We start from the raw sequence: 57,671 nt of genomic DNA on the forward strand, positions 1-57,671 counted from the left end.
ATGGGCTTCTTCGTCGTGCATCCGCGCGACCCGCCGAGCGGCGGGTCGACCGTGACTTCGTCTGGCTCCTGAACGCCTACGACATCGAGGCCGGGTCGTACGTGCCAAAGGTCAACACGATGCTCGACATGAACATGTGGTGCTTCAACAGCCGGGTCTGGCCGGGCATCGATCCGGTCGTGGTGCGCCAGGGCGACAAGGTGCGCATGCGCATCGGCAACCTGACCATGACCAACCACCCGATCCACGTTCACGGCGTGGACTTCCACGTCAGCGGTACGGACGGCGGCTGGATCCCGCCGGAACGGCAGTGGCCCGAGGTGTCGGTGGACATAGCCGTCGGGCAGATGCGGGCCATCGAGTTCAACGCCGACGCGCTCGGCGACTGGGCGATGCACTGCCACAAGTCGCATCACACCATGAACGCCATGGGACACTCGGTGCGCACCTATATCGGCGTGAACCTCAAGAGCACCGCCAAGCAAGATACAGAAGGTCGCGCCGGGCTACATGCCGATGGGTTCGACCGGCGGCGGCATGATGAGCGAGATGGAGATGCCGCTGCCGGAGAACACGCTGCCGATGATGACTGGGACCGGCCCGTTCGGCTCGGTCGAGATGGGTGGCATGTTCACGGTGATGAAGGTCCGTGCCGGTTTAGCCGCTAACGACTACAGCGACCCGGGCTGGTACCAGCACCCGAAGGGCACGCTGGCCTACGAATGGACGGGCGAGCCCCTTCCTGAGCCGAGCCGTGATCCGAAGACGCCGAGAGGCAAGCGGGCGCGGGAGACCGATCTGCGCGTGGTCGACCCGCGCAAGCGCCGCACCGCCGCAAACACCGGCGGCCACGAGAACCACTGAGCTCTGTGCTCGTTCAAAACCGAGCCGGTCGTACTCCGGGCATGGCCTGGATCGCCGGCTCGACGGTTCGGTAAAGGGGCAAGCCACTTTCCGAAGTTCGCCGCGCGGGTCGTTCACCCACCCCTCATCGGGAACCCGTGCGCCGGTTCATCTCAGCCTGAGGAGACCCCCATGACGCGCCCCACCGCCCGCGCCGCCGTTCTGACGGCGGCCCTGCTCAGCCTCGCCTCTCCTAGCTTTGCGCCCGTTGCCGAGGCGCAGCCGGCGCGCGGCGCGGCCGGAGAGTTCGAGCGCGTGCGTAGCGTGATATCGGACCGCTTCAAGAACACCAAGCTGACGGGCGACCCAGACCAGGACTTTGCCGCCCTCCTCATTGCCAGCTTCGAGGAGACGCTGTTCCTGGCCAAGGCGCAGCTCAACTACGGCGGTGACCGCGAGCTGCGCGCGGTGGCGCAGAAGATCCAGGATGAGCAGCAGGAGCGGATTGACGCGCTCAAGACCTGGCGGGTGCGCAGCCGCGAGCCAGGCTACCGGGAGCAGCCGAACCAGACGCCCTCCGGCGCGGGCCCGCTCGATCGCCCGGGGCAGGCGAACGCGGCCGAGGCGCGCTCAGCTCAGGCGCAGGCAGCGCCCTCTTCGGCTCAGCCGCCCGCCGCCTCTGCGCCTGCCTCAACTGCAAACACGCCGCTGGTCAAGGGCACGGTGCAGAAGGTGGATGAGGCAGGCGGCAAGGTGACGCTCGATCACGAGCGCATCCCCAACATCGACATGGATGCGATGACGATGGCCTACAAGGTCCAGGATCCTGCCTTGCTGAAGGGGCTGAAGGCGGGCGACACGGTGAAGTTCTCGGCCGACCGGGTCAACGGTCAGCTCGCCATCACTCGGATCCAGACAGCCAAGTGAGCTGATTGCTTCTGTTTGAGCGATGACGCACTCCGGCATCCGCTCAGTCGCCCGTACCCTGATGAAGTACCGGGCTGGGCATGGTGAGGAGCGCATGAGCCAGCGCTCCCTTGCCTACGCCGCTGGGCGCGAGAGCACCTGTCCGCTCTTGGGTCACCGCTGGCGAAAGCCCCTCTGCCGGACGCCTCGCTCAGCCGTGTTGCTCAACGTCCAACAGGTCTGCTGGCAGACCTGAGCCGGCGAGCCGCACTGGCGGTCGTCCGCCGCCTGTGGGCCGAGTATGCGGCGCGTGTGCGCGCGAGCAAGGGCAAGGCCGAGCGGATCATGGACGGCGGATGAGGACCTGCGGGATCTTCTCGCTCGGGGAACTTTCTCTTGAGCGCGAGTCCACCATCAGGATTGGTGAGCCTGGGCGATGAGCAAGAAAATGGGCCGCCTGACAGTACCGTACGGACGCGCGCAGCCCGGGCGGCGGCGGCATGTTCGACCGCACGTGGCGCGCAGGGCGGCGCGGGATTTTCGGCACGCCCTGCTCGCTCTGTTGCTGGCCGGCACTCTGTTCAACCTCTTCAGCATGCTGGCTTCATCCTCTGATGTGCTCCTCAGCGGCAGCGTGATCTTGCACCCTTCCCACTGAGACGATGGGCAGCGGGACAACGAGCAGCGCAGTCCATGCTGCCCTGCTTGCATGTGCCGCATCAGAGTAAGGGGATCCTTCAGGTCATGGCTTTTCTTCCATCCCGTAAAACGCGGTTTAGCGCACAAACCTTGATATTCCCCTAGGTCACCCCGCAGGAGACGGGGCCCGAGCAGGGCGCCGGCGAGGGTGCAGAACGCAATGGTGCCGCCGTACCAGAGCGCCACAAACGGGACCGAGTCGTCCATGCAATTCAGGGCATACCCGATCGCGCTGATCCCGCCAGCGGCCATCCCGACGAGCGCGCCCGTCCGGACAAGGTCGGTCGGCGCGGCAAATCGGCGGACGGCCCAGACCAGGACGGCGAAGGGTAGCACGCCGATGATCGGGATCGACACGAGGCACTCCAGCCACATGTGGCCGACAAGCATCCTGTCCCAGTGCGAGCTCGGCGCCGAAGCCAGGCTGAACGCGGCCAGCAGCATGACCCCGAGGAACGGCGTCGCGGCGACCCAGGGTCGAGCTCTGGTCTCGCCGCCCGGGCGTGCGACCTTCGTCAGCAGCCACCCGGCTAAGACGACGATACCGGCACCGAAGGCGACCTTCAGGAACAGGAAGCCGAGCACCCCGTGATTGTGGAGGTCCGGCCTGACCCCGAGCGACAGGAGCGCGACGCAGAGCGCCGCCCCCGTGCCGAGCGCCGCGGCGAGGCCGAGGCCGCGCTTGAGCCGGCCGTGGTCGGTCGGCTCGATGTTCGTGCTGAGCATCTCGATCAGCTCGTTCGTTCTCATCGTCCCCTTCCTTGGCTGATCGCGGACGCCAGGGCCTTGAGACCCCGGTGGACGCTGACCTTGATGGCGGATTCCGACATGCCGGTCCGGCTGGCGGCCTCAGCGACGCTCAAGCCATCGAGCTTCACGAAGCGAATCGCGCGCCGCATCTTCTCGGGCAGCTTGGCCAGGAGTCGATCCAGGTCATACGTGCTCTCCACGCCGGCATGGTCGTCCTGTGCCTCAAGGTCGCCCGCATCCTCGATGGGCACATTGGACATCGCAGTGCGCGTACGGCGCAGGTGGTCGATCAGCTTGTAGCGGGCGATGGCCTGCGCCCAAGGGGTGAACGGCTGATCTACGTCGTAGGTATGTCGCCGCGTATGGATCGCTATCAGCGTGTCCTGCACGAGGTCTTCGGCCTCGGACGGACTTCGTCCAGCGCGGTGGAGCTTTCCGCGATAATAGGCGCGCAGATACAGGCTCAGCCGGTCGAGAACCGCCCGGTACGCGGCCGCGTCGCCGTCCAGGCTGGCCCTCATCAGGCTCCTGAGCTCAGTCTCACTCGCAATCATCACGCGCTCGTAACTGAGTTCGCGAGGCAGGGCCCGATGGTTACAGCTGCCCGCATGTGCGATGGCAACGGGGACCGGTCAGGAAGGGGTAGGTCGTGATGGGGCTTCGCTCGGCCCCTCGCCCGATGGCTTGGGTCAGGCGTCGGACCGGGGAGGGAATGGTCGCGTGCGTGGGTGCGCGCCGAGGACAGCCGGCCATCGGCCGGGTCAGGGTGAAACGACATCGGTTTCGTTCTGGAATGCTGTAGGGGCCGCCCGATCCCGGGCCGGCCAGGGGCCGTCGCCAGAGGCGCTATCGGCGGTCCGTGCAGGCTCCGGCCGTCGACATCCGCTAGCGCAAACGCGACCGAGGGCCCGGTGATCCGGGGGCCGGCCGCCGCAGGGCGACGGCGATGAAACCGGCGCACAGCAGCGAGTTGGCCCGGAGGCTTTCCCTGCCTCGTCGCAGCCGTCGCAGCCGTCCGGCATCGGCCCCTGCAGCGCCGCCACGGGCATGGCCGCCTTCATGTGCGCGGCCTGCACGCCATGCAGCGCGAACCTTGCCACGAGGGCGAGGGTCAGGAACTACGCGCAGACGGGGCGGGACCGGAGCTAGGATATCAAGCCCAGCATACCAGGCCGCCGCACGCCCCGAAAGGGCGCGCATCGGCTGGGCGACCGGTTTGCCGCGCATGAGTTGAGCGGGTGTACCGGCGTCAAACAGGCGTGGTTCGGGCAGCCCACCTTGTAACGAAGCGTTTGCTGCCTCCGAACTTAGCACCATGGATTGGATGTCGCAGGTGGATCGTGCGGGGTTTCGCGGCGGCTTGCACCGCGGGCCTTTGCGGCGGGCGCGGATCGCGCCGGTCGCGCTCCGCAGCGGCGCGGGATACACGGCGCAACACCCGTCATCGAGGATCGGAGACACCTGGCCGGACATGGTCAGAGTGGCTTCGAGGCGTAATGAGGCCGCGAGGGGGAGGCGGGCGGACCGCGGAATTCCGGCTTCGCGGGAAGGCCGCACCGGACCTTGGGACCAGAGCGCCAAGCTCGCCGCCGCCCCGGCGAAGACCCGACGCGCTCCTACGTCGTCTTCGAGTCGCGCTTCGCCCAGGACTGTTCTGCGCAGTTCCGACAAGCCTCCCGATCCCGGTCTTTCTCACCGATGCGGGCTGGCAGTTCCGGGTACCCTGGCAAGCGAGGCTTCAGGCCGCCGGGCTTCAGGGCGGCCGCGGCCCGGAAGGCGGCCAGCCGTGACGGGTTCTACCTGTTCTCCTCCGCCCCATTCCGAGGATTGAGGCTGCCCGACCGTGCGAAACTCTCCTCGGGCGGAGGAGCGGTCCCCGCCGATGGGCGTTCGCGTCGGCTCCTTGCGACGCCGGCGGAACCACTGGGAAAAGTTCGAGGCGCTGTAACGGACTTGGCGGGACATCCGAAATCAAGAACAGAAGTAGCAAGCTTTAGAGCCAGCAAAGAGTTCCACCATGAGTAGCAAGATGATCACTGTCCTCGCCGGCATTGCTATGATGGCCGGGCTGCCGGGATACGCCCTGGCCGGGTGGATCGACAATGTGCCGCTTCGCTTCCGGCCTGGCGTGCACCAAGCGGCGCCCCGCAATCTCGGAGCGCCGGATGCCGTCCGGACAACTGGGTCGGTCAACGTCGTCCCCCGCCGCCCGGCGACCCGTCGGCCGGACTCCCGTCGGCCAACTTCTGACATGACTCGCGGCGCTTTCAACCCGCCCTTGCAGGAGAAGGGCGAGGGCGAGTGGCAGGACTGGCTCGCCGACGACGGGCCGAGCCAGGAGACGGTGCTCGCCGCCGCGGAAGAGGGCCAGAACCGGCTAGCGGCCCTGCGCGACGCCGCTCTCCGTGCTGAACCCGCGCGAGCGGCGCATATTCGAGGCGCGGCGCCTCGCCGACGATCCGATCACCCTTGAGGATCTCTCGGGCGAGTTCGGCGTGTCCCGCGAGCGGCGTGCGGCAGATCGAGGTCCGCGCCTTCGAGAAGGTGCAGGACGCGGTCAAGCGCAGTCTCACCGTGCGCGAGCTACCGCAAGTCCGCGCGCAAGCCGCCTGACCGCTGGCCCCTGGCGAGCACGGACAAGCCTCAACCCGAGCGGCCCTGCCACCTGGGCGCTCGTCACGGTCCCTGACCCGGATTTCCCGCATCCCACGTACGACCTGACATCTCGACGGAAGATGCCTCGGGCCGACCCGCCAAGCAGACCGACGACATTCAACGCGCTCCGCCAAAGCAAGACGGCGTGTAACCATCGATCTGCCAAACTCAAAGTAACGGCAGTAAATTTGATGATCATGCCTCTGCACATCATCTTCGGGGTGCAATCGTGAATAATTTTTTCCGCTGTCGTCTTGGCTCTCGCGGCCTTCGTGGGCGCCTGCATCGGCCAATCCTCACTCCGGCACCCGGGATCCTGCCGCGGCATCGATCCTTCAGGCTCGATCCGCCCCCGGCATCGGCCCCCAGGCGACCGGGAGCTTACCCACGGCTCTCGCTCGGAGCTAGACGCTCGCGGCGGGCTCGGCCGAGATATGCGGAGCAGCACGCGTGACAATGCGCAGTTTCCCGAACGAGCGCCGGAGGCACAGAACTCGGCGGTACCGCCGGCGGCCCGCAATACTAACGGGACGCTGAGAGGCACCCTCGCGCCAGCAGCGGTCGCAGTCTGAAGGCAACCCGTCGAGTGTAACGAAAAAATCCTGCCCCCCGAACTCGTCATAATGGCGCTGAACGGATAGCGCTTTCCAGTCAACGGAGAGGCGTCATGAAGCTCACGGTTGGCATCATCCTTGCCTCACTGATATTGGCCGATCCGGCAATCGCCGCGCCGGGATTACAGGCACGAACCGGCCCGCAGCGACACCACCATGATCGATCTTCGGCTTACGCGCTGCGCGAGCCGGTGACGACCGGAAGCCTCGCTGGCAGCACGGGCCACGTTCGGGTCCCTCGCGACCTGCAGAGGCGGGATTTCCGAAGCAGCACCCGCGGAAACGCGCAGTTCCCGGAGCGTTCGCCTGTTCAGCAGAACCTCGGCAACACGTCGGGCGGGCCTGAGTTTTGAGCGCCCCACCTTGCACGCCTCCGCTGGCCGCAGCACGTGCTGCGGCCCCCCCCGCGCAGCGGCGGCTCTCATTGTGGCGTGCACTCGTGCTGGTGCTGCTTCTCATGGGTGCCGGCGCGACCCTCGCATCTTCCTTCAGCCGCGCCTCTTCGGGCCATTACGCCTTTGAGCTTGTCGAGCGCGAGGTGAAGCAGGGTTACGGCACAACCATTCTGGTCCGGCTCGTCGACGAGCGGACCGGAAAAGTGGTTCCGGATGCGATCCTGTTCATCAGCCGCATCGACATGTCGCCTGACGGCATGAACAGATGACCGCTCCGTTGGAGCTCCAGGCCGACGCGCTGCCCGGCTACTACCGTTTCGAGACCGACCTCTCGATGGAGGGCGGCTGGGCGCTCACGCTCGCGGCCAAGATCCCCGGACTTCCAGACCCGGTCCAAGGCAGGCTCGTCCTGCAGGCAGTGCCATAATGCATCAGAACACGCCCTTTCGCGACTTCGAGGAGTTCGAGACCGCCCCTGGCGGCGGTCGAGCAAGACGGATCGTGGGCATCGCTCTGTTTGCCACGATGCTCCTGGCTGCCATCGGCCTCGGCTACGGCTTGGGGGCGTGGGACCTGGGCGGTCCCGAGCGCGATTTCAGACCACGTTCCGGCCGCTCTTGCCGGTTGGCTGCCGCGCCGAGGCACGAACTCCGAGGCGGGTGCACCTGCCGCGCTCAAGGACTACGCCTTCAATCTCGTCGGGAGCCAAGCCAAGCAGGGCGAGGCGACGCTGGCGCTGCGCTTGGTGCATAAGCCAACGGGCAAGCCAGTCCCGGACGCGATCATCTTCGCGCACCGCCTCGACATGGCACCCGCCGGCATGCCGACCATGACGACGGAGCTGGAGTCGCAGCCCGCGACCGAGCCCGGCCTCTACCGGTTCAAGACCAATCTCACGATGGCGGGCGATTGGCAGCTCTCGCTTGCCGCCAAGGTGCAGGGCGAGATCGGCACAGTGCAGAACCAGCTCGCGCTCCAAGGTGGTACCGTGATGGACCAGAGGACGCCTTTCCACATCTCCGAAATTCAGGGACGCGGTTACGGTCCCGTGCGCCTTGCCGCCAGGATCGCTGGCTTCACACTCGCGCCAGCCGCTCTCGTGGGCGCACTCGTGCTTGGCCTGAAGGCGGCGAGGTCCACTGGCCCCTGCCGGCCTGGCTGCCGGGCCCGGTCTCCACGCTCCTCGTCAGGGACGAGGCGGGTCCGGCAGCGGATGCCCCAATCCTGTACTACCGTGATCCCGATGGAAGGGCAGCCTATGCGCTCACGCCGACGAGGACGCCCGATGGCCGCGACTACCGGCCCGTACGCGTCGGCGAGGATGTCGACTTCGAGCCCCGGCCCGCCGCGAAGGAGGCCGAGGCGAACGCCACCTACGCTGCGCCCCCGGGCGGGGCCCGAAAAATCCTCTACTACCGCAACCCGATGGGCCTGCCGGACACCTCGCCGGTGCCGAAGAAGGACTCGATGGGGATGGACTACCTCCCGTCTACGAAGGCGAGGCCGAGGACGGCAACATCGTCAAGATCTCGCCCGGTAAGGTCCAGCGCACCGGCGTCCGCTCCGAGCGGGCCGAACGTCGCGTCGTCAGCCGAGCCGTGCGGGTGCCCGGCACCGTGACGCTCGACGAGCGCCGCGTCACCGTCGTGGCGACACGCTCGGACGCCTATGTCGACCACGTCGAGAACGTCACGACCGGCGACCGCGTCCGCAAGGGTCAGGCACTGGTCCACGTCTACTCGCCCGAGATCAACGCGGCGGCGGCCCAGCTCATCGCCAACCCGGGCTTCGACGGCTCCCGGCGGCGCCTGCAGAACCTGAACGTCTCGGAAGCCGTCATCGACGAGATGGAGCGCACCCGGAAGGTGCCGATGGCCATCACCTGGTCGTCCCCGCGCGACGGGGTCGTCCTGGAACGCAACGCCATCGAGGGCATGAAGGCGTCGGCCGGAGACACCCTGTTCCGGATCGGCGACATCTCGACGATGTGGGTGCTGGCCGAGGTACCCGAGTACGACCTCGGCAGCGTCAAGGTCGGCCAGCCCGTCATTGTGCGCGTGCGCTCGCTGCCCGGGCGCAGCTTCAGCGGCAAGGTCGGGCTGATCTACCCGCAGGTGAACACGCAAACCCGCACCACCCGCGTGCGCATCGAGTTGCCGAACCCCGACGGGGTGCTCCTGCCCGACATGTACGCCGACGTCGAGATCGGGACTGGCGCGGCCAAGCCCGTGGTGGCGGTCCCGAACGATGCCGTCATCGACACGGGCGCGCGCCAGATCGTGCTCGTCGATAAGGGCGAGGGCCGCTTCGAGCCGCGCGAGGTCAAGGTCGGCGCCCGCGGCGAGGGCTACACCGAGATCCGCGAGGGTGTGCAGGCCGGCGAGCAGGTCGTGACCGCGGCCAACTTCCTGATCGACGCCGAGAGCAACCTGAAGGCGGCGCTGCAGAGCATGGCGGCGCCCAAGTCCGCCGCCGAGTCGCAGGCGCAGGCCACGGAGGCCACCCGATGATCGCACGCCTGATCGCCTGGTCGGCCCGCAACCTCGTCCTGGTGCTGATCGGCACCGTCTTCGTGGTGGCGGCTGGTCTCTACAGCGTGCGCACCCTGCCGCTCGACGCCATCCCGGACCTCTCGGACGTGCAGACCATCGTCTACACCGAGTACCCGGGGCAGGCCCCGCAGGTGGTCGAGGACCAGGTCACCTATCCGCTCACCACCGCCATGCTGACGGTGCCGAAGTCGAAGGTGGTACGCGGCTTCTCCTTCTTCGGGGTCTCGTTCGTTTACGTCATCTTCGAGGACGGCACCGACCCGTACTGGGCCCGCTCGCGCGTGCTCGAATACCTGAGCGCGGCCGGCAAACGCCTGCCGGCCGGCGTGACGCCGACGCTCGGGCCCGACGCGACGGGCGTGGGCTGGGTCTACCAGTACGCCATCGTGGCCAAGCAGCAGACGCTTGCCGAGCTGCGCTCGCTGCAGGACTGGGTCGTGCGCTTCGGGGCCTCGCGCGCCGAGGGGGTGGCCGAGGTCGCCGGCGTCGGTGGTTTCGTGAAGCAGTACAACGTCGTCGTCGACCCGAACCGGCTGCGTGCGCAAGGGATTTCGCTGAAGGCGCTCCGCGACGCAATCCGGTCGAGCAACGCGGATGTCGGCGGCCGCACGGTCGAGCTCTCCGAGTTCGAGTTCATGGTGCGCGGGCGCGGCTACCTGAAGAGCATCGCCGACATCGAAAACATCGTGCTGAAGACCGAGGCCGGCACCCCGCTGCGGGTGCGCGACATCGCCCGGGTCGAACTCGGGCCGGACGAGCGGCGCGGCATCACCGAGATGAACGGCGAGGGCGAGGTCGCGGGCGGCATCATCCTGCAGCGCTTCGGCGCCAACGCCCTCAACGTCATCGAGGGCGCCAAGGCGCACCTCGCCGAGGTCGCCGCGAGCCTGCCGAAGGGCACCGAGATCCTGCCGGTCTACGACCGCTCGCAGCTCATCGACGCCGCCATCGAGACGCTCAAGGGCACGCTCGTCGAGGAGAGCGTCATCGTGGCGCTCGTCTGCATCGTGTTCCTGCTGCACCTGCGCAGTGCGCTCGTAGCCATCCTGATGCTGCCGGTCGGCATCCTGATGGCGCTCGGCGCCATGCATCTCCTCGGGATCGGCGCTAACATCATGTCGCTGGGCGGCATCGCCATCGCGGTCGGCGCCATGATCGACGCGGCCATCGTCATGATCGAGAACGCCCACAAGCACTTGGAGCGGGCGCCCTCGGGCAAGCCGCGGGTCGAGATCCTGGTCGAGGCGGCCGCGGAGGTGGGTCCGTCGCTGTTCTTCTCCCTCCTCGTGATCACGGTCAGCTTCCTGCCGATCTTCACCCTGGAGAGCCAGGAAGGGCGCCTGTTCGGGCCGCTCGCCTTTACCAAGACCTTCGCCATGGCGGCGGCGGCGCTCCTGTCGGTGACCCTGGTGCCGGCCCTGATGGTGCTGTTCGTGCGCGGGCGCATCATCCCCGAGCATCGCAACCCGCTGAACCGGCTGCTGATCTGGGTCTACCGCCCGGTCATCAGGGTTGTGCTCAGGGCCAAGGTGCTGACCATCCTGCTGGCGGTGGCGGCGCTCGGCCTGACCATCTGGCCGGCCCGCCAGCTCGGCTCCGAGTTCATGCCGGACCTGAACGAGGGCACCCTGATGTACATGCCCACGACCTTGCCGGGCATCTCTGTGACCCAGGCCGGGGAGCTGCTGGCGACGCAGGACCGCATCATCAAGTCCTTTCCCGAGGTCGCCTCGGTCTACGGCAAGGCGGGGCGTGCCTCGACGGCGACGGACCCGGCCCCAACCGAGATGTTCGAGACCATCATCGCCCTGAAGCCGAAGGCGGATTGGCGTCCCGGCGTGACGCTGGCGAGCCTCAAGGCCGAGATGGACAAGGCCCTGCAGTTCCCCGGCGTGTCGAACGCCTGGACGCAGCCGATCCGCGCCCGCATCGACATGCTCTCGACCGGCATCCGCACGCCGGTGGGCATCAAGGTCTACGGCACCGACCTCACTGAGATGGAGAAGGTCTCTCGCGAGGTCGAGGCCGTGGTGCGGAACGTGCCGGGTACGTCCAGCGCCTACGCCGAGCGGGTCATCGGCGGCTACTTCCTCGACATCACGCCGGACCGGGAGGCGCTCGGGCGCTACGGCCTGATGGTCGGGGACGTGCAGGACGTCATCGCGACGGCGCTGGGAGGCGAGAGCGTCACGAACACGGTCGAAGGGCGCGAGCGCTACACCGTCAACGTGCGCTACCCCCGCGCCTTCCGTTCGGATCCGCAATCCATCGCCACCGAGGTGCAGGTGCCGTTGCCGGCCGGCGGCACGGTGCCGCTGGGCGAGGTGGCCAAGGTCCAGCTGACCCGGGGGCCGACCTCGATCCGCACCGAGAACGGGCAGCTCGCCGTCTACATCTTCGTCGACCTGGCCGGGCGCGATCTCGGCGGCTACGTCGCCGAGGCCCGGGACGCGGTCAACAGGGAGGTCCAGCTTCCGCAGGGCATGAGCGTCCAGTGGAGCGGCCAGTTCGAGTACCTGGAGCGGGCGGAGGCCAGGCTGAAGATCGTGGTGCCCGTGACGCTGCTCGTCATCTTCCTGCTGCTCTACCTGAACTTCCGGCGCCTGACCGAGACGCTCATCGTCATGCTGTCACTCCCGTTCTCGCTGGTGGGCGGGGTCTGGCTGCTCTGGTGGATGGGCTTCAACATATCGGTCGCGGTGGCCGTCGGCTTCATTGCCCTGGCGGGCGTGGCGGCCGAGACCGGGGTGATCATGCTGATCTACCTCGACCATGCCTGGGACGAGCAGCGGGCCGCGGTTGCCGCCGCGGGCCGCGAGGCGACACGTGCGGACCTGTACCAAGCCATCATGGTGGGGGCGGTCGAGCGCGTGCGCCCGAAGATGATGACGGTGGTCGCCATCATGGCCGGGCTCGTGCCGATCCTGTGGAGCACGGGTGCCGGGTCCGAGGTCATGCAGCGCATCGCGGTGCCGATGATCGGCGGCATGGTGTCCTCGACCGTGCTGACGCTCGTCGTGATCCCGGCCATCTATGGCCTAGTGAAGGCGCGTGGGCTTCCGCACCGAAGCCCTCCTCGCACCGGCACTCCGAAGCCTGGTAAGGCTCTGGTCCGCGTGCAGCCGCGCCTGGTCAATCCCGCCGAGTGAGTGCGGGGCGGCGTCGCCCCGACCATCGGGAAAAGTTTTCATCACACGCCACGAGAGGAAGCCGGAACCATGCCGCAGAGTGTATTGGATTGCCTCGTGATCGGCGGTGGACCGGCAGGCCTTACGGCCGCGATCTACCTGGCCCGCTTCCGCCGGCGCTTCCAGGTCTTCGATGCCGGTGCAAGCCGTGCGGCCCTGATCCCGACCTCGCACAATCACGCGGGCTTTCCCGAAGGCATTCACGGCCGGGCGCTTCTGGGCCGGATGACGGAACAGGCGCGCAAGTACGGTGCCCATATCGTCCCGGGGTCCGTCACGCGCCTGGAGCGCCGGCCGGACGGCGTCTTCCTGGCCACGCTGGACGGGGAGCCGATCCCGGCCCATACCATCCTGCTGGCGACCGGGGTTGTCGACCGCGAGCCGGACCTGCCCGACGTGCCGGACGCGATCCGGCGCGGGCTGGTGCGCCATTGCGGGATCTGCGACGGCTACGAGGCTATGGGCAAGCGGGTCGCGGTGATCGGGCACGGCAGCAGCGGGCTGCACGAAGCGCTGTTTCTGCGGACCTACACCGCCGACATCACTCTGCTGTCGCTGGGTCGGTCCCTGGTGCTGACGAAGGAGGAGCGTCGGCAAGCGGCACAGGCCGAGATCGTGATCGTCGAGGAGCCGGTCAGGCGCGTGGTCGTCGAGGGGGATCAGGTCCGTGCGCTCGACATGCTCGGCGGGGCGTGCCGGTCGTTCGATGTGCTCTACGCGGCGCTGGGCAGCGACGCCCGGTCCGACCTTGTGCACGGTCTGGGCACCCGTCTGGATGACAAGGGCTGCGTGGTGACAGACGAGCACCAGCGCAGTTCGACCGACGGCCTGTTCGCCGCCGGCGACGTGGTGCGCAGCCTCGACCAGATCAGCGTCGCGATGGGCCAGGCCGCCATCGCCGCGACGGCGATCCACAACCGCCTGCGCGGGGTGCCGTCGCCGAGGGGAGCTCCGGACGACACGCTGTCGTTCTCACCCCAGGACCTGTGCACCTGCTGTTCGCCGCCTGACGCAAGACGGCACTGAGCCCCGGCACCGGCGACGTTGCGATGCGACCGGCCGGACGCGAAATCCCGCAGCGTCCGCGATCCCGCGGCGGCGGCACACTCGGCTGGGCGTCCGCTCTTGACCTCGGGACTTGTCCTCGCATGCTGAACGCTTTCCGAGTGGGCCCTTGCGACCGCGCACGCTCTCGTCAAGAGGCCCTCCGCGTCGGCCACCCGCGTCAGCTCGGTCTGATCCGCTTGGCCGCCCTGCCGCTCACTCGAAAGACATTCCCACTATAATCGTTCGCCTGCCATTCCGAGTTTATACAAGACGCACCAAGATCCAGTCAAATCCGGAGAATATCTTGTCATGTGACGCAGCTTTTCTGTGCTGCTCCCCGGAGTTTTTGTGAATTCGACTACGGCGCGCTACGCCTCTGCGGGTTGAATGGATAACGTCCCGGACTGTTTCCGTCTGGGCGCGAACCGGAACCCGCCCCGGACATCGGAACCGACCGATGGCGTCCTGGTGATCGGCTCGGTCGACAAGACACCTGCCCGCTCCAGGCGTCCCCCCCGGTCGGGTCGGGCCGGGAAGCCGTAGGACGACGTCGGTGCCGCGGCTTGTATTCTGTGGCAGCCGGCGGCGAATTGTAACCTTTCCTGCGCCGGGTCCGAATGTTCGATGTGAAGGGGCCGCAACGCGCGCGCCCTCCGCCTCGAAGGAGCGTCCGGGCTCTCGCCAGGGCGGCGCCTAAGCCGTCCCGGCCAGCCGGATCAGAAAGAAGGACCACCGATGTCTGATCTTGGCCAATCGAGCCGAAAGAGCGCGCTCACTGCGGCTGTCGCCGCGCTGTTGCTCGCGGGTGGCGTGCAGGCGCAGGCCGCGCCGATGGGCGACATGACTGGTATGAGCGGCAAGGCTGGCGCGGAGAGCGGAAAGCAGCAGACGGCCAGCACCACTGGGACCGTCGCGGCCGTGAACACGGGCCAGCACAAGGTGACCTTCGACCACGAGCCGATCCCGGCGATCAACTGGCCCGCCATGCACATGGAGTTCCCGGCGGCCTCCTCGGTCGATCTCTCGAAGGTCAAGCCGGGCGAGAAGGTCAAGTTTACTCTGAGTGGGAGCAAGGGCTCCTACACCGTTCAGTCGATCACCCCGGCCCAGTAGGGCAGACGGGCCGGAAGGGCATGCCATGATCCACCGCCGTGCACTCGTCGGCGTTCTTCTTGCGGTGACCGTGCCGTCCATGGCCGCGGCGCAGGGCGCCCAAACCGCCATTCTCTACAAGAACCCGCAATGCCAGTGCTGCGACGCCTACGCGAAGGTGCTCCAGCGCAACGGGATTGCGGTTACCGTCGAGGAGACTCCCGCGCTCGCGGCACTCAAGCGCGAGCACGGCGTGCCCGAGCCGCTCCAGGGCTGCCATACGCTGCTCATCGACGGCTACGTCGTCGAGGCACACGTGCCGGTCGCCGCGGTCAAGAGGCTGCTGGCTGAGCGGCCCGCCATCAGGGGCATATCGCTGCCGGGCATGCCGGCGGGCTCGCCGGGCATGGACGGGGAGAAGACGGCGCCGTTCACGGTCTACGAGATCAGCGACGGCGCCCCGAAGGTCTTCGCACGCGAGTAGCGCGAAGGCAGGACTACTTCGAAACGCACGGACGACAGGAGAAATTTATGTCCAAGATCTCGCAGCTCGCACCCGCCGCTCTCGGCTTTGCTCTGTTCGCCGGCATCGCCGCTGCCTCGGCCGAAACTGCCACGAACCCCGCACCCTCGGACAAGGGGGTGATGGGCGGCATGATGCAGGGTGACGGCATAATGCCGATGATGCAGGAGATGTCGAAGATGATGGGTAACTGCAACAAGATGATGCAGACCATGATGGACCGGCAGAACCAGGGCGGGTCCGGCCAGCAGAACCCAGACAAGCGCGGCTGAGCCGGAGACGCGCGCTGACCCGCTGACCGCGAGGGCCGCGCGCAGTCGGACCTCCCGCGGTGGTGGCCGGGCCGTCGGTGGGCGAGCTCCAATTGTAGCTAAGCTTCCCAACGCCTTCGTGGAGTCGTTCAACGGCAGGCTCCGGGACGAGTGCTTGAACGAGACCCTGTTCCGCAGCCTCGGCCACGCACGGGCCGTGCTGAGCGCGTGGCGGGACGATTACAACTGCTCATCAGAACGCACATCTCGCTATGTTATTGAGGCGAAGAGGGATTGTTGCGCCGGATGCGGTACCGCGCGGTGTTTGCCGCGGTTCGATGCCTCCTGCGCGAGGGCTTTGGCGCCCGGGCCGTCGAGAGCGGCGCGGCTGAACACCCAAGGTCCGTCGGCGAGCGGATGCATGGCATCGACCTCGCCCCGTTCCGCCGCCAGACGAAGCGTGCGCGCGGCGACGCCGACACGAGCGGCGGCTTGGGTCAGGGTCAGCCAGGGCTCGTCGCCCGCCGCGGCCTCGCGGAACACCGGGATGCGGTATTGCGAGCGCAACGCCGTGACGCGCTCGCGCGTGAAGCGGTTGCCGTGCCCCGTCCTGACGCCGTTGCGGTTGAGCACGCCCGCAATCACGTCGTCACGCGCGATCAGCGCCAGCGCGCGCACGGCCTCCACCACATCGGCAGGCGTACTGGTCCGCTGGCCGCGTCGCCGACGCGGGAGGCGATGCTCGGTGTGAGCACCGCCGATCCAGTGCAGGGTGAGCACGATCTCGGCCCGCGCCTCGTCGAGGTCCGCGACCGCTTCGTGGATCAGGGTGCGCACGATCCGCTTCTTGAGCCGTGCATCCGTCGTCGGCGCTGCCCAGACGCCTTGCAGGTCCGCGGCGAGCGTCTCCAGCGCGACCGGAGGAAGGGCGGGCCGAGGGGCGAGCGCGTCGTGCGCGCCGATGCGCGTCTCGCAGGCGCCGACCCGGGACAGAGCTCGGTTCCAGCGCGCTTCGAGTTCGCCGGTCACCAAACGGTTCTCGGGGTCGGCCGCATCGTACTGCCAGAAGGCCCGGTCGGCCGCGTAGCGCGCCGCCTCCAGGTCTCGCACCATCGCCTCGCGCGCTTCGTCGCGTCGCGTGCTCGCCTGCGCCTCGGCTGCCCGCGCCGCCTCGATCGCGCCCGGCTGCATGACCGCTAGGAGCGCGGCCTCGACCACATCGTCGACGCGCAGACCGCCGAAGGCGATGCAGTTCGGCTCTCCATAGTCGATCCGCCCGCGCACGCAGGCGTAGCGCGGGATCTGTCCCTTGGCTCCAGTGTACTACACGCTGAGCTTGCGCCCGCAGCGCCAGCACCGCAGCAACCCTGCGAGCAGCGCCGCACCGAGCTTGGGCGCGCCGCGGGAACTGGTCGGAACGTTCTCGCTCACCATCGCCCGGATCGCCTCCGCCCGTTCCCACTCCACGTAACCTTCATGCGAGCCCGGCTTCAACGCCAGCCACTCCGAGCGCGGCGTGCGCCTGGCCCGCGCCTTGGCGCCGGCCGCGTCGTAGCTGGCCGTGACGCGGCTGCGGCCGTAGGCGTAGGCGCCGCCATAGGCCGGGTTGGCGATGAACTCGCGAAGCGTCGAGTAGCGGGGGCGGCGCCAGACGACCGGGCCGGCGTTGACACGTGTCGGCAGATCGAGCCCGTGCTCCAGGAACCAGAGCAGGGCCTGGCGCACGCTGCCCAGCTCGGCCACCTTGTCGATGCCGAGGCGGATCGCGGCCTGCACGCGTCGATCGGGATCGATCTCGAGCCGATCCGATGCACATCGCGCTACCTCCCCTTGCCTGAACGGCATCTTTCGGACCTCGATCAATCCGAGCCGTCCGCGCGCCCGCGACACCCGGCAGGGCGGCCGCGCGTCGGTGCATGGCCCTGGGGCTGCCGGGTGAGCGCGGATCGAAGGCCGACCGAGACCGGGCCGGATCGGAGATCCTGGGCCGGTGGATTCACGACCATGCCGCTAGAGCGTACCGGCCCGCATCGCGTTCGGCTATCGCAGCAGCGTCGCGCCGAGCTGCGCCACGCCGCGCAGCACGCTCGGTGCGATGCCGAAGGCCAGCGTCGCCGCCGAGCACAGGCCGAGCGCGAAGGCGTACCCGACGCCGGGCGCCACCCCCTCGGGGCGCTCGGGCTCCCGGAAGTACATCTCGGCGATGACGGCGACATAGTAGGAGAGCGCCACCGCCATGTTGGCGGCCGCGAGCACGGCGAGCCAGGCGAGGTCGCCGTCGATGGCGGCCAACAGCAGGAACACCTTGCCGGCGAAGCCCGCCAGCGGCGGGACGCCGGCCAGCGACAGGAGGGCGAGGGTCAGCGCCGCCGCCGACCACGGCGCGCGCCGACCGAGGCCGCGCACCGTCGCGAGGCCGTCGCTGCCGGACATGCGCTCGACTTGCGCGACCACCGTGAACGCCGCGAGGTTCATCAGGAGATAGGCCACGACATAGTATCCGATGGCCGGCAGCGCCTGGGGGACGCGACCGGCGACCGCGACCGCCATCAGCATATAGCCGGCCTGGGCGATGCTGGAATAGGCCAGCAGCCGCTTCAGGCTTGCTTGGCGGAGCGCCACCAGATTGCCGAAGGTCATCGTCGCGGCCGCCATGAGGGCGAGCACGGAGGGCCAAGCAGCTAGAGCCCCCGGCATCGCCTCCAGCAGAAGGCGGAGGAGACCGGCGAAGGCGGCCGCCTTCGGCACGACCGAGACGAAACCGGAGATCGGGGCCGTGCCGCCCTGGAACACGTCGGGGGCCCAGACGTGGAACGGCACCAGCGTCATCTCGAAGCCGTAGCCGACGACGACCAGGCCAAAGGCCAGCGCGACCCAGGCCCGGTCGGCGCCGGCGAGGCCGGCACCAATGGCGCGCAGGTTCAGGCTGCCGGTGAGGCCGAACAGGAACGTGAGCCCGTAGGCCATCACCGCCAGCGCGGCGGCACCGTAGAGGAAATATTTGAGCGTCGCCTCCTGGGCGGGCCCGTCGCTCCGGACGAGCAGCACGAGCAGGTAGGAGGGGAAGCTCACCATCTGCAAGAACAGGACGATCAGGCCAAGGTCGGTGGCCGCCGCGAGCCCCATGCCCCCGACGGTCGCCATGAGCAGTGCGACCGGATGGTGCGGCTCCTGCTCGCTCGCCCGGAAGTGGGAGGCGAGCGACAGCAAGCTCACCACGGCGCCGGCCTCGATGACGAGTTGGTAGAAGGCCCGGAACGGGTCGACGGCGTAGGTGCCGCAGAAGGCCTCCCGCGGCGTGGCCGTCAGCATCGGCACGGTCAGGCCCATCGCGGCGAGGAGGGCGAGGAGCGCGAGCGCGGCGGGTAGGCGGCGCCACCGGCCGCGGGCCCAGCCGGCGGCCGGGACCAGGGCCAGGGCGGTTCCGGCCAGGACCATCTCGGGCGCGACCGCCCCGAGATCCATGCAGCCGCCCATCGCCACCCCGCCGGTCACGGGAGGTGCGCCAGGGCGGCGGTCGTGCCGTCGAGCAACGCGACCAGGGTAGCGGGCAGGATCCCGACCGCGACCGACAGGGCCGCGAGCGCGGCCGCCGACCAGACCTCGCCCGCAGTCAGGGGTGGCAGGGCCGGTGCATCCGCCGGCGCCCGCCCCATCAGCAGGCCGGTCACCAGCCGGAGGTAGACCGCGGTCGTGACGACGAGCGCGAGGACGGCCAACCCGGCGACCCAGGCGGAGAGCTGCAGGGCGGCGCCGACGGCCTGGAACTCGGCGATAAAGCCGGACAGGCCCGGGAGCCCGAGGGAGCCGAAGGCGAGCAGGCCGAACAGGCCGCTGAAGACCGGCATCGAGCCGATCAGGCCGCCGAAGCGGTCGAGATCCCGCGTGCCCGCGCGGTGCTGAAGCATGCCCACCAGCAGGAACATGCCTCCGGTCAGGAAGCCGTGGCTGACCATCTGGACGGCGGCGCCGTTGAGCGCGAGACGGCGCACTCCCTCGTCCCCGGACAGCGCCGCCACCGCGACGCCGAGCGTGACGAAGCCCATGTGGTTGACCGAGGTGTAGGCGACGAGCCGCTTCATGTCGGACTGCGCCAGCGCCGCCAGGGCCCCGTAGAGGAGCGACACCAGGGCCACGGCGACCAAGACCCACCCGAACCGGGCGACGGTCTCCGGCAGGGCGGGCAGCAGGACGGCGAGCATGCCGTAGCCGCCCATCTTGAGCTGAAGGCCGGCGAGCACGACGCTGCCCTCGGTCGGGGCCTCGACGTGGGCGTCGGGCAGCCAGTTGTGCAGCGGCACGACCGGGAGCTTGACCCCGAACCCGAGGAGGAGCGCCAGGAAGACGAGGCCGCCCGTGAGCGGCGCTCCGTCCAGCGGCCGCGCCTGGACGATGGCCGGCAGCGAGAAGCTGTGTGGCTCCATGGCGAGGTAGAGGGCGAGGAAGCCGAGCAGCATGGCGAGGCTGCCGGCGCGGGTGTAGAGGAAGAACTTGAGCGCCGCGTAACGCCGCCGCTCCCCGCCCCAGATGCCGACGATGAAGTACATCGGCACCAGGCCGACCTCGAAGAACAGGTAGAACAGCAGCAGGTCCTGGGCCGCGAACAGGCCGATCAACCCGGTCGCGAGCAGGAGGAAGAGGAAGGCGTGGGCGTGCGCCCGGTCGTGCTCTGGGAACACGTAAGCCATCACCACGGTGAGCAGGACCGCGGTGAGCAGGATCAGCGCCAGGGAGAGGCCGCCGACGCCGACGTCGTAGCTCGCCCCGACCGAGGGGATCCACGGGAGCGTCAGCCGCCACTGCAGGCCGCCGACGGCCGGGTCGAAGCCGGCCCAGAGGATGACGGCGGCGGCCAGCGTCAGCGCAGCCCCCGCCAGCGCGGCCCGGCGGACGAGGTCCGGCCGGCCGCGCGGCAGCGCCAGCACGGCGAGTCCGGTAAGGAGCGGCAGGAAGATGGTCACCGTCAGCATCGGGTCGGTTCCCTCAGGGCCAGAGCATGAGCGCGCCGGTGGCGAGCGCCGCCGCGGTCCAGGCGAACAGGCCGAGCGTGTAGAGATAGAGGCGGCCGGCCTGCAGGGCGCGGAGCCGCTCGCCGCCGCTGGCGAGCCCGGCGGCGAGACGGTCGCCGCCGCGCCCGAAGCCTCGCGACTCGACGCGCCCCGTCGTCCGGGCGGCGCGCCGAGCCCCCTCGGCGATGCCGCGAGCGCCCGCGTCGAGCGCGCCTTCGACCGTCGGGATCGTCCGGGCGAGTCGCATGGTCCAGCGTGCCGGGGCCTCGGTGGCCGCTGCCAGCCCGGCAGCCAGCCGTGTCGGGAATGTGCCGAGCGCGGGCGCTCCGCCCCATCCCCGGGCCGCACCGATGCCGAGGCCGAGGATCCCGGCGGCGATGCCGAGATTTCGCCATCCCGCCTCCGCTTCAGGCCCGGCGGCGAAGGGCAGAACGGCACCGAGCTGGCCGGCCAGCAGCCAGCCGAGACCCGCGGCGGCCAGCGCCAGCCCGCCCATGCCAGCGCCCATCGCCCAGCCGCTTGTGCCGGCGGCGGCAGGGGCGCGGCCCCTGCCCTGGCCGAGGAAGGTCGCGGCCCCCGCGCGGCCGATGTAGGCGCCCCCGAGGAAGACGAGCAACACGACCAGGGTCCCCGTCCCCGGCCCGTGCCGCGACGCGACGGCGAGGACCGCGTCCTCGCTCCAGTACCCTGACAGGGGCGGCACACCGGCCAGCGCCAGAGCCGCGACGAGGAAAGCGGCCCCGGTCAGGGGCAAAGGGCGGACGAGGCCGCCGAGCCGGTCGAGGGCTCGCGAGCCCATCCGCTCCTGCACGACGCCGGCGGCGAGGAACAGGGTCGACTTGAAGGCCGCGTGCGCCGCGAGGTGGAGCGTAGCCGCGCGCGGCCCGCCCAGGCCGAGCGCCACCATCATCTCGCCGAGCTGTGAGCAGGTGGACCAGGCGAGCACCCGCTTCAGGTCCGTCTCGGCGGTGGCGATGAGGCCGGCGGCCAGGGCCGTGACGGCCCCGATCCAGAACAGCGCGTCGAGCGCGAAGGGCGCCGCCGCGAAGACCGGGTACAGGCGCAGCACGAGGAACACGCCGGCGGCGACCATCGTGGCGGAGTGCAGCAGGGCCGAGACAGGGGTCGGCCCGACCATCGCGTCGGGCAACCAGGCGGAGAGCGGCAACTGAGCGCTCTTGCCGATGGCCCCAGCGAGCATGAGGAGCGCGATCAGGGTGGACGCGCCGGGGGCGATCCCACCGCCCTCGATGGTGCCGACGAGGGCCTCGATGTCGCTGCTCCCGACGAGGCCGAGCGCCAGGAGCCAGCCGAGCAGGAGGCCGACGTCGCCGGTCCGGGTCATCAGGAACGCCTTGGCGGCGGCACCCGCTGCACCGGGCGCGGCATGGTCGAAGCCGATCAGGAGGAACGAAGCCAACCCGACCAGCTCCCAGGCCGCGAACAGGAGCGCGAGGGAGCTCGACAGCACGAGGGTCAGCATGGCGCCGACGAACAGGCCCATCTCGGCGAAGAAGCGTGGCCGATCATCCCTCCCGGCCATGTACCCGAGGCTGTAGAGGCCGACGCACAGCGCGACACCGGCGACGGTCATCGCGACGAACCACGTGAGCGGCGTCGCCGCGAGACCGACGGTGAGCCGATAGCTGCCGCTCTCGAACCAGGTCGCCGACAAGGCGGCACCGGGCGGCATCAACGCGAGGCCAGCCATGGACAGGGTGACGGCGCCGACCACGAGTTCGCCCCCGCCCCAGGGCAGGCGCCGGCCGAGCCCGAGGGCGGCGAGGGCCGCGAGCAGCGGCAGGACGGGGACGGCGAGAAGCGGGATCATCGCTTGAGGTCGGCGTAGGCGTCGACCTCGGCCGTCCGCCGCTGCCGATAGAGCAGTAGGACGAGGGCGAGCCCGATGGCCATCTCGACGGCGCCGACCGTGACGACCAAGATGGCGAAGATCTGCGCGGCGTAGTCGCCCGGTGCGGTGAAGCGCCAGAACGCGACGACGTTCAGGCCGATGGCGTTGAGGAGCACCTCGACACCCATCAGGATCATGACCGCCGAACGCTGGGCGACCACGGTGTAGAGGCCGATGGCGAACAGGAGCGCGCCGACGACGAGGTAGGCGGTCAGCGGTACGGTCATCCCGCATCTCCCCCGTGCTGGTGGTGGGTGTCGTGCCCGCTCGCGTGGCCGGCTGTCCGGTCCGCTCCTGCCTGCGGCGCGAGACGGTCGCCCCGGATCGGTTCCGGCTTGGCGTCGACCGCGACCCGGGCGCCGCGCGAGGCGTCGTCCGGGTAGGCCGAGGGCCGGGCGAGCAGCACCGCGCCGAAGACGCCGATCAGGATCAGGAACCCGGCGCCCTCGAAGGCGACCATGTACTTGTCCATGAGGAGATGTCCGACCCGGCGCGCCGAGTCCGGGTCCGGTAGGGCGTCGGACACCGACCAGGCCGGACGCAGGACTAGCATGCCCACGAGCACGATCCCGACCCCGAGGGCGAGCCAGGCCGCGAGCGGGCGCACGGGCGTCACCATCGACATGTCCATCTCACCCATGTCCATGCCGCCGTGGCCGCCTCCATGCTCGTGCTCGTGAGAGGCGTGCCCGTGCTGACGGGCCGCGTGCTCGCCATGTCCGCCATGGGCCTCGTGCGGCATGGCGTTCGCCGCGCCGTCGTGCGCGGGGGCCTGCTCGCCGTGCGCCTCGCCGCCCTGCCGGGGCTCGTCCGGCTCGGCGTGGCCCCCGTGACCCGTGGCGGTGGCCTGGTCGCCGGCTTCGCCCTGTCGGTGGCCGTCCTGTCCGGCCTCCGAGGGCTGGCGCGGGACGAGCCCCAAGCTGGACCAGCGTTCCAGCGGGGCCATGTCCATGCCGGCCATCATCGCCCCGCCGGGGTCGTGCATGACCAGCACCATGAACAGGATCATGACCAGAAATCCGCCGATGTACATCATGACCTGAAGCAGCCCGATCAGGTCGGCGGACAAGAGGATGAACAGACCGGCGACGCCGATGAACGAGGCCATCAGGAAGATGCCCGAGCGGAACATGCTCATGGTCGTGGTCATGCCGAGCGCGCCCGCGACGGCGATAGAGGCGCACACCCCGAAGGCGGTCAGCTCGAAGGCCGCGGTCATGCCCGCGGTCCCACGCCGAGGAGGATCAGCCCGCCGACGAGGAGCACGTTGACGAGACCCGCCGGGATCAGGACCTTCCAGGACAGCGCCAGCATCCCGGCCGTCGAGAGCGGCCGGACACAGCGCCCGAGCCCCAGCATCAGCGCCATCAGGGCGTAGGTCTTCGCCAGCATCCAGGCCCAGCCCGGCAGCCATGACCCCGAGGGGCCGCCGAGGTAGAGCACCGCTCCGATCGCCGCGACGACGAAGAGCACCCCGGCGAGCGCGACCCGCCACAGGAGGGCGGACCAACCGCCGGTCACGCCGAGCACGCCACCGCCGATGGAGTCCGCGAACGGCTCCAGGAACGGGGCGCGGTAGGACTGCATCAGCCCTGTGACGAGGTAGAGCAGGAAGCCTAGGGGTTGCAGGACGACGAACCACAGGTCCCGCTGCGCCTCGACAACCGTGACGGTCGATAGCGAACGGGCCATCATGACCACGCCGACATAGGCCAGCCCGAGCGGAACGACGTAGGCGACGAGTTGGGCGACGATGCGATAGAAGGCCTCCACGCTGTCAGGCGTGTTCGCGCCCCAGCCGGCGAGCGCCAGGCCGAGCACGACGAAATCGACGACCACGATGACGTAGAACAGGCCGATGCCGAGATCCCGGCCGATCAGCCCGGGCCCGAACGGCACGACCACCGTGGCGAGCGCGACCCCGGCGAGCGCCACAACCGGGCCGGCCGGCAGCAGCCACCGGTCGGCGTTGGGCAGGTCGAGGCCGCCGCGGAGCTCGGCGCCGCGCGTCGGGCCGGCGTCCCAGCCCGAACGGGCGAAGAGGCGCTCGACGGCCCAGGTCAGGCCGGCGCCGAGGAGCAGGGCGGTCACGACGGCAGCGGCGCTGGCGATCACTCCCACCGCAGGCCACCCATGCCCCAGGCATAGGCTATGCCCGCCGAGAGGAGCGCGATGAAGACCAGCATGTCGAGGAAGGCGCTCACGCCGACATCGGCGAAGACGACCGCCCACGGGTACATGAAGATCATCTCCATATCGAAGGCGAGGAAGATCAGAGCGTAGACCGCGTAGCCGAAGCGGAGCTGCGCCCAGGCCGGGGGAGCGCCGATGGCTCGTCTGGGTGTCCGCGCGAAGGCTGCGAGGGCCAGCAAGGCGAGACCGGCTGCCATGAGCAGCACGAGCGCCACGAACCCGTAATCGCCTGCAATTGGTGACGGTGCCTGCACGCCACACCTCACTCGGTTTCCTTGTTCGCTCGCCCGGCATGATGTGACCTCGATCGCCCATGTAGCAGCACGCCGAGTGTGAATGACGAAACGCCGGTGTCACCGTCCAACTCGTGCCGTTGGCGAACGAACCTCTTGCGTCAATCCTTCTTGAGCACCCCTCACGCGATCCTTGACCGGCTTCGCCGGATCCGAGAGCATTGCTGCCGCCACCGAAAAGGGTCTTTGCCTGAGGCTGTGGATCTATCCTGATTGATCAGGCAGTCATCTTTAGGCAACTCTCGGCACATTGGCGGCACGCATCCACACAATCCTGCATACCGCTGACGTGTTCGCAGCTTCTGGAACAATCTTCACAGATCTCGGCGCATTCACGGCAGACGTGCTTGTGATGCTCCGAGTCGATAAGCATAAAATGCGCGCTGGTTCGGCAAATCTCAGCGCACGACAGCATGATTTTGAAGTGCTTCGGCTCCACATGTTCGCCGCCTGCTTCGAGGCAGTGGTTCATCGCCATACCAAGGCAGGTCTGGTAACAGCGCAGTCACGCGTCGATGCAGGTCTGCATCTCGGAAGGGATGTTTTGCATGGGAGAATCCTTGTTCCTGTGAAATCGCCGGGGCCTGACCCGTGGTCGGCCAAGGCTATCCCTTTCCCTAAGTACGGGGTGGGCGTATGGTTCCGAGGCCTAGGAGCCTAACGGCTCGGCCATGGACGGAGTCGTTTGAGCCGGTGACAATCAAAAACGCGTCGCCGGTCTCTATTGGCGAGGATCACCGGCATCAAATTCCGCGGCTGCGCCGTATCGAGGGGCAGATCCGCGGGTTGCAGAAAATGATCGAGACAGAGAATAATTGCATCGATGTTGTCTATCAGATCGACGCGGCGATAGGGGCGCTCCGCAGAGTCCAATCAGATATAATTCGGGTCCATTTGGAGGCATTGACCCAGAGAATTACGGCGCAAGAAATTACGGAGACCGAGCGCTTGGCCTGCGTCGATGAAATCGCAACTCTGATGATACGGGTTGTTTGAATTTATTCTTCGATTGTACGATGCACCCGTTTCGCGAGGTCAAAATTCTGATGCTCTCCACAATGGAAATTTGATGTGACTGACCCGCCACAGTAATTACCCAGGGGGTGAGCTCGGTCACTGCGCGAGGCTGTCGAGGCGCCGATGCGGGGTGCTCGCGGGGCCTCTTGCCTGGAGCTGATTTCGCTGATTCCCTCGTGAGATGAGCCGCAGCGATCTTGAGCGTTTGAGCAAGCAGGAGCTGATCGAGCTGGTGCTGCGGCTGCAGCGGCCAGACAAGACCTCGCGCACCTCGTCCAAACCGCCCTCGACCGATCGCAAGGAGCGACGCGAGCAGGCCAAGCCCGGCGGCGCCAAGCCGGGCCACGAGGGGCACAGCCGCACGCTCAGCTCCGATCCTGACGAGATCGTCGCCCACCGCCCGGGTCAGTGCCCCTGCTGCGGCGGCGCCCTGGCGGCGGATCTGCCGGCCGAGATCGTCAGCGTGTGCGAGCAGATCGAGCTGCCCGCGGTGACGCCGCTCATCACCCAGCATCAGCGGCTCGCGGTGCGTTGCCCGTCGTGTGGCACCCGCGTCGTTGCCCCGGTGCCGCGGGAGGCGTGCGGCACGCCGTTCGGACCGCGGCTGCACGCGGTGGCGACCTACCTGAAGACCTTCCAGGCCCTCTCCTACGAGCGGCTGCAAGCTGCGCTGGCGGACCTGTTCGGGCTCACCCTCAGCCAGGGCGGGCTGATGAACCTGCTTCGTCGAGCCCAGAAGCAGTTCCATGCCGGTCGCGAAGCCCCGGTGTCGGCGCTGCGCCGGGCCGCAGTGGTCGCCTCGGATGAGACCGGCGTCCGGATCGAGGGCAGCAATTCGTACCATTGGGTGTTCTGCTCGGACGAGGCGGTGGTGCATCACGCCGCCCCGACGCGGGCCGCCGCGGTGGTGCACGCGATGATGGACGGGCACCGGCCCGCGGTATGGCTGTCGGACCGCTACACCGCCCAACAGGGCCACGGCGAACGTCACCAGACCTGCCTGGCGCATCTGGCGCGCGACGTCGCCTATGCGGTGGAGGTCAGCGACGATCCCGTGCCGCTGCGCCTGCAGCTGTGGCTCGGGTCCGTGTTCAGCCTGGCCGAGCGCGTCAGCGACTTGGCCGCCTCGACGCTCTCGGCCAAGCGCCGGGCGCTGGAGCGGCAGCTGTCCGACATCCTGTCCGCCCCGAGCCGGTGCGATCTGACCCGCGCGCTGCAAGCCAAGATCGGGCGGGCCCGCGATCAGCTCCTGGTCTTCCTCGACCATCCCGGCCGCGTGGCGGTCACGAACAACGGGTGTGAGCGCGCGCTTCGCCCGGCGGTGATGCAGCGGAAGGTGACGAACGGCTACCGGGCCATGTGGGCGGCCTCAGGCGAGGCGGATGTGCGCACGGTCGTCGACACCGCTCGCCTCTCGGGCGCCGACACCTTCGACATCATCCTCAAGACCATCCGCGCCTGATCGCTTCCAGCATTCACCTCATCGACAAGGTCAGGCGGCTCGTGCACCGCACCGAACCCCGTGGGTAATTACCCGAAAGCGGGGGAGGATCAAAAGAGGGCCTGATGCGGGTGACTTCCGCGAAGAGCCCGGTGCGGGAAAGCTGCACGCTCGGATCTGTGAGGGCAAAGCCGAATGGCCGAGCTACTCGACCACAAACCGCAGCTTGCCCCGTGTCCGGTCTGACGGGGGCAACTCCAACATGATCGACGGTGAGACTCCGGCCGACCGTCAGAAGTCCGTATGGAGGCGGACTGCGAAAAAGTGTGCTGGGCCACGGTCGCGGTTGTAGGCCGGGTTCGCCACGAACTGGTAATCGGCGGAGACCGTCACGGCCTTCGTGAGGCTGAGCGCATAATAGGCTTCAGTCGCCCGCTCCGCGCGATAGCTCAGACGACCGTCGCCGATTACAAGGCCGAGGCCGCCGTTGGCGAAGAAATCCCGGTGGGAGCGGGATAGCGTGTTGATGGCAGCGCCAATGCCGACCGTGTCGTCGGGCCGACCCCAGGCGCCGCCCTTCAGTGAGACACCGCCCGAGACACTGCGGTCGATGTCCGCGAAGGAGAGGCTCTCGTTGCGTCCGTCATTCAGACTGGCACGCGCGAACACGCCGACCTGCGACGCCACTGCCTGTTCGAGGTTGAGGTAGAGACCGCTCTTGCGTCGGTCTCGCCGGCTGGCTGTGGCCGCATCGTTGATGTCGGCGAAGAGTCCGGCCTGTGCGAGATCGACCACCTCGCGATAATTCGCCGTGCGTGCGACGTTCGTGAACAGGCCGAGGCGGATCTTTCCGGGCTGATCAAGCCCCGGCAGAACGTGGCGCTCCTCGAACTCGACCGTGGCGCCCCCCTTCTGGGCAATGCGAGGATCGAGAACGTTGCTGCTCGGTTCCTTCGGCACCTGCGTGTAGGCTGCCCGGATCGCGAACTCCTTGCGGGTGTACTCGACCATCACACCTTGCGTGAAACCGGGCAGGTTCGCGGGGAAATCATAGGCCCCGGATGCCCAGAGGGACCAGTTCAGGAAATCGACGCGGGGGTCGTGCGCGTAGGCGTTGCCGTCGAAGAAGTCGCCGAGCGCGAACTTGCCGGCCACCACGGTGACCCGCTCGATGTCGCGGCGCGTCGCGACCTGGTTTGGGCCGTCCGGCACATCCTCGGTCTCGCCGCCCAGGCCGAAGGTTTGGCGGACGAAGTAACGTTGCGAGCGCAGCTTCGGGAAGGGCGCGCCGGCCTTCTGTGCCTCACCGTTGACGAAGCCAGCGACGCCGAGCGTCCGGCTCAGACCGAAACCCTGGTCGAATTCGGGGTTGTAGTAGAGTTCCGTGTTGTCCGTTAGCTTAAGGCCGAGGAAGGCGGTCGCCGTCAGCGTCGCGCGTGCTTGGCGCGGCACGAGGCTCTGCGGTCCGAGATAGGGCGAGCGGAAGCCGGATACGCCTTGGTCCACGAAGGTCGTTTGGCCGTGCAGCGAGACACGGTCGCTAATTGCCGTGTCGGGATCGTGGGGGGCTACCTCGCCGGGCTCGGGCGGCAAGACGAGACCACCCGGATACCAGGACAGGCGCGCGAGGACTTGGTTAGAGGTAAAGGAGGCCCGCGCGGAGAAGGGGCCACCGGTGACGCCTGGAATGGTCCCGAGATCGAGCCGTCCGCTCCGGCCGAGGTCGAGGTAGCGGTATTCCAGTCCCAGCGCGAACTTCTCGGTAATGGCATACTCGATGCCGGCACCGAGCGAGAGCCCGAGGAAGGCGCGGCCCCGCCGAAGGGCCGGGGCTGACTCAGTCTCTGGATCGGGGGAGTTAGTGTGGAACCGGACCTGCGCGCCCGCAAGGCCGAAGGTGGCATAGACGAGATAGTGCTCGAACGCGTAGCCGATGCGGGCCCGGGCTGTCCCGAAAACGTCGGCCTTGGCCCGGATCAGAGGAAAGGCGGGATCCAGCCCCTCGAAGCCGAACCCAGGCGTGGTCGAGGACACGGGCCGCTTCAGGTTCGAGGCGTCAACGTCGGCTTCAAGGCCATATACGAACGGACCGGTCTGCCAGGCATACCCGCCGAACAGGCCGCCGAGCGCGGTGATCGCATTGCGCCCGGCATCGTTGCGGCCCGTGGCATCCCCGGTGCGGAATTCCGGCACCGAACGGCGGCTGATCATACCGGAACCGAAGCCGAAGCCGCCGAAGGCGTCACCGGCACTGCCCTGCCATCCGGCATAACCGCCTGCCCACGTACCGAAGGAGGGCAGGTGCGTCGCGTCGTGTGGCGTCGGCGGGGCGAAATCGGCCCCCTGGGCGCCGGTGGACAGGCCGGCGAGCAACGTCGCAACCCCTGCACCCGGGCCGAGGCGTCCTGTGGCCCGTCTCCACCGACTCATCGTGCCATCTCCACATGCATGAACTGAAGCTGCACCAGCGTTGCGGTGACCATGACACGATGCGGCATCCGCCCAAACTTGGCCGTTCCGCTAACCATAGACGAGCGGCTTCGTGCAAGCCCACCGCTGGGTTCGTGTTGAGCTGACGAAAGGCCGATGAGATAGCCACGCATACCACCAAGGTAGGCACCGCCCTCACGTCCCTTGCCACGCTTATGGAGCGGGTAGGAGAGAGGCCGAACTTGCAGAATTCAGGCGGCACAGCGTGTGGGTTGCTCGCAGCGATGGCAGGCATGCCGCTCTTCCTATCGGCCGTGATCACGACTGCAAACCCGCGTGCGGGCGAGATGGGGCGGCATTCGGAACACATCGTGGGGTCGTGCGCGCGATCGTTCCCCGAATGCGGCGGGTTCGATTGGGGGCATCACCGCCGAAACAGGCGGCGATCTCCGAGCGCGCCTGTTTATCGACGGCCGATGACGGTTTGATGCCACGCGCGAGCTTCTCGGCTGCGCAGCACGGCTGGCGCGGTGTGAACGGTACGGGCTCCAACCCCCGGCCTCGAAGCCTGCGGTGGAGGGCATGCGTGGCGTCCATGTCGTCCCGTTCGAGATGATCCAGGCGGGACAGGTTTGCGGGGAAGCGGCTTGCTCGCGAGACGAGGAGGTGCCCGCAGGTCGTCCGCTGACGAAGCCCGCTGCGATGCACCGCTCATGAAGCTCCGGGCTCGGGCCGCATCGTCATGCCCGGCGGCCAAGGTGGCGATGTTCGATCAGGGCCGCATATGGCGTTGCGCCGAGCCTTGATAATCTCGGCGGTTTAAGGATCGGCCGCCATCGTAGGCCCGGTGCAGATGACTGCGACCTGCTTCACGGGGTCTGCCCAAGGATCAGGTCCGACGCGTGTCGAGAGGCCGGGTGGCCTGTGGCCGCTTGGTGGGCGATCGAGCACGCCTCGTAGTGGTCGCCCCTAGCGAGCATAGTCAAGCGCCGCTCACCAGGAACGGCCTTCCTGATGGCCAGAAGTGCGCGTCCGGACAGCCACGACACGGTCTCGGCACCCGGCTCGGTTTGCGGCTGACCATACCGCCGCACGCCCTCCCGGTATATGGCCTCGTAGCGCGACGGCAGTTCGGCTTCCGAAAGTGGACGGCTGAGCCAGATGACCTGCTGCAGGCCCTCATCCCGGCAGACTTCGAGGATGACCTCGTCCGTATCAATGCCCGCGGCCAGCGGGCGGTCGTGGAAGTAGGTCAGGGCGGTGATATTCGCCTCGCGGTCGACCATCGAAGGCCGGGGGACGGTCTCGACCGGTCCCCAGGACAGGCCAAACGGGGCTTCCTGAGCATGGGCTCCGTGCAGGCAGCCGAGCCAAAGCAGTGCTGACAGGGCGCGGCGTCTCATCGTCGTCTCTCCCTACGTTGATACGCGACGTCCCTGCACGTCGTCGCTGGCGCGCGACTGAACTATGGATTGCGATCTCGAGCGCCGCTTCCGGACCGAGCACGAGACCCCCGCGGGAATACCCAGAGATCATCGATGTTGGACTCGCGCACGACCGCGCGCAACCATTCCTTGCAGCGCTGGTTCTCTCGTCGCTATCCCCTGTAGAAGTCAGGATTTGATCTGTCGGACAATGTCAGGTTGAGGCGCGATCAAGGGAAGAGTAGTGCCCCTGCAGCAAGCCATTTTCGGCCTGAAAACCTCTGGCTTGGTTCGGTCAGGCGGTCAGGCCCCGAAGCCGCGAAGCGGTGCGCCGCAGGCGCAGGGCTTGACGGCGTGACCGCACGCCAAGCCATTCTCGGTCGGGCTGAAGGGAAGGGAAGCTGACACTGTCTGTCTAATCAAGTTCAGGATTTTACACCCCCGCCTCGATACGCCGCCTTCACGCCGCCTTCACGCCGCTCGCATCACCCAATCTCCCGCATAGCTCCTAGGGGCCGTCCACACCATCACACCCCGAATGGAGCGGATCTTGCCCTACCAAGCCAAGTTGAGGGCTATCGAGGGCGCCGCTGTGACGGATCGAGACACTTCTTTCCCCTGGCGCAACAGAACGGGCGCCAGCACGGTCCCAGGCTGGGATGGAGCCTGCCCTGCGCCGCCCCAGCTGGCGGAGTTCATACACTTCTGTGAGCACCGGACGGGCCGAACGTTCCCGGAGTATCGGGACTTCGAAGCCTATGCGGTCGAGGAGTTTCGCGCGTTCTGGTCCCTGTTCCTCCGCTGGAGCCGGCTGCCGGTCTCAGGCAGCACCAGCCCCGTCTGTGACGGCGAGCTATGCGAGCGAGCCCGCTTCTTCCCCGACCTCCGGCTGAATTACGCCGAGGCCTTGCTCACTGGCCGGGACGGCCATGGGCCCGCGCTCACGGCCTGCCATCCGCACCGGCCGGACGAGGAGCTAAACCGGTCCGAGCTGTGCCGTCGCGTCACCGCTCTTGCGGGCGCGCTGCGTCGGCTCGGCATCCGGCCGGGCGACAGGGTTGCGGCGGTCGCGCGCAATAACGTCGAGGCGGTGGTGGCTGCCCTGGCCGCGGCGGCGATCGGGGCCGTGTTCTCGAGCTGTGCTCCCGACATGGGCGCGCACGCCATGCTGTCCCGGCTCGGCCCCGTCGCGCCCAGGCTGCTCCTCGCCCATCTGCGGCCGGAGCCCTGGGATACGGGCGTCCCGATCGCCGCCCGGGTGGCAGAGGTGGCCGGAGGGCTCAGCTCCCTGACCCACCTGATCGCGCTGGATGCGGGCGAACCCGCGTCCGGGATCGGGGTGCCGGTCCTGCGCTATGCCGACCTGATCTCGCAGGGGGACGAGGCCGAGTTCACCTGGGAGCGGTTCCCCTTCAACCACCCCCTGTTCATCATGTTCTCATCGGGCACGACCGGAGCGCCCAAGTGCATCGTGCACGGGGCCGGCGGCACCCTGATCGAGCACATCAAGGAGCATCGGCTCCACTGCGACATCCGGCCCGCGGAGACGATCTACTTCCACACCAGCTGCGCGTGGATGATGTGGAACTGGCAACTCTCCGCCCTCGCGAGCGGCGCGGAACTCGTTCTCTTCGATGGCCCAGTCCAGGGCCCGGACACCCTTTGGGCGCTGGTCGAGCGGCGGGCTGTCGCCGTGTTCGGCACCAGCCCGGCCTATCTTGAGCTTTGCGAGGGCGCGTCGTTCTCGCCGCGTGCCGCGTTCGACTTCACGGCGCTGCGCGCCATCTTGTCCACGGGATCAATCCTGCACGATCGCCAGTTCGATTGGGTCTGTGAGCACGTGAAAGCCGTCCCGCTTCAGTCTATCTCCGGCGGAACCGACATCATCGGCTGCTTCGTTCTCGGCAACCCGCTACTTCCGGTCCAACGCGGCGAGGCGCAGTGTCGGAGCCTCGGTCTCGACGTGCGGGCCCTCGCGGAGGACAGCGCCGGCATCGGCGAGCTCGTCTGCGCTAGCCCGTTCCCCTCCCGGCCCTTGGGGTTCCTTGGGGACACGGACGGGAGCCGCTTCCACGCCAGCTACTTCAGCCAAAATCCACCACTCTGGACGCACGGCGACTTGATTGCCTTCACCCCGGCCGGCGGAGCCCGGCTGCACGGGCGCTCGGACGGCGTGCTCAACATCCGCGGCGTCCGGGTCGGACCCGCCGAGATCCACGATATCTTGCGCGCGATGGACGAGATCGTGGAGGCGATGGCGGTCGAGCAGCGGGCGGAGGCCGCTCCGGGCGGCACGCAACTGGTCCTCCTCGTCGTGCTGCGGGAGGGCGCGACGCTGACCCCCGGACTGACCAAGCGCATCCGTTCGCGCCTGGCTGCAGATGGGTCGACGGCAATGATTCCGGCGCGATGTGTACAGGTCAGCGAGTTGCCGACGACGTTCAACGGCAAGCGCTCCGAAGCGGCGGCCCGGGACGCCGTGAATGGCCACGCGATACGCAACCTTGATGCGCTGGCCAATCCTGCATCGACTGACGCCATCCGCGACGCCATCAGACGGAATGGCGCGGTGGAGCACGAGCGCCCGACCGACGTGGTCGAGTCGCGCGCCAACATCCAGGTAGAGGGCGACCTGGAGAGGCTCCTCAAGGACATCACGTCCCGTCGGGTCGGCGTCCCGGTCAGCCTCGACGAGAGCCTGTTGGAGATTGGGGCCGACTCCCTCACGCTCCTCAAGCTGCTGATGGAGATCGAGGAGATGGCCGGCTGCGAGGTTGCCTTCGACGCGTTCCTCTCTGACCCAAGTGTGAGAGGCCTCAGCCGATTGATAAGGGGCGAGAGGGGGCACAGCTCAACGCATCCGGAAGAGCGGCCGGAGGTCCGACCCGTGCGGGATGAGGATGTTGAGGCCATCTGCCGCCTGCTGCAGGAAGGCTTCGGGAGCGGGAATGTCGGCCCCGGGGATTGGCGGCGGCTGTTCGAGCGTCCTTGGGCTAGCTCCGTTCCGACGACGGGGTTTGTTCTTACCATGGGATCAGAGATCGTGGGGTTCCTGGGAACGCTCTACTCACAGCGTCCCCTCGACGAGGAGGGAGCCTGCGTCTGCAATCTCACCTCGTGGTACGTGCGACCGGGTTACCGAGGCCAGGGCTCGCTCCTGCTCGCGGCCGCGACGAGGGACAAATCCGTCACTTACACGACCCTGACGCCCGGTCCCGAGACCACGGCCATGGTGGAAGCCTTAAACTTCCTACCTCTGAAGATGCGGCGGTTCTTCCTTCCCGGGCTCAACCTGGGGACGCTCCGGGCCGGTTCGCTCCGCTTCGACGACGACCCCCGGACCATCCGGAGTCTCCTCAGCGAGGTTGACCAGCGCATCTTCGACGATCATGCTGCTTACGACCTGCTGCACCTTGTCGTACGGGAGAATGGCGAACAGACCTACTTGATCTTGAAACGACGGCGGGTTCGGGCTGTGTGGTCGGTTCTTGTACCAGGTTCCGAGTTGCTCTACTGCAGCAATCCCGGCCTCCTCGTCCGTCACTTCGAGCGTATCAAGCTGGCCATCCTCATGCGCCAGCGAGCGGTGGTCTTCGCGGCGGATGAGGGTTTCGTTCCCGCGACGATCCGAGCCGCTCGGAAGGCGCGCGGCAACCGCTATCGGAGCTCATTGGCCGGCACGGCGCCCGAGCTGGACCTCCTCTATTCGGAGCTCGTCCTTCTGCCAATCTGACGCGCGACGAACCATCGTAGAGTGCCTCGTCGGCGATCTTCCTGTTGGAGGGGCATAGCGCACGGCTTGCTCCTCGCGCAGGTAGCACCGCACCGTGTTGCGCGACAGCCCGAGCTCGCGGGCGATCTCACGCACGCCCTTTTTCATGTCGATGAAAGACCTGGATCTCCAACGTCGCCTCCGGTCCCACCATCAGGCTCCCTCCACACGAGAAAGCCAGCCTAAAAGATCCTGGGGGGATGACGGCGAAAAACTGACGGGCAAGCCTCATCGAGCGTAGCAAGCGTATGATGGGCCGTGATGGCATGTGCTATGGTCGTGCTCGGTGAAGTGATTATAGAAGCCACGCGCATGGGCGCGGTGCTCGCACTGATGATATGAGTAGACACAGCCTATAAATTTTGGCCTATAGTGCACAAATTTGAACACACTTCCAACACTCAAACCTGAATGTTGTATCGCTCGAAATTTATCAATAGTGTTTGGCCTTGATCTCGCGTCCGATGCATAGCCGGCAGCCGGTGCGAGCATAATCACCGCCGTGCAGATCAAACATGCCCATCGCATCGCAGATCCTCCACGACCATACAATCAAATGCCAACATGTTGTTGTCAAGGGGCAATGTGAGGGTTGGGTAACGGCGTTGATGGTTCCCCGGATCTTGGTCTGGCCGAAGGGTGAGCCCCCGGATCTCATTCGGCGGCCTCTCGGGCCGCCGCCAAGGCAAACTCCTGGGGCGTCCGCCACTCCATAGCGGAGTGCCGCCGCACCGGGTTGTACAACCTCTCACCACAAGACCCATAGTACCGGCGCAGGCGACGATGGCGTCGTCGTCTATGGATGGCATCCGTGGGCCGGGCGCGCGGTCCGTGTCCATGACGTGATCGAGCGGGCAACCGGGACGGCAGCGCGCTGCACGCTGGCGGATGCGCCCATGGCGCGCTTGCAGGAGATCCAGGTCCGGATGCTCGATCCCGTCGGGACTGTCGGAAATTTCGTGTAGGGGCGGCCATAGTGGACCCCACGGAGGTTCCCGATGGCAAGACGCAAAGCACCCAGCATCCCTGACGCGATCCTAGACCAGCTGCTGGCCGGCGCTGATCCGAAGTCGGCGTTCGAGGCTGACGGCCTGCTGGACGAGCTGAAGAAGGCCTTGGCCGAGCGCGCCCTCAACGCCGAGATGGACCATCATCTGGCGAGCGAGGAGGCCGGCAACAAGCGCAATGGCTACGGTCGTAAGACAGTCACGACCGAGACCGGCCGGATCGAACTGTCGATCCCGCGCGACCGGCAGGCGACGTTCGACCCGCAGCTGATCGCCCGCTACCAGCGCCGCTTTCTCGGCTTCGACGACAAGATCGTGTCGATGTACGCCCGCGGCATGAGCACCCGGGAGATCGTCTCCCACCTGCGCGAGCTCTACGGGATCGAGGTCTCGCCCGACCTGATCAGCGCGGTGACCGACGCGGTGCTCGACGAGGTCGCCGCCTGGCAGGCCCGGCCGCTGGAACCGGTCTACCCGATCGTGTTCTTCGACGCCCTGCGGATCAAGGTGCGTGACGAGGGGGTGGTCCGCAACAAGGCCGTCCACATCGCGCTCGGCGTGCGCGCCGACGGATCCAAGGAGATCCTCGGCTTGTGGCTCGAGCAGAACGAGGGCGCCAAGTTCTGGTTGCGGGTCATGAACGAGCTCAGGAACCGCGGCGTCGAGGATGTACTCCTGGCGGTGGTCGACGGCTTGAAGGGCTTCCCCGACGCGATCCGGGCGGTGTTTCCCGAGGCGCTGGTCCAGACCTGCATCGTCCACCTGCTTCGCCACAGCCTCGACTTCGTCTCCTACAAGGACCGCAAGCTCGTGGCGGCCGCGCTGAAGGACATCTACCGCGCGCTCGATGCCGCCGCTGGCGAGGCGGCGCTGTCCGCCTTCGAAGCGGGCGAGTGGGGCCGGAAGTACCCGGCCATCGCCCAGAGCTGGCGACGAGCCTGGAGCGAGGTCGTCCCGTTCTACGCGTTCCCCGGCGAGGTGCGCCGGATCCTCTACACCACGAACGCCATCGAGGCTCTGAACGCTACGCTGCGCCGGGCTGTGCGCGCCCGCGGCCACTTCCCGACCGACGAGGCCTCGCTGAAGCTGCTCTACCTGGTCTTGAACCGCTCCGAGAAGGCGTGGACGATGGGTCCGCGTGAGTGGGTCATGGCCAAGGCGCAGTTCGCCGTCATCTTCGGCGAGCGCTTCACCCGGGCCATGGCGGCCTGATGTTCAACCCGCCGCCCCTACACGGAATTCCTGACAGTCCCAGGGTAGATCCTCGGCTTGGCTCACGTCCAGTCTGCATCGGGGCTCCATTGCGAGGGGACCAGGTCAGCCAGCATCCGACTCGTCGCATCGGACCCCAGTCGAGCCAGGGCGTGCCGCTGTGTCAATTCGGGCAGCGCAGCGTCGCGACGGGTCTCGATGCAGTCGCACCGAACGGCTACACAAGCGCCGCCCGATCGGCACCACCTACACATCTCCTTCAGCTCATGATCGCGTAATGCCCACCTTATCCGATCGCCAGCGCGTCGAACTCGCGATCCCAGCCTACCTCCTCTATGCGCTCACCGCCGCACCTGGCGTGTTCGTCCCGGCCGACCCGGACCTGGCAGCGCGAGCGGAGGCGGACATCACCGCACTCCGCGCCGACCTGCAGGCCGCTCTCCTCGAACCCTTCAGCGACCTCGTCCCGAAGAAGCAGCACGCCCTCCTGCGCCGGGTCGAGCGCATCGGGAAGGGTGTGATCACCGGATGGGGCAACCGGCCCGCGCTGAGCGTGATGCTGACGCTCTGGTACTTCCTGAAGGACCTGACCGACCGCGAGGTACTGATCCTGTGGGAGGGCTCTGCGATGGAGCGGGCGACGAGCCGGCTCCTACCGATGTTCGCCCACGGCTTCGACGAGCAGAAGCGGGATGCAGCGGCTCAGGAACAGGCCCGACAGCTGCTGGCCTGCCTACGGGCAGAAGGACTGTATAACTAATGGTACTGCTGGCCCAACCAGCGGCATCTCGTGCTCTAAGCATGATCTCCCGATCATCTACATTCTGTTCTGGGAATTTGCATACATCGAGTGATAAATGTATTATGATGTGACAGAAGAGGTATCTTGGCAGGAATTTCTCGATATTAATTAAGAGGCAATCCATGCATCAGAACACAAATACCAATAAAATTAAAAAAACGCAGAAATATTTTGGCCTAGTGATACACAATGGGACGTAATTTCCCCATTTTTACCTGCAAGTGGCGCCAACAGAAGCGACGATCGCCGATCTTTATCAGGAATAATCCAGGTTTCACTGAGTGGTTGTCGATGGCCAGACTTTCCAAAGGAATATGGGTCTCCAATCACAGTCTATCAACGCTTTCGACGTTGGGGACACCGATCGTTCTGGACGCGAATGCTGCAAGCTTTATCCCAAGCAGGATGGACTCAGGAAGCAAGCGCACTTGATCCTCTTGCACTTTCGCAATCTCGTCCAGTGCAGAAGGGACAGCGGATTGATAGGGCTTGGCGTCCGGATCGCGATCGATGGCTGGCGGAGCGAATGACCCAAATGCAACAAGTCAACTCAACAAAGACTACCTAGATTTTTTATATATTTAAAAATGTATCTATAATATAAAATATCATAAATTCGTGTTTATCAAAAATACAGGGCGGCTTTGCGCCGCCCTGTAAAAACTATATATCTATCATTATATCACCACTTATAGCTGACACTTGCGACGACACGGCGAGCATCGCCATAGAAGCAGGATACGGCTGACTGGCAGGACGAAACGAAGCGCCGATCGGCGATGTTTGTAGCGTTCAATGCAAGGCGCCAATTGTCAATGTTGTAGTGCACCTGCGCGTCAAACAGAACGTAGTCGGAGACTTTTAGCGTATTGGGCACGTCAGCAAAGGAACGCCCAACATAACGCACGCCGCCACCAAAACCGAAGCCGCGCAACTCGCCCACGGGGATCGTGTAGTCGAAGAAGGCCGAAGCGAAGGTCTCGGGAATGTTGACTGGGGTACGCCCAATCCGGGCCGGATCCGCGTCCTTCGTGGTGACGAGATCGTAGGTCGTGAAAGCCGCTACCGCGTTGAGCCCTTCAGCCAGGGTGACGTTGAGCTGAGCTTCGAAGCCGGTGGAGCGCTGTGAGCCGGACTGGATGCTGAAGAAGGCGTTGGCCGGATCCGGCACCAGCACGCCCTGGCGATTAATCTCGAAGCCGGCGAGCGTCAGGAAATAGCCCTGGCCCGGCGGCTCGAACTTCACGCCGCCCTCGATCTGGTTGCCGGTTTCGGGGCGGAAGCCCGCGCCACTGAAGGCGGTGCCGATCTGCGGCTGGAACGAAGTCGAGTAGCTGACATAGGGCGCAAGCCCAAAGTCAAAGTTGTAGATCAGGGCCGTCCGGTAGGTCAGTGCATTGTCACTGCGCCCGCCGGTGGGCGATGATGGCGTGAGCAAGTTGCGGGTGCGGTTGTCGGCGAAGTCCTGACGCAGGCCGAGCACTAAGCTCAGCTGGTCAGTGAGTTTGATTTGGTCCTGCGCGTACAGGCCGAGTTGGTTGAAGCTGTTCGCGTTGATGAGGTAGGGCGTCGGCGAGGCGACGCGTTGACCGTAGACCGGGAACAGAATGCTGAGATCTGGGCCCGGGAATGTCGATGCTTGATTGTCGTGCAGATTGTAGTTCTTGTAATCGAGACCGAGCAGCAGGTTGTGGCGGAAAAAGCCGTCGGAGAAGCGTGCCTCGGCCTGATTGTCGACCTGGAACAGGGCAGCCCGCGCGCTGTCCCGGAACTGATAGCGGCCCAGTCGCGTCTCGGCGGCGTCGCTGTATCCGAGCTGACCGATATAAGAGTTCTGGAAGCTATCGACGTAAGAGTAGCGCAGGTTCTGTCGGAAGGTCCAGGTCTCGTTGAAGGCGTGCTCGAACTCGTAGCCGATATAGGCTTGCTCGCGCCGGAAGGTGTTGAGGCCGACGTCGCCGACGTTGAGCGAGCGCGGGATGCGCAGACCTGAGAGGTTCGGCCGCACGGTTCCCGAATACGGCAGGAAGTTCGCCGTCACCGCAGCGTTGTCGTACTGAACGCTCGACAGAAAGGTGAACTTCGTCGCCCCATCCGGCTTGTAGGTGAAGGCTGGCGCGATATAGCCGCGGTCCTCCGGCGCGCCCTCGACTTGGTTGCCACCGACGCGCCCGCTGCCGGTCAGGCGATAGAACCAATGCCCGTCAGGACCCGCCGGACCGCCGAGGTCGAACGCGGTGTAGCCGAAGCCGCCCTGCCCGAAAGCGCCACCGCCAACCTCGATGTAGCGCAGCGGGTCGAGCGGAGGACGCTTGGTGACCTGGTTGATCAAGCCACCGGGGGTGCCAGCGCCGAACAGCACCGCAGCCGGGCCGCGCAGCACCTCAATACGCTCCAGGCCAAAGGTGTCGGTACGGAAATAGGCAAAACCGTAGTTCAGGAGCTGCAGGCCGTCACGGTAGAGACCATAGTCGCTCGCCACGAAGCCACGCAAGGTGAAGTAGTCGAGGCGGGAGTCTGCACCGAAAGTGCCTGAGTAAAGACCGGCTGCGTATTGCGTAGCCTGAGTAAGGGTTTGGGCCTTCTGCACATCGATCTGCTCACGGCCGACAACAGTGATTGATTGCGGCGTCTCGATCAGCGGAGTATTGGTCTTCGTTGCGGTGGCTGAGCGCGTCGCCACGAAGCCGTTCACCGGGCCAGTCGGGCTCTCAACCGCTCGAACAGGTGTGCCAGCCGGAACGGGCGAGACACCACCGTTCCCTTGCCCAGAGACGCTGATCTGTTCGAGTTGAATGGTCGCCTCGGCCGGTGGATTGGCCGTTCCGCGTCGTGGCGATGTTGCATCCTGAGCAGCAGCGGCGCCGGCAAGGCTGAGGAGCGACACGCCTGCGAGAGCGAGGCGCAAGGTCGCGCTTCGTTGGGGGCCTACACCCTGAGAGTTGCCGATCTTCATCTTACACCCCGCATGCACGCAAACACTGACAAGCCGAAGGCGCCAGTTTGGAATTGTGCTAAACTGTTGATCTTGCGCTATTTTTTGATGCCTAGAACGCCATCGTTTGGGGTGCAAGACAGCTTGGCAGCGATCCTGTGCATGTGACGATTGTGCAACGTGAGGATGAGGAGTTGGACTTCGCCCTCTGATGCCAATCAGCGGTAGTTTTTCGAGTAATGGCTCCCCGTCCCAGAGCATTGATTGTCAAACGGCATCGGAGCGCATCACAAACCGGGGGCAACCGGCTCGGGCCCTGGGGTAAGCCAAACGAGGGTCATGCTGCCCGCCCCGCTCTGAACCCGGGCCAGCGCCGCCGGAAGGCACCCTCCAGCTCGCCGTTGAGCACGCGCGTCCTGGCCTGGAGCGTGAGGTGCGCGCCGCGCCTGGTCCAGCGCATTGACTACCGTTTGGAGAACCGCTTGGCGACGACCTGGTTGATCGCGCTCTCCACGAAGCCTGACGAGATCCGCTCGCCCGCCCGGAAGCGTTCGCCATAGTCGACGACGCTGCCCGCGTTGCGGCGGATGTAGACCTGGAACTCGCGGACGGCGACGCCGAGCTTGTTCAAGCAGGCCCGGCGCTCGCCGTCGGCGTCGTCCAGCTCGGCCTCGACCTCGCCCTCGATCCAGCCGACCTCCATCTCCGCCTCGCGCGCGTGCCCGTTCCAGAGCAGGTGCTTGGCGCGCTCCAGCTCGGCCAGGCGGTCGTCGCGCCAGACGCCCTCGGCCGCGGCGCCCTTCACCATCTGCCCGAGCGCGCTCACGCGCATGGCGACGTGGAACCAGTCCAGCACGTGCTCGGCTTCCGGGCCGATGCGCTTGCCCAGCGTGCGCACGCTCTCGCCGCCGTCCGACAGCATGATCAGCTTCTGGTTGGGCCGGTAGCCCATCCCGCGCAGCATCTCGAACATGCGCCGGCGCGGCCGGTCGTCGAACGCCTGCACGAACGCGAAGCACCGGCCGGGCGGAACGGGAATATTCATGATGCCGTCCGACCCGGCGATGGCCCCGTCGCGCTCGAACGAGCCCAGGCCCTTGCCGGCGATCACCTCGAACCAGGAGCCCTCGCGGTCGCGGACGTAGCCGCCGTCGATGCCGACCACCACGGGCCCGTCCGGCTGCTCCATGTCGAACAGGTCGCGCTGGCACCCGTCGAAGTAGTCGCCTTCCTCGGGCCCGAGCTCCGCCTCCTCATGCTTGGCTACGGCGTGTAGGTGGCGGCGCACGCGCTCCGCCCCGATCGGGCGGTCGAGCGGCAGCAGCTCGCCCAGCATGCGCGCGGCCAGGCCGAAGGAGACGAGCGACGCCCAGCGCGTCTCCAGGTAGAGGAGCTCGGGCGTGGTGCGCTCGGGCAGCAAGGCGGCGAGCGGCGTTACGGTCGCACCCGCCCCTTCATCGCCGCCGCACGGACAGCGCCTCAGCCGCTCGGCCTGAACCACCTGCTCGCCGAAGGCGGTGCGCATCGCCAGCGGCCGGCGCTCCTTCAGCCCGCGAACGGTACCGCATGCCGGGCAGGCCCGGTGAGCGGCTTGCCACCGCTCGACCTGCGCGGCGACGAGCCGGGCCTGCACGTCGCGGAGCAGCGCGTGTGCCTCGGCGAGCGTCAGCCCGAGCGTCTCGGGCGCGAGCTCGTCCGGGCGGTCGATCACCGCGGCGGCACCTTGTTGATCTTCTCCGGCCGGAGGTCCGATCTCGACCTGTAAGGTGCAGCGCAGGGTCATGGCGACATCTCCTCGTTCGCCCCCGCCAGCGCCCGCATCCGCTCGTTCGCCGCTTTCCTGTCGAACGGCTCGCTGAGCCGCAGCCGCCGCTCCGACCGGCGCACAATGTCGTCCAGGTCGTCGAGGCGCTCCGGGTGGGCCTGTCGCAAACGCGAACCGACCCTCGTTTACGGGTCGGTAACCATACCTGCCCAGCCTGCCGCCTCCGCCTCGGAGCCGGCCCATGATCCTGAACGCTCTCGCCCTTAAGCTGAAGCGGCAAGCCCGTGGCGACTTCCGGGGCCGGCACTTCGAGGCCACCCTGATCGTCCAGGCCGTCTCCTGGTACCTGCGCTATGCCCTGAGCTACCGTGACATCGAGGAGATGCTCCTGGAGAGGGGCATGGAGGTGGATCACTCCACCATCAATCGCTGGGTGCTATCCTACGCGCCTGCCATCGAGCGGCGCCTGCGGCGGTTCCGCAAGCCGCATTGCGGGTCCGTGCGCGTCGACGAGACCTACATCAAGGTGCGGGGCCAGTGGCGCTACCTCTACCGGGCCATCGACAAGCATGGCGAGGCGATCGACTTCCTGCTCACGGCCAACCGCGACCTCGATGCCGCGAAGCGCTTCTTCCGCAAGATGCTACAGGACCAGCCGCTTCTCGCGCCCGATCGGATCGGCACCGACGGAGCCGGCCCGTACCCACCCGCCATCGCCGAGAGCCGCAAGGCGGGTCTGCTGCCGCGCACACCGACCCACTACGTCACCAAGCACCTGCAACAAGGGATCGAGAGCGACCATTTCCGAGTGAAGCGGGCGATGCCGCGGGTGGGCGGCTTCCGCTCGTTCGCCACGGCCCGGCGCACGATCCGGGGTTTCGAGGCCATGCTGTGGCTGCGCAAGGGCTTTGGGTTCGCGGGCGCGTGGAGCGTGCGGGAGCAGAACCAGCTGCTTGCCACCTGCTTCGGACTTCCCGTCGCGAACAAAGCGTGAAAGCGGGGGCGGTCAATCCCTTCTGCGGCCTGAAACCGAGTTTGCGACACGCCCAGATCCTGAGCCAGGGGGGCGTCGTGCCTGTCGGATCCCCTTCTGGATTGAGCGTCCTCCCCCGGCGCAGCGGATGTAAGGTCGGATAAAAGGTTCTGCCAATCGGGCTGCCAGAGAGGGCGAGCGTGCCCGGGATCGGAGGTCCCATGGGTGCGCTCGCCCGAGTCTTCATGCCGCCAGTGTGATCCTCCGCCAAGGCAGCCGGGACGGATGCACGTTCTGTAGAAATCGGACGATGTCGGATCGGCCATACAGGCGGCTATCTCGTGCGCCTATCAAGACGGTAGGAACACCTAATTCGTAGCTCAAGGTGCGTACGACTTTATCTCGGTCGGCGAAGCTGTCGATAACGCTATCGCGAACACTGACGACCGCGAAGTTGACGCCTTGCTCGCGGACAACAGCAACATCCCAAGTCGACATTAAACTCTCCATCAGAAGCAAGGATGGCTCGGCTCTACGCCGAGCCACGCATGTTCAGGCTGCGTGCAAGAGGTCTGAAGGCATCCATGTCGGACTGTTGTGCGATCCCTTCATGATTTCGATGCTTCTTTCGCAGTCTGATCTACGCTTATACCCTTCGCTGCTGACAGAAATTGCCAGTCCGTTGCTGGCGTGGTAGGTCCAGCGCCACTCGCCTTTGTTGTCTTTATACATCCAATAAGAAGGGAAGGGTCGGTTGCTCATAGCCGTGCCTTTCATGGCTCGTATGTGTAAGCCAGGCTTGACCAGAGGCATGCAGACGCCATTATAGCACCCGCTGTGATGCAGCCTGTCCCGCGCCTGGCTCAGAGTCATGCGGGTCGGAACTTCCGGGCCGTCGAGTCTAGCCACTCGACGGCCCTTCTAATTCCGTTGGTCAAATTTCTTTGCGCGTGTGATTACGCACGAAAAATAAAGATCGGTTTTTCAGGATTGTTCCTGATAGCTCTCCTCGTAGCGATTGCTTTCACCCAGATCTTCGGCCGTCTCAACCATGGCACCATCTACCATGTATCGGCCATAAGAAATTCTCTGTATATGCTTGCGGCGCGTTAGATAGCCGAGCGCGTTGTAAATTTCCTTAGGCTTTGCCTCGACGCCTGATTTTTCGATTGTCTTTTTTAGATCGTCAACTGTCCAAGTGCCGGTGCGTGGCATGAGTTGAACGACAACGCTGAGGACGTCGCCCGCGTTTGGAGTTCGGATTGGTCGGAGTGCGTCTGTAACTCGCCGCACGACGAGTTGCTTCTCGGCTGGAGAGAGAGTCTCCAGCAGGCTGAGAATGCCGCGGACCATTGAGTCCACGCGGAAGGCTGACGCCTCCTCGGCCGGGCTAGAGCGATGTTCCTGAGCAGCACCCATTCAAGGAGTATGACAGGCGCACAGTTCGCTGTCCACCCCTATGGATTGGCTTAACGGTTCACTAACCACGTTTGGCCCTCAGAGCACAAGGATCCTGCCTTGCCTGGGAGAGAGGGTGCGGCGAATTATCCACAGCCATTGTCGGATTTAGCATACTCCACGCCTTAGCTCGTGCACTTCGGTCCAATCGGGAGCGGGCCTCGCTTCACGGAGTAGCGAGATTTCATCCGCGAGATGCCCCCTCCGACGACAAGGCGGTAATCTGCGCATGGCGCTATTTGGTAGGCTGATTGCGCAAACCAGCTTCAAGTTCGTGACGGATTTGATCGCTATGGGATCTGGCCATCCGTGGCGCCCTTGGTTTCAGGCTTGATCGGCGCGCTCTTCGGCCTGCGGCACTTCAACCTGCTATTCGGGGTGATCTTCCTTTCGTATCAGCTCGGGTCATTCGCAGGCGCCTGGATGGGCGGTGTGATCCTGGACGCAACGGGATCTTACGGCTTTGCGTGGACGCTGCTCGTCGCCGTAAGCGCCTCGGCCACAGCGCTGCAATGGCCGATGGACCAACGCCCGCCAGGGGCATTGCGTCGGCGTAGGATGGCTGGTTCGGTACGCCCCTGCTGGCGCAGCTTCATCGCCACGAGGATTGATCGACGGGCAGGTCGCCGTGAGGGTCGTGCACGGTAAGCGCGTCGCCGCCCGTGAGATTGGCCGAGAACAGGACGAGATTGGTACCACCGGGCCGGCGCGTCGATGGGAACAGCAGGCCGCGTCGCCCCGCGGCGATCACGCCGTCCGCCAGGATCCACGATGGCGGGATACGCCTCTCGATGCGGGCGATGTGTTTCCAGTCCGCATTCCATGAGGCCCAATCGGGCGACCATGTCGCAGGGTCAAAATCGCCCGAGAAATCCACGATCTCGTCGGCCCTGACCTTGTAGGCTGCGAGCGTGGCAGGCGGCGCGATGGAAGCGCCTTGCTTCAGCTCGGCATAGGCGGTCTCGGGCTCCGTGCTGAGGTAGAGCGCTTCAATCCCCGGTCGGTTGAACCGGCCCCCGCCCGTCGCCGCACCTGCGCCGCTCAGGGGAAGATAGGACCAACGGGGTGTGAGGTACCGATAGAAGATCCGCTCCGCAGGGAACCGGGTGATGATCACCCGGATGCCCCGTTCCTCAGGTCTTCAAGGAAGGCCAGGACGGCCTCGAACTTGCCGTCGGAAACGAGTTCGGCTGCGGTTTTGCCACGATAGTCAAAGATCGGTTCATTCATGAACCAGTACTTGGCTTTCTCGATATCCCCAGTGAGTTGGCTGGCCGCGATGATGATCTTGATCATCTCGCGCAGGCGGGCTTGCAGGACCTCGGAGGCGGGGTTCGTACGTAGCGTGTTGCGGTGGACGCCGGCGAGACGCGCCAGGGTCATCTTGCTCATGCCTAAGCGCTCGGCGAAGCGCTCGGACGAGATGTAGGGTTTCCGTGGCTCCTGGAGCTCGTCCATGAACCGCGACACGAGGATCGCAGGGGCGTCCTCGCGAATAGCTGCACCAACACTCATCGCGACCACCTTACGCACTTTCAGTGCACTATATATGCACAGCTCGTCTTGCGGCAAAGGGGGGCGTTCGGTCGGCGATCGCCCATCCCTGTTCACCCGGAGCTCCGGCACCCGGACGAGCGCGGCGGCGTGAAATCGGAGCTCAGCGTCCTCGCCAGGGGCACGTGACGCCGGCACGCCCGCCCGAAGCGGGTGCGTTCAACGCAAGAGCCGTTCGTCTTCAACGCAATCGAGCGAGCCACGGCTCGGCTTTTCCCGTCTGATCTCCCGCGGATCGGCGCCACCCCGGCGACCGACCGCATGGAGGTCACGATGCGCACCAAGAGGATGTTCCCGCCCGGGGAGCGGCCGATGAAGACGTGGGAGGCGGCACACCGCCTCGGCGTCAGTGAGAGCTTCCTGAACAAGGCACGGGCCGCAGGTGCCGGTCCGGCCGCCTACGTCTTCGGCCGGTGCGTGGCCTACCGGGTCGCGGACGTGGAAGCTTACGCGGCAGCCCACCGCGTCGAGCCTGCCGTCGCGGTGGCTCCGGCCAGCGACGAGAGGGGGGCGTGATGGAGTTCGACCTCTACACGATTGCCCGCGTCACCCGGGGCGAGGTCTGCCGTGGCAAGGTGGTGTACGCCCCCGCACCCGGGCATTCCAAGCACGACCGGTCAATGGCGATCTCGATCGTCCCGGACTGCCCCGGGGGTCTGTTCGTCGGGCGTGTCGCAAAAATTTTGGCCGGAGAAAATTGTGCTCCCGGGAGAGTCCGCGCTCGATCCGATGGGGCGATCTCAGGGCCGCTAAACCGCCTCACCGACCCCTTTGAAGCGGCTAAGCAGGCCGTGGGCAGGCATCGTAACACCCGGTGCGGAGAAGATTATTTCGATCGTTGAGAGTTTGCGACACGCCCACTTCTTCCGCACCTTCATTCACGAGACCGGGCACGGCCTCGGCCTGAAGCACCCGCACGATTCCGGCTCGGGCGCGTTTTCGCCCAACTTCTTTCCGGGCATCGACCCGACGGACACCTCGGCCGAGCGGCAGCGCAGCCTCGGCGTGCTCGAGCTGAACCACATGTTCGGCTCGGTCATGTCGTACCTGCACGGCTACGAGTTCGACGACGAGGGCCATGTCGACGTCCAGCCGACCCGCCAGCGCCCGGTCGCCGACGACTTCTTCCTGGAGCACGGCTTCGCCGCCACGCCGATGGCCTACGACATCGCGGCGATCCAGTACCTCTACGGCGCCAACACCACCTACGCCAGCGGCGACGACGTCTACGTCCTGCCCGACAGCAACGACCCGGCGCCGTTCGTGCGCGGCGAGCCCAACGAGGCGGGCGTCCCCGAATCGATCGTCTACCAGCCCGACACGGCGTTCTGGTCCTGCATCTGGGACACCGGCGGCACCGACGAGATGCGCTACGACGGCAACCGCAACGCCATCCTCGACCTCACCGCCGCGACCCTCGACCAGAGCGCGACCGGCTACGGGGTCTTGAGCTACGCGGCCTTCATCGGTGGCGGCTACACCATCGCCAACGGCGTCGTGATCGAGAACGCCACCGGCGGCGGGGGCAACGACCTCATCACCGGCAACGCGGTCGCCAACCTGCTCGTGGGCCGGGGCGGCAACGACACGCTGGTCGGCGGGGCCGGGGCCGACCGGCTGTCGGGCGGGGCCGGCGCCGACGTCTACCGGGGCACGGCCGCCGACCTCGACGGCGACACGATCCTCGAATTCGACAAGACCGACACCGTCGAGGTCCAGGGCCTGGTGAGCGCGGCGAGCCTCGACGGCGAGACCCTGAGCTTCGTCGTCGACGGCGTGACCCACCGGATGACGATCAACGGCGCGACGGCTGTTCCGGTCTCGGTCACCGCCAAGGCGGACGGCGTCTCGACGATCCGCTTCTCGTCCAATGCGGCCGCCTTCGGCGACGTGGTGCGCGATCTCGCCGGGGCCGGCGGTCAGGTCTACGCGGCCTACGACGCCGTGTTCGGCCGCGACGCGACGGGCCTCGAGCTGGAGCGCGGCGCCGCCGCCCTCGGCGGGGGGACCTCGCTCGCCGCGCTGGCGACGTCGCTCCTCGCCTCGCCGGAGGGACAGGCCCTCTACGGGTCGCTCGACAACGCCGCCTTCGTGAACCAGCTCTACCAGACCGGGCTCGGCCGCGCCGCCGATCCGCAGGGGGCGGCGGGCTGGGTCGCGTTCCTCGATGCCGGTGGCGCGCGCGGCGAGGTGGTGGCGGGCTTCGCGCTCTCGACCGAGAACGCCGCGCAGCTGGCGCCTGAACTCGCCGTCGGGGTGTTCGTTCCGGATGCGGAGGCCGCCGCGGTGGCGCGTCTCTATCATGGGCTGCTCGGCCGGGCGCCGGATGCAGCGGGCCTGGCAAGCTGGACCGCCTCTCTCGAGGGGGGCGCCACGCTCACCAGCGTGGCCGACGCGTTCCTGATCTCGGGCGAGTACCAGGCGCGCTCGCCGGGCCTGAGCAACACCGCCTTCGTCGATGCGCTCTACAACGACGCCCTCGGCCGCACGCCCGACACCGCGGGCGCGGTGGGCTGGAACCTCGAACTCGCCGGCGGGGCCTCCCGCGCCACCGTGGCGATCGGCATCGCCGAGAGCGCGGAGGCGGCCCAGCACCTCGCCGGTGCGATCGAGCAATCCTACACCCTGGCGAGCTGACGCGACACGGACGGCCGGGCGGGGGACCGCCCGGCCGTCACCTTTCCGCCGCGAGCCGGCGGAGATCTGTTCGGACCTGCGCGATCACCGGGTCCCATGCGCCCGGCGCCGGCTGGCGGACGATCCGCATCGAGGGGTACCAGGGCGTCGTCGCGCCGGTGCCGCCCCAGCGCCAGCAGGTGTCGAACCGGTTCATGAGCCAGGCCGGGCGGCCGAGGGCGCCGGCGAGGTGGAGCACGGCCGTGTCGACGCCGACGACGAGGTCGAGCGCCGCGACGAGGGCGGCGGTGTCGGTCAGATCGGCGAGGCGCGGGGCGGCGTCGAGGATCGGCAGGCCGGTCTCGGCGATCTGCCGGGCCGCCGGCCCGACCTGGAGCGACACCAGGCGCAGGCCCGGCACGTCGGCGAGAGACGCGAGCCGCCCCAGGGGGAGCGAGCGGCGGGCATCCGCCGCCATGGTCGGATCGCCTGCCCAGACGAGCCCGACCCGCAGCCCGTCGAGGACCCCGAGCTCCCGGCGCCAGGCCTCGGTCTTCCCCGCATCCGCCCGCAGATAGGGCGCGGAGGGGATGGTCGTCTCGGTGATGCCGAGGCGGGCCGGCAGGCTCATCAGCGGCAGGGCGAGATCGTCCTCCGACCCGTCCGCGTCCGAGCCCGTCACCTCGACATTCCGCGCGACGTCCGAGTCGCGCAGGAGCCCGGCCAGGGCCGCCGGCACCGCGAGGCGAAGCCGGGCGGCGCCGGCGACCAGCGGCACGAAGCGGCAGAACTGGATGGTGTCGCCGAGCCCCTGCTCGGCGTGGAGCAGGAGCCGGCGCCTGCCTAACGGCTCGCCGCGCCAGGGCGGGCAGGCGAGGGGACGCCGGCGCCCGCGCCAGGCGGTCGCGGCCCAGCGCGCCTCGTGGCGGCACCAGCCCTCGGCGTGGCGGCCCGCCTGCAGCAGCACGAAGCTGAGATGCACGGCCGCGTCGGCATCCTGCGGCCGCAGGCGCAGCGCCGACCGCAGCGTCGCCTCCGCCTCGTCGAGCCGGCCCCGGTTGCGCAGCACGTCGCCGAGGGAGGAGAGCGCCTCGACGGAATCAGGCCGCAGCCGCAGGGCCTCGCGCAGGGCCGCCTCGGCCGCCTCGAACCGGCCGAGGAGCGCAGAGGCGATGCCGATGCCGAGATGTGCCTCGGGGAGGTGCGGGGCGAAAGCCCCCGCGCGCTCATAGGCCGCCAGTGCCGCCTCGGGCCGGCCGGAAGTGGCGTGCAGGCTGCCGAGTTCGAGGGCGCTGCCGGCATCGGCCGGATCGAGGCGCAAGGCCTCGTCGAGGTGGCGGACGGCCTCCTCGCGGGCGCCGAGGCCCGAGAGCGCGAGCCCGAGCCCGCGATGCGCCGCCGGCTCGTGGCCGAGCGCCGCGCGAAAGCACGCGGCGGCCGGCGCGAATTCGCGCCTCCCGAGCAGGAGCCCGCCGAGACCCAGGAGGGCGAAGGCGTCGTCGGGCGCGTGGGCGAGGGCCTGGCGGTAGCTGCGCTCGGCGGCCCGCTTGCGGCCGCAGGCGTTCAAAGCGGCGCCGAGGCGCGCGTGGGTCCGGGCATGGTCCGGCCGCAGCCGGACCGCCTCCCGGAAGGCCCGTGCCGCCTCGTCCGGCCGGGCGAGCCGGAGCAGCAGCAGGCCAAGCTCGGCATGCAGCGGCGCCGCGAGGGGGTTGCGGGCGAGGGCGGCGCGCAGCGGGGGCTCGGCCTCGCCGAGGCGCCCGGTCGCCACGAGGGTGCCGGCGAGCGCCGCGCTCGCCCGCCCGTCGCCGGGCTCCAGCGCCAGGGCGGCGCGGAAGCAGCGTTCGGCCTCTGCCGGCCGGCCGGTCCGCACGAGGTCGGCGCCGCGCCGCAGCCAGGCCTCGACGTCGCCCGGTGTCGCGGTCACGGTCACGCCGCTCCCGTCCGGTCGGCGAGCCGCCCGAGCGTCGCCGTCGTGGAGTGCCCGTCGAGGAGCGGTACGAGCACGACCGCCCCGCCGCGGGAGCGCACGAGGTCGCCGCCGATCACGGCGTCGAGGCGGTAATCGGCCCCCTTGACCAGGATGTCGGGCCGGATCGCCTCGATCACGGCGAGCGGGGTGTCTTCGGGGAACAGCACGACGGCATCGACCCCGGTGAGGCCCGCGAGGAGGCGGGCCCGGTCGGCCTCCGGCTGGACCGGCCGCGCCGGGCCCTTGAGGCGTCGCACCGACGCGTCGTCGTTCACCGCCACGATCAGCCGGTCGCCGCGTGCCCGCGCCTGGGTGATCAGGTGAAGATGGCCGGGATGCAGGAGGTCGAAGCAGCCGTTGGTCAGGACGACCCGCGCTCCCCGTCCCCGCCACTCCGCTGCCGCGGCGGCGGCCTCGGCGAGGCTCATCACCCGCCCGCCCGCGGCGGCGGTCGGGGCGAGCGCCTGCCGCAGGGACTCCGCCCCGACCGCCGTCGTCCCGACCCGGGCGACCGCGAGCCCCGCCGCCCGGTTGGCGAGGCGCGCGGCCAGGACGAGGTCGTCGGACGCGGCGAGGGCCAGGACGGCCACCACCGTGTCCCCGGCGCCCGACACGTCGTAGACCTCCCGGGCCTCGGTCGGCAGGTGGGTCGCGCGGCCGGACCGGTCGAGCACGGTCATGCCGTGCGCGCCGCGGGTCAGCACGACCGCCCCGCCGGTGAGCCGCTCAAGCGCCCGCGCCGCCGCCTCGACCTCGGCATCGCTGCCGACGGGGAGACCGGTGACGGCGGCGGCCTCGGCGGCGTTCGGGGCGATCACGTCGATGCCGGCATAGAGCGCGAGGGTCGCGGGCTTGGGATCGGCGACGATCGCGACGCCGCGGCGGCGGGCGAGCGCGCAGGCCGCGCGGATCACGGCCGGGCTCAGCACGCCCTTGGCGTAGTCGCTGAGCACGAGGGCGTCGGCGCGCCTCAGCGCGGAATCGAGCCGCCCGAGGAGCGCGGTCGCGACCGTCTCCGGCACCGGGTGCACGTCCTCCGCATCGACGCGCAGGAGGTGCTGGGCGCCGGCGACGAAGCGCGTCTTCTCGGTGGTGCGGCGCGTCGGGTCGATCACCAGCGCGCTATCCGGCCCGATCTCGCGCTGCGCCCGCTCGGCGAGCGCCCGTCCGGCCGCGTCGTCGCCGACGACGCTCACCAGGGTCGCCCGGCCCCCGAGGCTCACGGCGTTGCGGGCCACGTTGGCGGCGCCGCCCAGGGCCGAGACGGTCCGGCGCAGGGCGAGCACCGGCACCGGCGCCTCCGGCGAGAGGCGCGCGACGTCGCCGCCGACCAGGTGATCGAGCATCGCGTCGCCGAGCACGACGACGTGCCGTCCGGCCAGGCGCCCGAGCAGCCCGGCGATTCCGCCTTCCGACTCGGTGCTCACGCGCAGACCCTTCCGACATCGTCGCTCGCGCGCTGGCGCTCTCGCCAGAGCCGCGTCACGGTCCGGGCGGCATCCCGGAACGACGGCACCGCGAGGCTGCCGGATCGCGCGGCCTCGGGCGCCCGCGACACCAGGATGCCGGTGCCGCCGACGCGGGTCGCGAGGTCGACATCCGAGGACTTGTCGCCGATGACGAAGCAGCCCGCCGGGTCGCATGCGAGGTCGCGGCAGGCGGCCTCGACCAGGCCCGGGGCCGGCTTGCGGCAGCGGCAGCCATCCTGCGGCCCGTGCGGGCAGAGGTACCAGCCGTCGAGATGCAGCCCCTCGCGGGCGAGCTGCCGGTCGACCTCGGCATGGACCGCCGCGACCGCGGCCGGGGTGAAATAGCCCCGCGCGATGCCGGACTGGTTCGTCACCACGGCGATGCGGGCGCGGGCGCCGCGCAGGTGATGCAGCCCCTCGGCCACGCCGTCCTCGAGCGTCACCCCCGCCGGATCCCCGAGATAGTGCCGCTCGACGATCAGGGTGCCGTCCCGGTCGAGGAAGACGAGCGGTCCGGCCACCGGCGGACCGGCCTCAGCGCGGACGGTCATCGTCGAGTTCCTGCTCGATCTCCCCGCACAGGATGTGCCCGAGGAGCAGATGGACCTCCTGGATCCGGGGCGTCTCGCAGCTCGGGACCGCCACGACGTGGTCGCACAGGGACCGAAGCTCGGCCGCGGCCTCGCCCGTCCAGCCGATGGTCGCGAGGCCGGCGCGCCGGGCCGTGCGCAGGGCGGCGAGCACGTTCGGGCTGCGGCCGGAGGTGGTGAGCCCGAGGGCGACGTCGCCGGGCCGCCCGAGCGCCTCGACCTGGCGGGCGAAGACCTGCTCGAAGCCGAGATCGTTGCCGGCCGCGGTCAGCGCCGAGGCGTCGGTGGTCAGCGCCAGCGCCGCGATCCCACCCCGGCGCCGGCCGAACCCGATCGTCAGCTCGCTCGCGATGTGCTGCGCATCCGCGGCGCTGCCGCCATTGCCGAACAGCAGGAGCTTGCCGCCGCCCCGCAGCGCCCGCAGGCAGGCGGCCGTGACCGCCGCCATCGGCGGGCCGAGGAGCGCCGCGGATCGCGCCGCGACGGCGAGATGGGCCGCGAAGCCGATCTCGAAACGGGTCTCGGGGAGTGGGGGGAGGGGCGTCGGCATCCCTGGCCTGCTCGGGGCCTCCGGGCGACGGTGGGACCGCCGAAGGCTGTTAGATCTCGGGAGTGTGTCAGATCCCGCGACCCTGTGCGAGCCTCGCTGCGGCGGCCGGGGCCGTGTTTCCCCGCGGCGGTCAGGACGGCAAGGTCCAGCCGGCATCACGGTACGCCGGTGCCGTCTCGTGTCCTCCGTCGAGGCCGGTCGACATCGGGGATGGCATTGTTGCGGCGATGGACGACGGCGTGACCGGTCGGAACGAGGACTTCCGGCACAGGTGATGACTGATGTCCACGATTTTTCCCAAGGCTTGTTTTCAAATTTTTATCTAAGATTTTCTCCCCAAATTTGCGCGAAGTCCTGCGCGAAAGCCGGTCCCGAGCGTTGCGCACCGTTCGTGCCGGCCTTCGCACCGCCTCGGCGAGCGTGCTGTACGCCGCCGCCGCGGACGGCTTCGGCTCGGCCCTGATCGAGGTCGTCCCAGGGTCGTGATACCGTCGATCTGATGGACGAACGCCCCCCCTCGTCGTCCGGGAGGTGTTCCTCGTCCGCCGGCCGGTGATCGCTTCGGGGCTCGGCGGCCTGCGAGCGGCGGTGATCCCTGGGCAGAACGGCCTGCACGTGCGCCCCGCCGACTGGATGGACCTGGTGCGCAGGCCTCCCGCTGCACCCACGAGGACGAGTCGTGGCGCCCGCTCCTGGCTCAGGTTACCGTGCCGCATCGCGACGTTGAACGATGAGTTCGTCGCCCTCCACCGCGCCATCCTGGCGCGTCGAGCGCGGCGAATGCCTGTCCTGCCGCAATACGGTCATGATAATGCGCACCGGAAACGCCCGGATGTCGGCAGGGCAACACGAACCTTTTTTCGATTTGTGGCATTCGAGGGCAAGTCGGAACGCGCTTTGACAGCCGTGACGGGGAATGCGACCCCTTGAGACAGATGAGCGCTTCGGAGACCCGGCCGGCATGCCCTTCTCCTACACCGTCACCCTCGACGACCCGCGGAAGCGCCGCGAGGACGCGACGCTGCTGACCGACATGCGGGCCGCGCTCGACGCCTGGTCCCGCTCCATCACCGGGATGGGCACGGTCGACGTCCAGCTCAACGTCACCTCCTTGCCCGGCGGTTTCCTCGCCGATGCCGGCCCGGCGCTCGAGCTCGCGGTCGACAAGGACGGTGCCCGCACCGTGACGCAGAGCAACGTCATCACCGAGCTTCTCACCGGCCTCGACGCGAACGGGGTTGCCCCCGACCTGACCGTCAACGTCAACGCGGATCTGCTCTCGAGCCTCTACCTCAATCCCGCGCCGTCCCCGGGCGCCGCCGTGCCGCGCGGCAAGTACGACGCGGTCACGGTCCTGACCCACGAGATCGCCCACGCCCTCGGCGTCTCCGGGGCCCGCGATTCGTCCACCGGTGCGCTGCCAGCCAGCGCCGAGACGACCTGGGACCGGTTGGTCACGCTGCAGCCCGACGGAACCGCTGTCTTCACCGGGTCGAACGCGAAGGCCGTCCATGGCGGTCCCGTGCCGGTGACGACGCTCAAGAACGGCGAGCAGTATTACCACCTCGCCAACAGCGCCTCGGACCCGCTGAGCAAGGATCTCCTGGGCGGCACCGGCCTGTCGGCCGGCGAATCCCGGTCGATCTCGCCCCTCGACCTGGCGATCCTGCGGGATCTCGGCCTCAGCGTCTCGACCGTGGACAAGCTGCAGTTCGGGACGGTCGTGCACGACGCGCAGGATGTGGGTGGCCAAGTCTACCTGCTCTACGATGCGCTGCTCGGCCGCGCTCCCGATCCGATCGGCTTCGAGACCTGGATCGACGCGCTGCAATCCGGCACGCCTCTCCGCACCGTCGCGGCGGCGTTCCTCGCTTCGTCGGAAGGGCAGGCGCGGACCGGCGCACTCGGGAATGCCGACTTCGTCGAGCAGCTCTACCACACGGCCCTTCGCCGCCCATCCGATCCCGGCGGCCTCGCCGCCTGGACGGCCGCGCTCGACGGCGGCATGAGTCGGGCCGACGTGGCCTTGGGCTTCGTCCGCTCGTCGGAGCACGTCGCCAACCTGAAGCCAACCTTCGACGCGGGCGTCTACGTGCCGAATCCCGAGGCGGCGGAGGTCGCGCGGCTCTATCATGGTGTCCTCGGCCGCGCGCCCGATTCCGGCGGCCTGGCGGCCTGGACGTCGGCCGTCGACCACGGCACCTCGCTGGAACTGATCACCGGTTCGTTCCTGCAGGCCCCGGAGGTCCAGGCCAAGGTCGGGGGCTTGAGCAACGCGCCGTTCGTCGACGCGATCTACGTCACGGCCCTCGGCCGCCACGCCGAGGCCGGCGGCCTCGCGACCTGGACCGGCCAGCTCGACAGCGGGGTGTCCCGCGCGAGCGTCACCGTCGCGATCGCCGAGAGCCTCGAGGCGACCCTGTACCACGCCGCCGATATCGAGACCGGCTGGCGTCTCGCCTGACGGCGGCCCGAGGGACGGGGGCGAGCCCGTCGCCTGCCCCGCGCGGGCGACGGACCGAGGCCGGCTGGTCGAAGGGAGCCACCTGCGATCGTCAAGGCATCGTTCCGCCAAGACTTTGGCGCGGCAGACTTTAGCGCGGCAGACGGGGCGCGGCATCGGGACGAAGTCCGTTCGACCCGTTCCGATGCCAGCCAAGGTCGGATCCCCGCTCTTCCGTGTCGGAGGGGCGAGACCCGTGCCACGTCTTGTCCACGGACGGTCCCGCATTCCCGGCGCCGCCTCGCGCCAAGCCTTCGCGATCGGCTCGCTCAGCGGCTTGACGAGGTGGCTCTGCACCGAGCGCTCGCCGCTCCTCGACCGGCAGGCCCGGTACGAGGCGCGCACCGCCGAGGCACCGAGACGCTCCGTCCCGGTCGGCGGCCCGAGGATGCGCAAGCCGCTGCGCGGCGAGCGGCTGTCCGGCCACCTCGAGACTTGGCAGCGAGACTTGGCAGCAAGACTTGGCAGCAAACCTTGGCGGAGCGTCGCGATGCGCTACCACACGCTCGCCGGAACACGCGCCTCGCGGGATCGCGCCTCGGCCTCACGGCTGCCGGCATCGGATCGCCCGGGCGAAGCGCGCGGCGGTCCGTTCGTCGCGGCAGAGGAGCCACAGGGAGTCGCGGGCCGAGAAGTGCCGGTCGAACAAGTCGATCAGCGCGGTACCCGGACGTGCCAGGTCCGGCCAGCGGTAGAGCCCGAAGCCGAAGGTTTCCATGATGGCGAGGCCCGCCGCCACGTCCCAGATCTTGGTGTTGACGCAGGTGGCGTCGAGCCGCCCCAGGGCGAGGAGCGCCGCATCGGCGGCGGCACTGCTCTCGCTCCAGGGAAAGAAGCCCTGCTCGTAATCGAGCGTGTAACGCTGGGCCGAGATCGGCAGCCAGCCGACATGGTAGGTCTCCCGGTCCGGCCGCCGGAGGAGCCGCAGGTCCCCGATCCGCCGGCCTGCCAGGGTGGGCGCCCAGAAGGCCACGCCTTCGGCCGCAGCGAGGATCAGGCCGCGCTGGTCCGCCTTGCGGCGGGTCGCGAAGGGGTCGCTCCGGTCGTCGAACCGGGCCGGCAGGCTGATGACGCCGGCCCGGGGCCAGCCTGACCGGCAGGCCGCCACCATCGTCCCCCAGCTCGCCAGCCCACCCGCATACGGCTTCGTCCCGTCGATCGGATCGCCGATGAAGGTCCACTCGCTCCCGCCGAGGAGCGCCCGGGCCGCGTCGAGGCCCAGCTCGTCCGTGCTCTCCTCCTCGATCAGGCGTGGGCCGAAA

General features: G+C 67.9%; 44 protein-coding genes and 6 pseudogenes (1 of these 50 running past the window's edge). 24 read left to right on the forward strand and 26 right to left on the reverse strand.

Annotated features, from left to right (window positions below; genetic code table 11):
• Positions 1-864: pseudogene (locus DA075_RS30125) on the forward strand (multicopper oxidase domain-containing protein); the annotation flags it as partial.
• Between the two features lie 171 nt (positions 865-1,035).
• Positions 1,036-1,770 (forward strand): copper-binding protein, encoded by a 735-nt coding sequence (locus tag DA075_RS30130; RefSeq protein WP_091891462.1) that lies wholly within the window; start codon positions 1,036-1,038, stop codon positions 1,768-1,770.
• Between the two features lie 789 nt (positions 1,771-2,559).
• Here the strand turns inward: DA075_RS30130 and DA075_RS37850 are convergent.
• Together DA075_RS37850 and DA075_RS30140 are read right to left on the reverse strand one after the other, a co-directional pair.
• Positions 2,560-3,198 (reverse strand): annotated as a pseudogene (locus DA075_RS37850) (NrsF family protein); the annotation flags it as partial.
• Complete coding sequence (locus DA075_RS30140; protein ID WP_091891468.1) at positions 3,195-3,752, reverse strand: sigma-70 family RNA polymerase sigma factor; 558 nt, start codon at positions 3,750-3,752, stop codon at positions 3,195-3,197. The pseudogene DA075_RS37850 and the gene DA075_RS30140, both read right to left, overlap by 4 nt.
• A gap of 1,715 nt (positions 3,753-5,467) precedes the next feature.
• Between DA075_RS30140 and DA075_RS30145 the strand changes: the two are divergent.
• The 12 genes and pseudogenes from DA075_RS30145 to DA075_RS30195 all read left to right on the forward strand — a co-directional run.
• Positions 5,468-5,811 (forward strand): annotated as a pseudogene (locus DA075_RS30145) (sigma factor-like helix-turn-helix DNA-binding protein); the annotation flags it as partial.
• Between the two features lie 709 nt (positions 5,812-6,520).
• Positions 6,521-6,820 carry a hypothetical protein gene (locus tag DA075_RS30150; protein ID WP_091891478.1) on the forward strand — a complete coding sequence of 100 codons (300 nt, stop codon included), beginning with the start codon at positions 6,521-6,523 and terminating at the stop codon, positions 6,818-6,820.
• Positions 6,821-6,906: 86 nt separating this feature from the next.
• On the forward strand, positions 6,907-7,131 hold the full coding sequence (locus DA075_RS37855) for a FixH family protein (protein WP_244936678.1): 225 nt from the start codon (positions 6,907-6,909) through the stop codon (positions 7,129-7,131).
• Positions 7,128-7,289 (forward strand): FixH family protein, encoded by a 162-nt coding sequence (locus DA075_RS37860; RefSeq protein WP_244936679.1) that lies wholly within the window; start codon positions 7,128-7,130, stop codon positions 7,287-7,289. The genes DA075_RS37855 and DA075_RS37860 overlap by 4 nt, the downstream gene beginning before the upstream one ends.
• A gap of 90 nt (positions 7,290-7,379) precedes the next feature.
• A pseudogene (locus DA075_RS30160) lies at positions 7,380-7,727 on the forward strand (FixH family protein); the annotation flags it as partial.
• Between the two features lie 126 nt (positions 7,728-7,853).
• Positions 7,854-9,372 (forward strand): annotated as a pseudogene (locus tag DA075_RS30165) (efflux RND transporter periplasmic adaptor subunit).
• Entirely contained in the window at positions 9,369-12,563 is a 3,195-nt protein-coding gene (locus DA075_RS30170; protein WP_091891487.1) for an efflux RND transporter permease subunit, read from the forward strand. The pseudogene DA075_RS30165 and the gene DA075_RS30170 overlap by 4 nt, the downstream one beginning before the upstream one ends.
• Before the next feature lie 69 nt (positions 12,564-12,632).
• Positions 12,633-13,628 carry an NAD(P)/FAD-dependent oxidoreductase gene (locus DA075_RS30175; RefSeq protein ID WP_091891490.1) on the forward strand — a complete coding sequence of 332 codons (996 nt, stop codon included), beginning with the start codon at positions 12,633-12,635 and terminating at the stop codon, positions 13,626-13,628.
• A 756-nt stretch (positions 13,629-14,384) separates the two neighbouring features.
• Positions 14,385-14,762, forward strand: a complete 378-nt coding sequence (locus DA075_RS30180) for a copper-binding protein (RefSeq protein WP_091891494.1) — start codon at positions 14,385-14,387, stop codon at positions 14,760-14,762.
• Positions 14,763-14,787: 25 nt separating this feature from the next.
• Complete coding sequence (locus tag DA075_RS30185) at positions 14,788-15,225, forward strand: DUF411 domain-containing protein (protein ID WP_091891497.1); 438 nt, start codon at positions 14,788-14,790, stop codon at positions 15,223-15,225.
• Positions 15,226-15,272: 47 nt separating this feature from the next.
• Positions 15,273-15,536: a hypothetical protein gene (locus tag DA075_RS30190; protein WP_091891500.1), complete on the forward strand. Its 264-nt coding sequence runs from the start codon at positions 15,273-15,275 to the stop codon at positions 15,534-15,536.
• A gap of 103 nt (positions 15,537-15,639) precedes the next feature.
• A pseudogene (locus DA075_RS30195) lies at positions 15,640-15,762 on the forward strand (integrase core domain-containing protein); the annotation flags it as partial.
• Between the two features lie 23 nt (positions 15,763-15,785).
• On the opposite strand, the gene DA075_RS37865 reads toward DA075_RS30195, so the two are convergent.
• The 10 genes from DA075_RS37865 to DA075_RS37875 all read right to left on the reverse strand — a co-directional run bounded on the left by DA075_RS37865 (position 15,786) and on the right by DA075_RS37875 (position 25,427).
• The gene (locus DA075_RS37865; protein WP_244936680.1) at positions 15,786-16,799 is read right to left on the reverse strand and encodes a hypothetical protein; all 1,014 of its coding nucleotides are present in this window, start codon (positions 16,797-16,799) and stop codon (positions 15,786-15,788) included.
• Between the two features lie 39 nt (positions 16,800-16,838).
• Positions 16,839-17,291: a recombinase family protein gene (locus DA075_RS37870; protein ID WP_244537696.1), complete on the reverse strand. Its 453-nt coding sequence runs from the start codon at positions 17,289-17,291 to the stop codon at positions 16,839-16,841.
• Positions 17,292-17,555: 264 nt separating this feature from the next.
• On the reverse strand, positions 17,556-19,010 hold the full coding sequence (locus DA075_RS30205; protein WP_091891771.1) for an NADH-quinone oxidoreductase subunit N: 1,455 nt from the start codon (positions 19,008-19,010) through the stop codon (positions 17,556-17,558).
• On the reverse strand, positions 19,007-20,485 hold the full coding sequence (locus tag DA075_RS30210) for a complex I subunit 4 family protein (protein WP_091891768.1): 1,479 nt from the start codon (positions 20,483-20,485) through the stop codon (positions 19,007-19,009). The genes DA075_RS30205 and DA075_RS30210 overlap by 4 nt, the downstream gene beginning before the upstream one ends.
• 13 nt (positions 20,486-20,498) lie before the next feature.
• Positions 20,499-22,355: an NADH-quinone oxidoreductase subunit 5 family protein gene (locus DA075_RS30215; RefSeq protein ID WP_091891765.1), complete on the reverse strand. Its 1,857-nt coding sequence runs from the start codon at positions 22,353-22,355 to the stop codon at positions 20,499-20,501.
• A complete protein-coding gene (gene nuoK / locus DA075_RS30220; protein WP_091891762.1) occupies positions 22,352-22,663 on the reverse strand; it encodes an NADH-quinone oxidoreductase subunit NuoK in 312 nt (103 codons plus the stop codon). Before nuoK ends, DA075_RS30215 begins: the two co-directional genes overlap by 4 nt.
• Entirely contained in the window at positions 22,660-23,655 is a 996-nt protein-coding gene (locus DA075_RS30225; protein ID WP_091891760.1) for an NADH-quinone oxidoreductase subunit J family protein, read from the reverse strand. Before DA075_RS30225 ends, nuoK begins: the two co-directional genes overlap by 4 nt.
• Positions 23,652-24,557 (reverse strand): NADH-quinone oxidoreductase subunit H, encoded by a 906-nt coding sequence (locus DA075_RS30230; RefSeq protein ID WP_091891757.1) that lies wholly within the window; start codon positions 24,555-24,557, stop codon positions 23,652-23,654. The genes DA075_RS30225 and DA075_RS30230 overlap by 4 nt, the downstream gene beginning before the upstream one ends.
• Complete coding sequence (locus tag DA075_RS30235; protein ID WP_244537695.1) at positions 24,548-24,883, reverse strand: NADH-quinone oxidoreductase subunit A; 336 nt, start codon at positions 24,881-24,883, stop codon at positions 24,548-24,550. Before DA075_RS30235 ends, DA075_RS30230 begins: the two co-directional genes overlap by 10 nt.
• Positions 24,884-25,139: 256 nt before the next feature.
• Positions 25,140-25,427 carry a four-helix bundle copper-binding protein gene (locus DA075_RS37875; protein ID WP_476703421.1) on the reverse strand — a complete coding sequence of 96 codons (288 nt, stop codon included), beginning with the start codon at positions 25,425-25,427 and terminating at the stop codon, positions 25,140-25,142.
• A 188-nt stretch (positions 25,428-25,615) separates the two neighbouring features.
• Here DA075_RS37875 and DA075_RS30245 point away from each other — a divergent pair, with 188 nt between their 5' ends.
• A complete protein-coding gene (locus tag DA075_RS30245) occupies positions 25,616-25,918 on the forward strand; it encodes a metal-sensitive transcriptional regulator (RefSeq protein WP_244537693.1) in 303 nt (100 codons plus the stop codon).
• Between the two features lie 202 nt (positions 25,919-26,120).
• Positions 26,121-27,401, forward strand: coding sequence for an IS66 family transposase (gene tnpC / locus DA075_RS30250; protein ID WP_099956900.1), 1,281 nt, complete (start codon positions 26,121-26,123; stop codon positions 27,399-27,401).
• Positions 27,402-27,671: 270 nt separating this feature from the next.
• Here tnpC and DA075_RS30255 read toward each other — a convergent pair whose 3' ends face one another.
• Positions 27,672-29,810 carry a carbohydrate porin gene (locus DA075_RS30255; protein WP_091890532.1) on the reverse strand — a complete coding sequence of 713 codons (2,139 nt, stop codon included), beginning with the start codon at positions 29,808-29,810 and terminating at the stop codon, positions 27,672-27,674.
• An 869-nt stretch (positions 29,811-30,679) separates the two neighbouring features.
• Positions 30,680-31,213 carry a threonyl-trna synthetase gene (locus DA075_RS30260; RefSeq protein ID WP_091890535.1) on the reverse strand — a complete coding sequence of 178 codons (534 nt, stop codon included), beginning with the start codon at positions 31,211-31,213 and terminating at the stop codon, positions 30,680-30,682.
• Positions 31,214-31,784: 571 nt separating this feature from the next.
• Between DA075_RS30260 and DA075_RS30265 the strand changes: the two genes are divergently transcribed.
• From DA075_RS30265 to DA075_RS38685, 4 genes are all read left to right on the forward strand, one after another.
• Positions 31,785-34,967: an acetoacetate--CoA ligase gene (locus tag DA075_RS30265; protein ID WP_164712563.1), complete on the forward strand. Its 3,183-nt coding sequence runs from the start codon at positions 31,785-31,787 to the stop codon at positions 34,965-34,967.
• A 1,037-nt stretch (positions 34,968-36,004) separates the two neighbouring features.
• Positions 36,005-37,225 (forward strand): IS256 family transposase, encoded by a 1,221-nt coding sequence (locus tag DA075_RS30280; RefSeq protein ID WP_091890541.1) that lies wholly within the window; start codon positions 36,005-36,007, stop codon positions 37,223-37,225.
• Between the two features lie 277 nt (positions 37,226-37,502).
• The gene (locus DA075_RS30285; RefSeq protein ID WP_091890543.1) at positions 37,503-37,985 is read left to right on the forward strand and encodes a hypothetical protein; all 483 of its coding nucleotides are present in this window, start codon (positions 37,503-37,505) and stop codon (positions 37,983-37,985) included.
• A 208-nt stretch (positions 37,986-38,193) separates the two neighbouring features.
• Positions 38,194-38,595, forward strand: a complete 402-nt coding sequence (locus tag DA075_RS38685; RefSeq protein ID WP_099956903.1) for a transposase — start codon at positions 38,194-38,196, stop codon at positions 38,593-38,595.
• 114 nt (positions 38,596-38,709) lie between these two features.
• Here the strand turns inward: DA075_RS38685 and DA075_RS30295 are convergent, their stop codons facing one another.
• The 3 genes from DA075_RS30295 to DA075_RS36865 form a co-directional block, all read right to left on the reverse strand.
• Positions 38,710-40,983 carry a TonB-dependent siderophore receptor gene (locus DA075_RS30295; protein WP_099956904.1) on the reverse strand — a complete coding sequence of 758 codons (2,274 nt, stop codon included), beginning with the start codon at positions 40,981-40,983 and terminating at the stop codon, positions 38,710-38,712.
• Positions 40,984-41,425: 442 nt separating this feature from the next.
• Positions 41,426-42,745 carry an ISKra4 family transposase gene (locus DA075_RS30300; protein WP_091890549.1) on the reverse strand — a complete coding sequence of 440 codons (1,320 nt, stop codon included), beginning with the start codon at positions 42,743-42,745 and terminating at the stop codon, positions 41,426-41,428.
• Complete coding sequence (locus DA075_RS36865; protein ID WP_164712564.1) at positions 42,742-42,894, reverse strand: hypothetical protein; 153 nt, start codon at positions 42,892-42,894, stop codon at positions 42,742-42,744. The genes DA075_RS30300 and DA075_RS36865 overlap by 4 nt, the downstream gene beginning before the upstream one ends.
• A 74-nt stretch (positions 42,895-42,968) precedes the next feature.
• Between DA075_RS36865 and DA075_RS30305 the strand changes: the two genes are divergently transcribed.
• The gene (locus tag DA075_RS30305; protein WP_091890552.1) at positions 42,969-43,721 is read left to right on the forward strand and encodes an IS6 family transposase; all 753 of its coding nucleotides are present in this window, start codon (positions 42,969-42,971) and stop codon (positions 43,719-43,721) included.
• Between the two features lie 531 nt (positions 43,722-44,252).
• Here DA075_RS30305 and DA075_RS38450 read toward each other — a convergent pair.
• The 4 genes from DA075_RS38450 to DA075_RS30320 all read right to left on the reverse strand — a co-directional run bounded on the left by DA075_RS38450 (position 44,253) and on the right by DA075_RS30320 (position 46,673).
• Positions 44,253-44,573 (reverse strand): YegP family protein, encoded by a 321-nt coding sequence (locus DA075_RS38450; RefSeq protein ID WP_338068033.1) that lies wholly within the window; start codon positions 44,571-44,573, stop codon positions 44,253-44,255.
• 111 nt (positions 44,574-44,684) lie between these two features.
• The gene (locus DA075_RS36170; RefSeq protein ID WP_123834513.1) at positions 44,685-45,062 is read right to left on the reverse strand and encodes a hypothetical protein; all 378 of its coding nucleotides are present in this window, start codon (positions 45,060-45,062) and stop codon (positions 44,685-44,687) included.
• 688 nt (positions 45,063-45,750) lie between these two features.
• Positions 45,751-46,275 (reverse strand): RES family NAD+ phosphorylase, encoded by a 525-nt coding sequence (locus DA075_RS30315; RefSeq protein ID WP_091890558.1) that lies wholly within the window; start codon positions 46,273-46,275, stop codon positions 45,751-45,753.
• Positions 46,272-46,673: a hypothetical protein gene (locus tag DA075_RS30320; RefSeq protein WP_091890648.1), complete on the reverse strand. Its 402-nt coding sequence runs from the start codon at positions 46,671-46,673 to the stop codon at positions 46,272-46,274. Before DA075_RS30320 ends, DA075_RS30315 begins: the two co-directional genes overlap by 4 nt.
• A 312-nt stretch (positions 46,674-46,985) precedes the next feature.
• On the opposite strand from DA075_RS30320, the gene DA075_RS30325 reads away from it, so the two are divergent.
• Positions 46,986-47,228 (forward strand): AlpA family transcriptional regulator, encoded by a 243-nt coding sequence (locus DA075_RS30325; protein WP_123834516.1) that lies wholly within the window; start codon positions 46,986-46,988, stop codon positions 47,226-47,228.
• Between the two features lie 330 nt (positions 47,229-47,558).
• Complete coding sequence (locus DA075_RS30330; protein WP_099956905.1) at positions 47,559-49,349, forward strand: DUF4214 domain-containing protein; 1,791 nt, start codon at positions 47,559-47,561, stop codon at positions 49,347-49,349.
• A gap of 37 nt (positions 49,350-49,386) precedes the next feature.
• Here DA075_RS30330 and DA075_RS30335 read toward each other — a convergent pair whose 3' ends face one another.
• From DA075_RS30335 to DA075_RS30350, 4 genes are read right to left on the reverse strand one after another with little or no spacing between them, the layout of a single operon-like run.
• Positions 49,387-51,252: a tetratricopeptide repeat protein gene (locus DA075_RS30335; protein ID WP_164712565.1), complete on the reverse strand. Its 1,866-nt coding sequence runs from the start codon at positions 51,250-51,252 to the stop codon at positions 49,387-49,389.
• Positions 51,253-51,254: 2 nt separating this feature from the next.
• Positions 51,255-52,724, reverse strand: coding sequence for a D-glycero-beta-D-manno-heptose 1-phosphate adenylyltransferase (rfaE2, locus tag DA075_RS30340; protein WP_244936681.1), 1,470 nt, complete (start codon positions 52,722-52,724; stop codon positions 51,255-51,257).
• Positions 52,721-53,317, reverse strand: a complete 597-nt coding sequence (locus tag DA075_RS37880) for a D-glycero-alpha-D-manno-heptose-1,7-bisphosphate 7-phosphatase (RefSeq protein ID WP_099956907.1) — start codon at positions 53,315-53,317, stop codon at positions 52,721-52,723. Before DA075_RS37880 ends, rfaE2 begins: the two co-directional genes overlap by 4 nt.
• Entirely contained in the window at positions 53,301-53,906 is a 606-nt protein-coding gene (locus tag DA075_RS30350) for an SIS domain-containing protein (RefSeq protein WP_099956908.1), read from the reverse strand. Before DA075_RS30350 ends, DA075_RS37880 begins: the two co-directional genes overlap by 17 nt.
• 961 nt (positions 53,907-54,867) lie before the next feature.
• On the opposite strand from DA075_RS30350, the gene DA075_RS30355 reads away from it, so the two are divergent.
• The gene (locus tag DA075_RS30355) at positions 54,868-56,370 is read left to right on the forward strand and encodes a DUF4214 domain-containing protein (protein WP_164712566.1); all 1,503 of its coding nucleotides are present in this window, start codon (positions 54,868-54,870) and stop codon (positions 56,368-56,370) included.
• Between the two features lie 583 nt (positions 56,371-56,953).
• Here DA075_RS30355 and DA075_RS30360 read toward each other — a convergent pair.
• Positions 56,954-57,671, reverse strand: partial view of an inositol monophosphatase family protein gene (locus DA075_RS30360; RefSeq protein WP_099956910.1) — the 3' portion only. 170 nt of this gene lie beyond the right edge of the window; the window shows 718 of its 888 coding nt (coding positions 171-888); the start codon falls outside the window, past its right edge; its stop codon occupies positions 56,954-56,956.

The sequence above is a fragment of the Methylobacterium currus genome, from assembly GCF_003058325.1.
GTDB lineage: Bacteria > Pseudomonadota > Alphaproteobacteria > Rhizobiales > Beijerinckiaceae > Methylobacterium > Methylobacterium currus.

Excerpts from the sequence above, each read along its gene's own strand:
- DA075_RS30130 (WP_091891462.1), top strand. The coding sequence starts at position 1,036 with ATGACGCGCCCCACCGCCCGCGCCGCCGTTCTGACGGCGGCCCTGCTC.
- DA075_RS30140 (WP_091891468.1), bottom strand. The coding sequence starts at position 3,752 with ATGATTGCGAGTGAGACTGAGCTCAGGAGCCTGATGAGGGCCAGCCTG.
- DA075_RS30150 (WP_091891478.1), top strand. The coding sequence starts at position 6,521 with ATGAAGCTCACGGTTGGCATCATCCTTGCCTCACTGATATTGGCCGAT.
- DA075_RS37860 (WP_244936679.1), top strand. The coding sequence starts at position 7,128 with ATGACCGCTCCGTTGGAGCTCCAGGCCGACGCGCTGCCCGGCTACTAC.
- DA075_RS30170 (WP_091891487.1), top strand. The coding sequence starts at position 9,369 with ATGATCGCACGCCTGATCGCCTGGTCGGCCCGCAACCTCGTCCTGGTG.
- DA075_RS30175 (WP_091891490.1), top strand. The coding sequence starts at position 12,633 with ATGCCGCAGAGTGTATTGGATTGCCTCGTGATCGGCGGTGGACCGGCA.
- DA075_RS30180 (WP_091891494.1), top strand. The coding sequence starts at position 14,385 with ATGTCTGATCTTGGCCAATCGAGCCGAAAGAGCGCGCTCACTGCGGCT.
- DA075_RS30185 (WP_091891497.1), top strand. The coding sequence starts at position 14,788 with ATGATCCACCGCCGTGCACTCGTCGGCGTTCTTCTTGCGGTGACCGTG.
- DA075_RS30190 (WP_091891500.1), top strand. The coding sequence starts at position 15,273 with ATGTCCAAGATCTCGCAGCTCGCACCCGCCGCTCTCGGCTTTGCTCTG.
- DA075_RS30210 (WP_091891768.1), bottom strand. The coding sequence starts at position 20,485 with ATGCTGACGGTGACCATCTTCCTGCCGCTCCTTACCGGACTCGCCGTG.
- DA075_RS30215 (WP_091891765.1), bottom strand. The coding sequence starts at position 22,355 with ATGATCCCGCTTCTCGCCGTCCCCGTCCTGCCGCTGCTCGCGGCCCTC.
- nuoK (WP_091891762.1), bottom strand. The coding sequence starts at position 22,663 with ATGACCGTACCGCTGACCGCCTACCTCGTCGTCGGCGCGCTCCTGTTC.
- DA075_RS30225 (WP_091891760.1), bottom strand. The coding sequence starts at position 23,655 with ATGACCGCGGCCTTCGAGCTGACCGCCTTCGGGGTGTGCGCCTCTATC.
- tnpC (WP_099956900.1), top strand. The coding sequence starts at position 26,121 with ATGAGCCGCAGCGATCTTGAGCGTTTGAGCAAGCAGGAGCTGATCGAG.
- DA075_RS30255 (WP_091890532.1), bottom strand. The coding sequence starts at position 29,810 with ATGAGTCGGTGGAGACGGGCCACAGGACGCCTCGGCCCGGGTGCAGGG.
- DA075_RS30260 (WP_091890535.1), bottom strand. The coding sequence starts at position 31,213 with ATGAGACGCCGCGCCCTGTCAGCACTGCTTTGGCTCGGCTGCCTGCAC.
- DA075_RS30280 (WP_091890541.1), top strand. The coding sequence starts at position 36,005 with ATGGCAAGACGCAAAGCACCCAGCATCCCTGACGCGATCCTAGACCAG.
- DA075_RS30285 (WP_091890543.1), top strand. The coding sequence starts at position 37,503 with ATGCCCACCTTATCCGATCGCCAGCGCGTCGAACTCGCGATCCCAGCC.
- DA075_RS30295 (WP_099956904.1), bottom strand. The coding sequence starts at position 40,983 with ATGAAGATCGGCAACTCTCAGGGTGTAGGCCCCCAACGAAGCGCGACC.
- DA075_RS30300 (WP_091890549.1), bottom strand. The coding sequence starts at position 42,745 with ATGACCCTGCGCTGCACCTTACAGGTCGAGATCGGACCTCCGGCCGGA.
- DA075_RS30305 (WP_091890552.1), top strand. The coding sequence starts at position 42,969 with ATGATCCTGAACGCTCTCGCCCTTAAGCTGAAGCGGCAAGCCCGTGGC.
- DA075_RS38450 (WP_338068033.1), bottom strand. The coding sequence starts at position 44,573 with ATGACTCTGAGCCAGGCGCGGGACAGGCTGCATCACAGCGGGTGCTAT.
- DA075_RS30320 (WP_091890648.1), bottom strand. The coding sequence starts at position 46,673 with ATGAGTGTTGGTGCAGCTATTCGCGAGGACGCCCCTGCGATCCTCGTG.
- DA075_RS30325 (WP_123834516.1), top strand. The coding sequence starts at position 46,986 with ATGCGCACCAAGAGGATGTTCCCGCCCGGGGAGCGGCCGATGAAGACG.
- DA075_RS37880 (WP_099956907.1), bottom strand. The coding sequence starts at position 53,317 with ATGACCGTCCGCGCTGAGGCCGGTCCGCCGGTGGCCGGACCGCTCGTC.
- DA075_RS30350 (WP_099956908.1), bottom strand. The coding sequence starts at position 53,906 with ATGCCGACGCCCCTCCCCCCACTCCCCGAGACCCGTTTCGAGATCGGC.
- DA075_RS30355 (WP_164712566.1), top strand. The coding sequence starts at position 54,868 with ATGCCCTTCTCCTACACCGTCACCCTCGACGACCCGCGGAAGCGCCGC.